Genomic DNA, 54,869 nt, shown 5'->3' on the forward strand with positions numbered 1-54,869 from the left:
TTCGCCGGCCAAAGCGACGCTGAATGGGAGGCGAGCATGCAGCAGCTAGCCGCAGCCGCCCCGGACGACATCGACGGGTCTACTCGCGAGCGAGCCGCGGCCATCATCGCCGACCGGTTCGGCGTCGGCCTCGATACCTTCGAGCGGGAAATCGTCGGGTGGACGCCCGAGCGGACACTCCGCCGGGCCCTCCGCGGGCCGATGGACACGGACATCGAGCGGCTCCGGCGCGCGACGGCGGCACTCGAACAGTCCGACTAACGCCGTCCGCCTCTTTTCGTCTACTTGCCGAGTGCGAGCAACCGCCGGCCGCTTCCGACAAAGACCCTTCCGGCCGCGAGCACCGGCTGGCTCCGGATTCGCTCCCCGGTGTCGACGCGCCAGCGTTCCGTGCCGTCGGCGGCGTCGACCGCTACGACCCCGCCGTCGGTGGTCCCGACAACGACGGTCCCTTCGACGACTGTCGGCGGAACGCCGATCCCCGAAGCAACGGTGACTTGCCAGCCCTCCTCGCCCGTCGCCGCGTCCAGCCGCCGCAGACGACCGTCAGCGTCGCCGACGTAGAGACTCCCGTCAGCGACCGCGGGCGCGGTCGGCGTCGCAGCTGTCTCGACCTGCCAGCGCTCGTCCCCGTCCGCCACGTCAAGTGCGCGGACGACGCCGTCGTTTCCGCCGGCAAAGACACGGCCGTCGGCGACTGCGGGACTGGAGAGCACCGGCCCGTCGGTCGCAGTCCGCCACTGCCGCTCGCCGCTGTCGGCGTCGATTCCGTAGACGGCTCCTTCCCAGCCGCCGACAAAGACGAGTCCGTCTGCGACCGCTGGCGGTGAGTTGACGCGGTAGACGGCCTCGTGTGTCCATTCACGGCCACCAGCCTCGAACGCGTACACCTCGCCGTCGGTCGCCCGGCTCGCGGTGTAGACGCGGCCGTCAACAACCACCGGGGCCGCATCGATGCGTCCGTTTCCCGACGCCGTCCAGTGCTCCGTCCCGTCGCTGTTGATTGCGTGTAGCCGGCCGCGGTGGGTTCCGGCGAAGACCACTCCGTCGGCGACCGCTGGCGGCGTCTCGGACGGCCCGTCGGTGTCGACGCGCCACAACCGTTCGCCGTCGACCGCATCGACCGCAGCGAGGCCGTTCCCGCAGTGGTAGACGACACCGCCTACGACAGCCGGAGCCGCCCGGACGGGCCAGTCGGTATTGAGACGCCACCGCTCGTCCGGGGCTGTCTCGGGAACGGTTGTGTCAGCGACCCCACGGCGTTGCGGCCCGTACCGGTAGGTTGCGACATCTCCGATAGAAACATCAAGTGGCTCCGTCCGGTCCGTTCCGTTGTCATCGAGACATCCACAGAGCGCCGCCGTCGCTCCGGCCGCCGCGCCGAGTAGCTGCCGTCTCGTGGACCTGCGGAGTACCGAATGCCCGGTGCCACTCGCCGGTCGCTTATTCATCGTTCGCTGGGTCTTCGTTTACTGTCCGTGGCTCCCGTCTCATCCATCGACGTTCCTTGGACCCGACTGGCTATAAACCCGGTTTCCCGGTCTCGTGTGTCGGTATTGACCGCTGCCGGCTGGCTGCGGAGTTTCAATACCCTTTTGCCGTCGCATCGAGTTTCGTCCCGTATGGCAGACTTTCAGGTCGTCGTCGGCGACGACGACGGGACCGCCTACTCGTTCGAGGTCGACGGACAGGACGCAAACCGGTTTATCGGACGCGCTATCGGCGAGACGGTCGACGGCGACGCGGTCGGGCTCCCGGGCTACGAACTCGAAATCACCGGCGGCTCCGACCAGTCGGGTCGCCCGATGCACGGCGATATCAACGGCGCAGAGACCGCTGCCATCCTCTCGGAGGGTGGCGTCGGCTTCAACCCGACCGTCGACGGCGAGCGGAAGCGCGTGACCGTCCGCGGTGCCGAGGTCTCCGAAGACACCCGACAGATTAACGCCTCCATCGTCTCCCGCGGCGAGCAGTCCATCGACGACCTGCTCGGCGGCGAGGACGACGAGTAACGCACCGTTTCATGCTTGATTATCGGAGCCCCCAATGAGCGGCGAGTCCACGGTCGAGGAGCGCTACGAAGCGTTCCTCCGCGGCGAGCGCCCCGATGACATCCTCGTCTACCTCCACGAGGAGGGTGTCGGGTCGATGGAGTCGCTGCTCGACATCGGCGTCCGCGTCGACGATGGCGTCGTTCTCGTGTTGCCCGGCGACGAGGGCCGCGCCGCCTTCCAGCAGGCGACCGGCCTCGATGCGATGGATTTTGCCGGAATGGCGATGCAGACCGACGGCGCAATCGACGACGACTGTACCGGCGGCACCTGCCCCGACGCCGATACGGACGATGACCACTACGTGAAGTTCGTCTTCGCGTTTGTCGAGGAACAAAACGAGGGCGTCGGCGGCATCTACGCCGACGGCGATGTCGCCCACGGCTACGCGGCGTGTGCGTGCGGGACGACCTACTCCGAAAAGTGGGTTCTCGACTGATACCGTCTGCTGACAGGTGTCCTTTCAGAGCTTCTCAGCCGCTTCAGCGCTGCTTCCTCCCGGCTCCCGGATTCGCTTGTAGAACGCAGCCGTGTAGGTGATGCGGAGTAGCTGCCCGAGCGCGGCACCGAAAAGCAGTATGCCCAATGCAACCACGATACCGACGGTATCAACGGCCCCGGCCAGTATCGTCGGGTCGACAGCCTCCGGGTCGGTCTCAGCAAGTGTCTCGCCGCCGGACACGTACGCGACCGCTGCCGCGCCGACGACGCCGAGAATCAGAAACCCATACTCGATGACGACCCGCAGCAGGGTGAAGCCGACTACCGAAACCGGTGCCGACCGGACGACGCTGTAGGCAGTTCCAACCGAGTCGACCGCCGAGGTCCGTTCGATAGCGACCGCGGGGAAAACAAACTGTGCTACCAGCGCATACAGGAGGTAGAGCCCGACGTAGAGCACGGCAACGAGTATCAGGAACCCGCCGGCTGCTGTCGGGTCGTCGACAACCTCCATCGTTGCTGCGCCGGCGATTGCCGCTACCAGCAACAGGACGAAAACAAGCGCCAAGACGCCGATAAACAGGAGGATGAGCATCCCGTACGCACCCAAAAGCGACAGCCACCGTTCACGGATGACATCGACGGCGGCGGCTATCGACGCCGTCTCCTCGTCGATGGCGGTCGAAGCGACCGCATACAGTGCCCCGGCACCGAGCGCGAACACGACAATCGAGAGCAGCCAGCCGACGTAGGGAACAAACCACAGCCCGAGATAGAGGCTGTAGACGACGATTGCCAACAGCCCAAGCAGCCCGGCTGCGGCGGGTGTCCGTCGAAGCGTTCCGATACTGTCGCCCAGGGCGGCGAGCGCATGTCCCATATCCGTCTCCTGTCCCCCCGCTACTGAAACCCCTCCGGTGGCTACAACGGGATTTTCAGCCTTCCAGCACCGAGGCGAGTTCGTCGGCGATGTGGCCCCCGATGGCCGCCTTGTCGCCCTCGTGAGCGGTCACGTCGGTCTCGTCGACGAACAGCACTCGGGTCCTCGATTCGCCCATCACGCTTGCATCGTTGGCGACGACGAAATCGAGGTCGGCCCGGTCGAGTGTCTCCCGTGCTTTCCCGACCATCGCGTCGTCATCGCCGCTCGTTTCGGCTTTGAAGCCGACGATAGCCAGCCCCGGGTGGGCCTCCCGCACGCTGTCGATGAGCTTGGGGGTCGGTTCGAGTTCCAGCGTCAGCGTCTGTCCCGACCTGATTTTCTCGTCGGCTGTCTCGACGGTGTAATCGCCGATGGCCGCCGCCGACACCAGCGCGTCGGCGCCGTCGGCGACCGCTTGGACGGCATCGAGCATCTCGGCGGCGCTTTCGACTCGGTGTACGTCGGCGTAGGGAACGGTCTCGCCGTCGTGGACAAGCGTCACATCCGCGCCACGGACATAGCACGCCTTCGCCACCTCTCGGCCCGTCCGTCCCGACGAGCGGTTCGTGAGCACCCGAATCGGGTCGATGGATTCGCTTGTGGCACCGCTTGTGACGACGACGTGGCGGCCCGCAAGCGGCTGGTCGCTGGCCGCCCGTGCCACACCGAGGACGATAGCCTCCTCGCTGGCGATTTTGGCCTTCCCCTCCTCGATTCGCGGGTCGATGAAGTCGACGCCCCACGCCTCGACCGTCTCGATGGCCTCCAGTACGCCGGGGTGGTCGTACATCGGCTCGTGCATCGCGGGCGCAACGACGATGGGGACATCGCTGCCCAGCGCCGTCGTCGCGGTCGTCGTCACCGGCGTGTCGTCGACGGCTGCGGCGACCTTCCCGACCGTATTCGCCGTTGCGGGGGCCAAAAGGAGGACATCGGCCCAGCCGTCGTAGCCGCATAGCTCGACGTGTTCGACGCTGCCAGTAATTTCGGTGACGACCGGGTTGTCGGTCGCAAACTCCACGGCCCACGGATGGACGATTCCCCGTGCGGCGTCGGTCATCACGGCACGGACCGCGGCTCCCTGCCGGCGGAGTTCGTGGGCCAACTCGACCGTCTTGACCGCCGCGATAGAGCCCGACACGCCCAGCGCGACGTTTGTACCCGCAAGCATTGGCCGTCGCTTGTGCGCGCTGCGATAAAAACCACTGTGGTGTGGCGGTCCACGCGCTACGACAGCGGTCGACTCTCGGACTGCCGCTTCGATTGCGGTCGCACGGCAGACTGACTTAAAACTCCGCCGTATAACCGGGACAACTGGCAACCGTCAGACCGTCTTCTCACTTCTGTATGTCGATTGCATTCCCCAGCGAGGGAGACGAGTGGATAGAGATGTACGGCGAGCTTCTCGACGACAACGACGACTACACCGAAGCCGGCTCCGGGTGGGGCGTCGGCTTCAACGGCGACTTCGTTTTCATCATCGAACCCGACGACGCCTACGACGGCGACCCGCTGTATTTCTTCCTCGGGCTGGAGGACGGGTCCTGTACCGACGCCTATCAGGTTGCCGACCCCGACGACGAGGAGTACGGCTTCATTTTCCGTGGCCCCTACAGCAACTGGAAGCGGCTCTTCCAGGGCGAACTCGGGCCGGTTGACGGAATGATGTCCGGCGAGTTCGACATCGAGGGCGACATGCAGAAAATCCTCCAGTACAGTCAGGCGGCCGTCGAGATGACCGAAACCGGCCGTGACATCGACACCGACTTCGAGTACTGAACGCGTTCGCTGACGCCCCGGAGCCGCAGAGACCGCCCGCGTGACCGCAAACGCTTTTGCGGCGGCCGTTCCGGTACTGGGTGTGCCACAGTGTAGCAACTGCGGGGCTGATGTCGCCGCCGACGCGGAGTACTGTCAGGGTTGCGGTGCCGCCTTCGGCGATGCCACCGGGCGGGACTGGAACGTGAAACGCGGGGTCGGAGTCGGCGTCTTGGTTGCGGTGTTTTTTGCGTTTCTCGTTCCGCTGTCCGGGCTTCTCCTCGAAGCCGCCATCCTGCTGGCAATCCCGGCGGGGGTGCTCGCGGGTGTTCTGACCGCTGTCTACTCCTCACCGTAGGCAGCGTCGGTCGGCTACTGCGTTTCGATTTCGAGCGCCACGTCCCGCTTTTGGCCTTCGAGGTCGGCGACGACTCGCTTGACGAGCCGTTCGGCCTCGTTTTCGATGTACGGTTTCGCCCGCTCGACGACCGCGTCGAACGGGACAAACCGCGGCAGTTCGAGCCGTGACGTGTCGGCCGACTGCGGGGCGTACTCGACGGCGAATGTCACGTCCGTTTCCGGTCCGCTGGGGTCGACCGGCTCGACGAGCCAACTACCGGCGGCGGCAATATCCTCGACGGCCCGCCAGTCGATGCGATAGGGCGGGTCGGCATCGCCCGGCGGCTCGACGGCTGTCACCTCCGAGCGCGCCGTGTAGTCGAGCCGCCACCACGAGAAGTCGAGTTCGTACTGCGTGCCAGGCGAGCCGTCACCGTGCTGTCTGACCTCCCGCAGATGCTCCGTGTAGCCCGCGTACTCCCGGAAACAGAGTAAGAACTCATAGACCTCTTGCGGCGGGAGATACACGTTCGTCGAGACTTCGAGACGGTCCACACAGGCTGGTTGTCCCGCGGCGGCCTAAGCGTTCCGGCGCTACGGGGTGAACCCGTCGCCGATGGCGTCGAGCCGGTCGGCAATCGTCTCGACGGCGTCGAGTCCCTGTACCTCGCCATCCAGCTCCGGCAGCACCGCAATCGGCACGTCAAACCGCTCTGCGGCCGTCTTCAGCCGCTCTTGCTGGTCGGCATACTGTGTTTGGCAGCGCTCACAGCCGGGCGTCGGGTCCTCGATGACCTTGTTGACGACTGCCCGTCCCGCCGGAACGCCGTAGGCGTCGAGTTCCGCAAAGAGCCGCTCGCTTTCCCTGATAGCCATCGTCTCCGGCACGAGAACCACCCGGAACGCGGTCCGCTCCGGGTCACGGAGCGCCGCTCCGACCCGTTCGAGCCGCTCGCTCAACGTTTGGAGGTCGACATCGACGCTGTCGCCGTCGTCGTCGTTCTCGTCGGTTCCGAACATCCCGCGAACGGTGTCGGCAAGGCTCGACATCTGTGATTTGACGTTCGCCAGCGTACCTAGTGCCGACTGTAGCACGGCCGGTAGTTCAAGCAGCCGGAGCGTATGCCCCGTCGGAGCCGTATCGAAGACGATGCGGTCGTATCGGGGGTCATCCATGTAATCGACAAACAGGTCGAGGGCGGCCGCCTCGTCGGTTCCGGGAGCGATGCCGGCGTCGGCGATATCGTCGATGGCGTCGTCGCCGAGCGTGATGCCGAGCGATTCCAGTTCGTCGAGGGCGGCGCTGACGTGGCCCCGATACCGTCCCATCCGGGATTCGGGGTCGACCTCGACCGCCCAGCAGTTCTCGGCGACAGCGGTCGGTTCAGGGCCGACATCGACCCCGAAACTGTCGGAAAGCGAGTGGGCTGGGTCCGTCGAGACGACAAGCGTCGCCTCGCCGCGTCGACCGCTTGCGATGCCTGTCGCCGCCGCACAGGTCGTCTTGCCGACGCCACCCTTGCCGCCGTAGAGCACATACCGTGTCACGGTCGAATTGGTACCTTCGTGAACAAAAACACTCCCCGTCGCCACCGCGCCGAACCGGGGCGTTTGTACCCCCCGGCGTCGAACGACGCGGTATGACCGCTGCAGACACCGAGACAGGGACCGACGCTGACCCGCCGCGCGCCGCCGTTATCGGCGGTGGTGTCGCCGGCCTGACCGCTGCGACCTTCCTTGCCCGTGCGGGACTCGATACCGTCGTTATCGACCACGGCGAGTCGATTCTCCGCCGGAACGCCCACCTTGAGAACGTGCCCGGCTTTCCGGCCGGGGTCAACTCCCGGCTCTTTTTGGACCTGCTGGAACGGCAGGCCGAGCGCAACGGCTGTCTCTTCGAACAGGGGTTCGTGACCGCCGTAGAGCCGGGCGACGATGGGTTTCGGCTCCGCATCGAAGCCGACACGGAGTTCGACCTCGCGGCCGACTACGTCATCGCCGCTTCATGGGCCGACACGGCGTATCTGGAACCACTGGAGGCAGTCGGGCTCACCGAGCGCGGCTCGAAGACGTACGTCGATACCGATGACGACGGCCGAACCGACCTAGATGGACTCTACGCCGCTGGCCGAACCGCCGGGGCGGCACACCAGACCGTCGTCTGTGCAGGCGATGGGGCTGATGTCGCGCTGACACTCGTTCACGACTCCGACGTGCCGTTCTATCACGACTGGGTCGCGCCGGACGGATACTTTACCGACCGCGGGCGGGAGGTCCCGCCCGGCTGTGAGGAAATCGACGAGGCCGAACGCCGCCGCCGCGAGCGGGAGTCGATGGAGGTGATGGCCGAGGCGTTCGCCGAAGCCCACCCCGACGAGCCGACGATGCACCCGAGCGCCGCCGACGACGAGTAGGGGCCGCTATTTTATCGTGACGTGGTCGCTTTCCTCGTTGAGCGCGAGGTTCGTCGCGATTTCGGCGTTCCGAACCGCATACTGGGCGGTCTGGCCGAGGCTGACAAGCACCTCACGGACCCGAAGGAGGTCCTCGTTGGGCATCTCGTCGAGGTCGTCGAGGATTTCGACCTCGCGGTTCCGGATGTCGGCGAAGGCATCCCGCGTTTCGATAGCGAGGTCGTAGTCGCGGGTCACCGCGGCCTGGACGCCGAGTTCCGTAATCTCGTTGACGTCGTCGGTGAACTCCCGGATGCGACGCATCGTCTTCTGGTCGACGTTGAGGGTGTGGCCCTCGGTTTCGAGGACGATTTCGGCGATATCCTCGGCGTTGTCGGCCGTCAGTTCGAGATTCTTCGCGATGGAACGGTAGCCGATAAGCGGGAAGCCGGAGCTCAGCCCGACTGCCCGGGCGAGGTTCGGGTTCTGGTAGGCGGTGAAGATGAGCCGCAAGAGGAGAACGAATATCTTGTTGGCCTGTCGCTCCCGGTTGAGCGCCCGCTGTGCGAGGTCGGGGTTCCCGTGGGCGAGGGCTTTGACTCCCTCGTTCCGCATCGTCGAGCCGGTCGATTCCAGCCGTTCGAGGAGGTTATCCAGTGTGAAGTCCTCCGGGTCGACCGAACAGCGGATGGCGATGCGCTCCGGCGTCTCCTCGATGACGCCCAGCCCCATCAGTTGCGTTTCGGCGTTGTAGACGGCGTTAATCTGTGCCGAATCGAGGGTGCCGCCCTCCTCGACTTCGACGTGAATGATGCGGCGGCCGAGCACGTACTGTGCGACGATGGCTCGCTCTACCGCGTCGGCATCGAGGCTCTGGGCGTGAATGACCGCCTCGCTTTCCTCCTGCTGGACCGACTCGGGCATGACCGTCAGCGTTCCCTTGCTGCCCATCCGGAGCGACACCTCGTCGCCTTTCTCGACGTTCTGTTCGCTCGCCCATTCGGCGGGCAGGGTCATCGCCAGCGTCGACGGCCCCAGTCGCTGTACCTTGCGTGTCTCCATACGCATTCTGTCGTTCCCAGCCACCTTAATATTCACTAAATACGAGACAACACTGGACGCAGTAGTAATATTGGTACTCGATAACAAATGTGTTCATAAGCGTGGCCGCTGGAGCACCGCCCGCCGCCGTCAGTCGTCGCCGGCGGCCTCGCCGGCTCCCGGATGCCCTTCGTGAGTAGTCGCCGCTTCCTTGAGCTTCTCGGAGACAGCCGGCACGTCGGCCTCGGTGACCGGCCCCTCGCTTTCGATGTCGTCGAGGCTCCGCGGGAACGCCCGCAGGTCGTAGTGGTTGCCGATGCCACAGCGGGCTCCTTCACCCATTGCGACCGGAATCTGATTGTGCCCCGGCGTTACGTCGCCGACCGCGTAGACGCCGTCGACGTTCGTGCGGCCGTGGTCGTCGACGCCGATAGTACCGTCGTCGTTCAACTCGACGCCGAGAGATTCGGCGAGGTCCGTGTTGTACTCCGAGCCGTACATCGGGAAGCCCCCCCGGTATTCGCGAACGGTTCCGTCTTCAAACTCGAACGCCGAGAGCCAGCCGTCGTCGTCCTTTTCAAGACCGGTGATGTCCTCGTGGACAACTTCGACCGGGTGGTTCCGGAGCTGTGTGTCGGTTTCGTCGGACCACTCCGGGTCCTCGCCGCGAGTGAGCAGGTCGACATCGGGCGTAAAGTTCAGCATAATCATCGCCACGTGGGCGGCTGACTCGCTGGTCCCCATCACGTAGACCGGCTCGTCGACGAACATGTAGGCGTCACAGTGGAGACAGTAGTGGAGGCCCTTGCCCGTCCGCGGCAACGGCGGGTCGGGCCGCTTATCCGAGAAGCCGGTTGCCAACACGACGTGTTCCGTCGTCACTTCGGTGTCGCCGGCGGTTACCGCGAATCCCTCGTCGGTCGACTGGATGTCGGTTACGGTACCGCGGTGATAATCCGCGCCGTACTCCTGTATCTGTTCTGTGGCCCTCGATAGGAGTTCGTTGCCGGAGGTATCCTCAGTGATTCCGATGACGTTGTGTGTATCGAGCATCATCGCCGCGCGGCCGCCGCCGCGGTTGATAACAGCGGTGTCGTGGCCGAGCCGTGTCGTATACAGCGCAGTCGTCAAACCCGCGGGACCGCCGCCAACGACGGTCACCTCGTAGTGGTCTGTCATCTGCCGTATCGTAGGCCCGCCAGCGGCTTAACTCTCCGGCTGCTGTGTATACGACGCACGGACGAGCACAGGCCGCTCGCGTCGTTGTCTGCCTGTGGTATTGCGTCTCATTCTGAAGGACAGGTGATATATGTGGGGAGCACCTATGTCCATCCGGACCACTCGCGTCAGGGGGCTTGCCCCCTGTGGGACAGGGATACCATGACCAGTCGTGTTTACAGACTCCACTCAACGCTGGAACTGCAACTCGAAGACGTTCACGAATTTTTCGACGGGTATGACCTACCCGTCGAAATCGAGGACGTCGATGTAACGAGACGAAACAATACGCTCATTGTCAGCGCAATCGCGGCCGAAGACAATATCTCCAAGTACACACCGACCGCACAGCTGAAAGCGAGCGTCACCGAAAACCGGCTCTACGAGACCGAGGACGGCTGGCAGGAGACGCCGCCGGAGGACCACGAGAGCGGCTCGACCGGTTCCGATGACGGCCCGCAGTGGGGCAACTTCAGCGACGGCGCACAGGTACAGGAAGAGGAAGTCGAGGTCAACTCGAAGCTCGTCGAGTACGCCTGCTTCAAGGGCGACCGCGAAACCGTGCTGCAGAACACCGCGCTGCAGTATCCGATGTTCGAAGTGCTGTGTGACCTCGCGAAATACGCCGACAGTGGGACGCTAACAGCTATCGCGACAGTCGACGGAGAACTCGAAGCCGTCCGCATCGTTGACGGCGAACAGCGAGAAGCAAGCATCGAAGTCGTCGAAGACCCACGGGAACGGGACTCCGAAAACGCCGTCAACTGGCGCGACAACGAGTTTATCTCCGGCTAAAGCGGTACGTCTACTTCCATCCCCTCGATGGCGTCCTCGAGCCCGTCATCGGTCGTCCCCGCTGTGTGTGACGACTCGAGGTCGGCATCGACGAGGATATCTTCGAACCTGTCCCGATAGCGGTCGCTTTCGTTCCGCCGCCTCGCCTGCGCCGCGAGCGCCCGGACACACCGGCGGAGCCGCTCTGTGTCGACTTCAGCCTCGTCGGCGAGGGCTGCAATTGCGGTGTCGTCCTCGACGGCTTCGGCAACGGTGTCGAGCGGTACCGGAATATCGGTGTCCGCATCGCGAACCAACCGAAGGTCGAGTCGGGCATCGACGACCGTCGCTTCCGGAACCGAAAGTTCCGCAGCGAGCTCGCCGTCGTCGGCCCCTTGGTAGAACCCCTCGACAAGCGCCGCAAGTTCCGTATCCGAGAGGCCTGTCGAGAAGGCCGACTCCTCGCGGCAGTCTGCGACAACCGCCGCAAGCCGTTCGGCAACATCGCCGTCCGGTTCGAGCGTTCCGGGCGTCTCGGTCTGCGTTTCGGTCACCGTGTCGGTGCCGGTCGCTTCCACGAAGATGTCCCGGAGTGATTCGGTCTTCTCGTCCATTCGTTCGGACGAAGCGGCCGCACGACGAAAAGCGTTCGCCGGGAGCCGGTAAACCGATACAAACAAGCCGGTTGACAAATATTACCGGCGTATGACAGACACCTCGACTGCCGATGTCGACCTCGTCGGCGAGGAGATGGCGCTGAACGTCGCGCGAACGGCGCTTTTCGCCGCGCTCATGGGTGCGTTCGCGTACGTCTCTTTCCCGTATCCGCTCTCGCCGGCCCCCGTCACGCTGCAGGTGCTCGGTGTTTTCCTAGCTGGGCTCTTGCTCGGCCCGCTGTGGGGTGGCGCTGCGATGGTTGTCTACCTGCTTGCGGGAGTCCTCGGCGCGCCTGTCTTCTCCGCTGGAGAGGCGGGCATCGGCGTTATTCTTGGCCCTCAAGGCGGCTACCTGCTTTCGTACCCGTTCGCCGCCGCTATCGTGGGCGGTATCGTCCACCGCGGAACCGATATCAAGCCGCTGGAGACCGTCTCTGCCGCATTGATGATTGCGGCGATGATACTCTCGACGGTCGTCATTTATGCCTTCGGTATCCCCTTCATGTGGTGGAACCTCGAAATGACGCTTCTGAATGCCGTTATCGCCGGCGGTGTCGTCTTCATTCCTGCTGAGGCCGCGAAGATGGCCGCCGCAATCGGCATCGTCCGTAGCGACGCCATCCGGGCTGAATGATATCCGTCTCCGACCTCGTCTACCGGTACGACGGAACGACGGCGGTCGACGGCGTCTCGTTGCAAATCGAGGACGGTGAGTTCGTCGTCATCGCCGGCGCGAACGGCTCCGGAAAGACGACGCTGGTGCGCCATTTCAACGGGCTCTACGAGCCCGACAGCGGTGAGGTCCGTGTCGACGGCCAGCCGGTCGCGGAGAACCCAGTCGCGGCGCGAACCGCCGTCGGCATGGTTTTTCAGAATCCGCGGGACTGTTTTGTCGCCGCGACAGTCGGTGCCGATGTCGCTTTCGGCCCCGAGAATTTGGGGCTGTCTCACGAGGACATCGACGCCCGCATCGAGCGTGCGCTTGCGGCAGTCGGAATGGCCGACGCCCGTGAGGTCCGTATCGATACGCTCTCGGGGGGCCAACAGGCCCGCGTTGCCATCGCGGGCGCGCTCGCGATGGAGCCATCACATCTCGTGCTTGACGAGCCCTTTGCTGGCCTCGATTGGCCCGCTCGAACCGGTGTTCTCGACCGGCTTGAAGCGCTCTCGGCCGACGGCACGAGCGTCATCGTCGTCACCCACGACCTTCGGGACCTGATGGACCGTACCGACCGAATCGTCGCTCTCGCCGACGGTGAAATCGTCCTCGATGGTCCGCCGTCGGCGGTGGCCGAGGAGCTTCCCAACGTCGACGTTCGACCGTGCTGAGCTACGTTCCGGGTGATTCGCCGGCCCACCGGCTCGACCCGCGCTCGAAGCTTGCGGTCCAACTGTCCTTTGCGGCGCTTGCGTTCGCGTACACGACACCCACGGGGCTTGCTGTGCTCACCGTCTTCGTGGTCGTGCTGCTCAGACTGGCGGCAACCCCCGTTGTCGACGCGCTGCGAGCCTACAGCTTCGTCTTCGTGTTCCTTCTCATCGCCCCGCTGCTGGAGGGGTTGACGTGGGGGTCCCCGTGGTTCGTCGTCGCCGACGCCGTTCCCTCTGCGCTGGCCGGCTACCGGGTGCTGCTGGTGTTGCTCGTCGCTGCCGCGTACGTCCGGACGACGCCGGTGCGCGAATCGCGGGCGGCCGTCCAGTGGGCCATCCCCGGCCGGGTCGGCCAGTTCCTCGGGATGAGCGTCTCGTTCGTCTTTCGCTTCTTACCGGTGTTACGTGCCGACATCGGGCGGATTCGGGATGCCCACCGGGCACGCCTCGGGACCGAACGACCCATCCCTGACCGGATGCGGCTCATCGCCGTCGCGTCGTTCAATCGCGCCTTCGAACGCGCAGACCGGCTCGCCCTCGCGTTGCGTGCCCGTTGCTTCTCGTGGAACCCGACTGTGCCACAACTGCGCTTTGGGACCGGTGACCTATTTGCGGTTATTGTTGCTGTGTCGTTCTCCGCTGCTGCTTTACACTCTATGCTTTAATCTGGGAAGTGCTGACAATTTTTGCTCAACTCCGGGGCTACGTGGCGCCGTGTAACAAAACTTAAGCGGGTCCACGCCTCGGTACACCGTATGCTACCGGCGTTTCCGCTACAGGCAAACGAGGAAGTCACCCGCCAGACCTTCTGGCTGATCTCGAACTACGAGAAGGTCCTGTTTTACTTCCTTGCGACCCTCACCGTTGCGGTGTTCGTCTACGGGACGTACCAGCGGTTCGCCCGCTATGCCGACGGCGAAGACGACTGGTTCGACCGTCTCGACAACCTCTCCGGACGCATCGCTTCGGCGGCGAAGATAGCCGCCTCGAACGAAAAGCAATTCAACCGTGACCTGGTCGGCGGCCTGATGCACGCGTTCATCCTCTGGGGCTTTTTGACGCTGCTTATCGCGACGACCATCCTCTTTATCGATGAGTGGTATCGCGTCTTCACCATCGCCCTCGGCGAGCGGCAGTCCTTCTGGGTCGGTGACTTCTATCTGTCCTACCAGCTCGTGACCGACGCGCTCGGGCTGCTGTTCGTCGTCGGTCTCGGCATCGCTCTGTGGCGACGCTACGTCGTCCGAACCGAGCGCCTGTGGGGCAAGCACACGAACTGGGAGGACGCCTTCCTCGTGTGGTCGCTGTTCCTCATCGGCATCGGCGGCTTCCTGCTCGAAGGGCTCCGCATTGTCGGCGCAAGCGAGCCCATCACGGCCGTTGAGCCGGTGAGCTTCGTCGGCACGGCAACCGCGCTTGGCCTCGCCGGCATCGGCGTCAACGAGTCGATAGCCGCCGCGGTCTACCCCGTCGCGTGGTGGTCTCATGCCCTGCTTTCGTTCCTCTTCATCGCCGCTATCCCGTACGCCAAGCCGTTCCACATGCTCTCGTCGTTCGCGAACGTCGTCACTCGCGACGAGAAGGCCGGCGCACGGCTGCCGGGCGTCCCCTCCGACCTTGACGCCACCAACGCCGAATCCATCGACGACTTCTCCTGGAAGGAGATGCTTGACCAGGACGCCTGTACGAAGTGTGGACGCTGTTCGTCGGTTTGTCCGGCGAAGGCGTCCGGACGGCCGCTCGACCCCCGTGACGTCATCCTCGACCTCAAGGAATACCGTCGCTCGCTTGAGACGGACGACGACGCCGAGACGATGGACATCGTCGCCGACGGCGGCGAATCGGTCATCGACGCCGAGACGATGGAGTCTTGTATGTCCTGTATGGCCTGCATGGACGCCTGTCCGGTCGAAATCGAGCACCTCAAGAGCTTCACGCGGATGAACCGCCAGCTCGCAGACCAAGGTGATATCCAGCCGAGTATGCAGGAAGTCTTCCAGAACGTCATGACGAAGGGCAACACCTTCGGCGACTCGCCGGGTGCCCGCGGCGACTGGACCGAGGAGCTTGACTTCGAGGTAACTGACGCCCGAGATACAGACGTTGAATACCTCTGGTACGTCGGTGACTACCCCTCCTACGACGACCGCAACAAGAAGGTCGCCCGCTCGCTGGCAAAAATCTTCGAACACGCTGACGCCGAGGTCGGCATCCTCTACGACGAGGAGGTCTACGACGGCAACGACATCCGACGCGTCGGCGAGGAGTTCCTCTACGTCGAGCAGGCCGGTACGCTCATCGACTCCTTCGAGGACTGTGCGTTCGAGAAAATCGTCTGTACGGACCCCCACTCCTACAACACGTTCAAAAACGAGTACCCCGAGGTCGACTTCGAGGAGTTCGCCGACGACCCCATGATGGAGTTCGACATCGAGGGCTACTGGAACGAAAGCGGCGATATCGAGGTCCAGCACTGGACGCAGACGGTCGAAGAGCTCGTCGAGACCGGCGCGGTCGCGCTTGATGGCACCGAACTCGACTACACGGTCACCTACCACGACCCGTGTCACCTCGGCCGATACAACGACGAGTACGAGGCGCCGCGTGAACTCGTCCGCGCCACGGGCTGTGACCTCCATGAGATGCCCCGCAACCGTGACAACAGCTTCTGCTGCGGTGGCGGCGGTGGCGGCCTCTGGATGGAACTCGAAGAAGAAGAAAAGCCAAGCGAGGAACGGCTCCGCGAGGCCCTCGAAGACACCGAGGCCGGCAGTGCTGTCGAGAAGTTCGTCGTCGCTTGCCCGATGTGCATGACGATGTACGAAGACGGCCGCAAGACCGGCGGCTTCGAGGACGACATCGAAATCGTCGACATCGCTGAACTCATCGTCGAGGCGCTGGACGCCAAGAACGCGACGATTACGGCTTCGGCTGACGCTGACGCCGGTACCGGCGCCGCACCGGCCGACGACTGACGCCGTCGCTTCCGTCTCTTTCCCCCCGGACGTTTATATACAATACCGGGGCCATCGGCGATATGCGCTGAGAACACGTGGCCGGCGGTCCAGCGGGAGCGCGGCACGCCGCCGGCCAGCAGCCCCCGCCGCCTGCTCGTTACTTACCGTTGGTGTACTCGTCGTCGCCGCTGTGCCACGCAGACCCGCCGTTGCCGCCGCCCGTTTTGTAGGTCCCGCGGGCGGTTGCGACGGTCGTTCCCGACTCGTCTGTCACCTCGATGTCGACGGCGGCGACGCTGTCCCCGTTTCGGACGACCTCGGCCTCGGCGTCGAGACGCCCTCCGGTCGCCGGCGAGAGATAGTCGATACGCATATCGATAGTCGGCGTGACGGTGAAGTTCGCCGAGATGACCGCGGCCCCGCCAACCGTGTCAGCAAGCGCATACGCCACGCCGCCGTGTGCGACCAGCCGGTTCGGGTTCGAGGAGTGTTCAGTGCCGAGTTCGAGATGGCCGACCGCACGGCCGTCGGCCGCCTCGGTGACCTCGATACCGAGATGGTCGTTGAACGGCATCTCCGAGAACATGTCCGTGACGTCCATACGCTCTGTGGCCGCTGCGATTCCAAAACCCGTTCGGTCCCGGACGGTCGTAACTGACAACACTGTCGCCCCCGAGTCGGTTGATATGTTCGACGAGATAATGCGAAAGTTCGAGGACAGCCCGAGCCAGCAGGCTGTCATCCGGCTCCTCCTCGAACGCGGGTTCTCGGTCAACGACGACGGCCGCGTCGTCTCCGGTGGCATCGAGATTCCGAACACCGGTATCGCCCGCGAAATCGATGTCGACCGCCGTGTCGTTGATGCGACGACCGACGCGATTCTCGACGACGACGAGCTCCGCCGTATCTTCCAGAACATCTCCGCTATTCCATCACTGATGGACCTCGCGCCGGTGCTGGACCTGACGGTGTTGACCGTTCGCGTCGGCGACGCCGACCAGCCGGGCATCGTCGCCGCCGTTACGAGCCTGCTGGCCGACAACGGAGTTTCGATTCGCCAGACAATAAGCGAAGACCCGGAGTTTACCGACGAACCCAAACTCTATATCGTCACTGACGAGCAACTCGACGGCGAGCTAATAAACGAGGTTCGCGCGCTTCCGTTCGTCCGGAAAATCGAACTGGAGTAAGCTACGTCCGCTTCGGGTCGGAGCCGCCGTCCGTTGGCTCATCTTGCGGTGGCTCATGTCCCTCGACGGCTTCAGCGATGTCGGTGTCTTTCGGTGTATCGACGTGCCAGCGCTCGACGGACGTCTGGTAGTCGGCGAGTTTGTTCGAGACCCGAATCTTCAGGTCGTCGTCGTTGATGTTGACCTCGAAAATGTAGTCGTCGGCCGCTGAGTCGCCGCGGGTGAGATTCGCGCTGACGAGTTCGTTATCGAAGTAGTACGGCGACATCTGTGTCATCACGTTCCGGTAGACGCTGCCTTCGACCTTCCGTAGCGCCTTTCGGGTCGCCGAGTCGGCCGCCCGGGCGACGTAGTTTATCGATTCACGCCACTCATCTACAGCCTCGCCCGGCTCTTCGAGGCTCTCATAGGAGTCGCTGAGCTTCTCACCGGCGGTTTTGAGGTCCTCGTCGGGGTCTTTTCCGGCCTTCTCGCCTTCCCCCTCGCCGACGCTTGCCTGCTCGGCGGTTTTTCGGCTAACATCTTCGCCGAGGCGCTCGTCGGCCTTCGGCCGCCACTCGTCCCACTCTTCGAGCGCGTCGCCGTCGACATCGTGGTCTTCCTCGGCATCGAGTTCCCGGAGCGCGCGTGTGATTCGCTCGCCGTGTTCGACGATATCCCCCCAGCCGCCGCGGGCCTTGAAGCCGGAGACGCTCTCTTCGATGTCCATCGGTGGTTCGTAGCGCCGCCACTCTCTTATGCTCGTCGTCGCAGCGGCCGCAACGGCTGGCTTTATGCCTGCGGCGTTCGCTGTACCGATATGCCAATCGAGGACCGTGATGACGCCCATGTCATCACCCACGCGCTCGCCAAGCACACCCTCTCGGAGCTTCGCTCGGACGAGACCGACCAGGTTGCGTTCCGAAACGGCCTCGTCGAACTGGGCCGGCTCTGTGGGTACGAAATCATCGACGGGATGATGGACACCGAGTACGTCTCGATTACGACGCCGCTCGCGGAGACGACCGGTGAGGTCGTCAAGGGACTCGACGATGTCGTCATCGTCAACGTCCTGCGCGCCGCGACGCCGTTCGTCGAGGGACTCGTCGAGGCGTTTCCACATGCCCGACAAGGCGTTATCTCTGCCGGTCGCGACGAAGCGGCTGGCATGAACGAAGACGGTGAGTTCCCAATAACCGTCGACTACGTCAAGCTTCCCGACATCGACGCCGACGACACGGTCATCGTCGCCGACCCGATTCTCGCCACCGGTAGCACGATGGTCGCCGTCCTCGAGGAGGTACTCGAGCAGGGCACCCCCGAGCGGCTCGTCGTTCTCTCCGCGGTGAGCGCCCCGCCCGGGCTGGCGCGGGTAAACGACTCCATCCCGAGTGCCGACGTGCTGACTGTCAGTGTGGACGAACGCCTCGACGAGGACGGCTACATCGTCCCGGGTGTCGGTGACGCCGGCGACCGAGCGTTCGGGACCTGACAGTACAGCGGTTCGCTGTCCGCTGTTCCACCCCTCTATTTCCTCTGGACCCGTCTTCCGTCCCCGAATACTTCTCGTGTCGAAACGTCAGACGGATGGCTGACATCGCTACAGGTCCACGCGACCGCTCGTGGCACTTCGGAGCCGGTCCCGTAGGTGCTCGGCCTCGGCGACCGGAGCGCTGATGTCGAACACCACGTCAGCGCCGTACGCAGCGTCGAACTCGACGTCCTCGCTTTCGAGGATGCCTCTGATTGTCCCGGAGTCGTCGTACTCGACCACCGCTTCGAACCGCTCGCGAGGGACTTCCTCGACGACTTCGGCCGCGTCGAGTACGTCCTTGGTGGCTTTCGAATACGCCCGAACGAGCCCGCCGACGCCGAGCTTTGTCCCGCCAAAATACCGGGTGACGACGACACAGACGTTCTCCAGCTCCCGGCCGCCAAGCACCGACAGCATCGGCTTGCCGGCGCTGCCGGATGGCTCGCCGTCGTCGGAGCTGTACTCCCGGAACGGGTCGGCCCGGACGCGATAGGCGGGGACGTTGTGGGTCGCGTCGGCGTGTTCGGCCGCCACGTCGTCGATGAACGCCTCCGCTTTCGCAACCGTCTCGACGGGGGCAGCGTGGCCGATGAACTCCGACCCCTGCACGGTAAAGGCCGACCGCGCTCGCCCGTCGATTGTCCGGTAGGCGTCCGTCGAAGACACAACCGGCGGTAGCGCAGCCAGCGGTTTACCCGTTTCGTCGCCGTCCTCCCGTCGGCGACTGTCGGACTGATGTGTCCGGTATTAAGGGCCGGGCTGGCGTATCCGGTGCCGATGGACCCTCTGACGGTCGTGACGTTCGTGGTCGCCGGCGTAGCGAGCCTCTTTATGGCGTGGGCCATCGGGGCTGGCTCCTCCGGGTCGACTCCTTTTGCACCCGCTGTCGGCGCAAACGCGATTTCGGTGATGCGCGCCGGCTTCTTCGTCGGTATTCTCGGACTGCTCGGGGCAACGCTACAGGGCGCAAACGTCACCGAGGCGGTCGGCCGCGAACTCGTCGTCGGTACGACACTGCCGCCTATCGCGGCCATTCTCGCGCTCTTTATCGCGGCGGCGCTGGTCGCTGTCGGCGTCTTCGCCGGCTACCCGATAGCGACGGCGTTTACCGTCACCGGCGCTGTCGTCGGGGCCGGCCTCGCCGTCGGCGGCGACCCGGCGTGGGCGAAATACTACGAGATTCTCGCCGTCTGGACGCTAACTCCGTTCGTCGGCGGCGGCGTCGCTTACGCGACCGCACGGCTGCTCCGCCAGGAGTGGCTGCCCGATGTGGCGGCTATCGCGGCGCTTGCAGCGCTCGTTGGCGCGATTTTAGCGAACGTCGAATTCGTACTTCTCGGCCCGGCGGACACGGCACAGAGCGTCTCACAAACCATCGCGACGACCGGCCTCGGCGTTGTTGGCGTCACTCTTTTCATCGCCGCTGTCGCCGCCGCACTGATGGGCGCTGATGTCCGCCGGGATGCGGCGGCCGGTCAGCGGCACTTTCTCATCGCGCTCGGTGCGCTGGTCGCGTTCTCGGCCGGTGGCAGCCAGGTCGGTCTCGCGCTGGGACCGCTGTTGCCGCTGTTGGACGCCTCGGAGGTCGCGATTCCGCTCGTCGCGCTGCTTTTCGGCGGCGGTCTCGGCCTCCTTGTTGGGTCGTGGACGGCCGCCCCGAGGATGATAAAGGCCATCTCGCAGGACTACTCCTCGCTCGGCCCGCGCCGCTCGATTGCGGCGCTCATCCCGTCGTTCATCATCGCACAGGTCGCTATCCTGCTCGGCGTGCCGATATCGTTCAACGAAATTATCGTCTCGGCCGTCGTCGGGGCCGGCGCTGCCGCCGAGTCGGGCGGCGTCAGCCGCGGGAAGATGCTGTACACAGTCCTTGCGTGGATTGGGTCGCTCGTGGGTGCCGGCGTGCTCAGTTTCGGACTCACGGCCGTCGCAACGTCGCTATGATGTCATCTGTGGCTCTTTCTGACAGACACAATCCGCTCACCCCGGGCGATAGCAGGCTATAACTGCTATTCGTCGCCTGCCGCCTCGTGCTCGCCGTCGCCCTCTCTGTTGTCGGTCTTGGTGATTCGAGCCTTCATGATGCGGGTGTTTTCGACGCGTTCGACCCGAATCTCGAGGCCCTCATACTCGATGCGCTCGCCCTCCTCGACGAGGCGGCCGGCCCGGTTAAAGATGAACCCGGCTATCGTCTCGAACTCCTCGCCCTCGGGGATGGCGACATCGAGTTTCTCGTTTACTTCGTCGATGTTGACCTCTCCCTTGACGAGAATCTCGTTGTCGGAGACGAACTCGATCGGCTCTTCCTCGTCGGCCTGCAGGATTTCGCCGACGATCTCTTCGGTGATGTCCTCCATCGTCACCAGCCCCTCGGTCGTCCCGAACTCGTCGATGACGATGACCATGTGGAGCCGGTTTTCGCGCATCTCCGCGAGCAACTCGTCGATGTTCTTCGATTCGGGAACGTGCAGCGTCTCCTCGATTACGTCCTCAAGCTCGATGTCGCTTGCTTCCCCGTAGGTGTCATCGCGGACGAGGTCGGAAATGTGGACGACACCCAGCACGTTGTCGAGGCTTCCCTCGTAGACGGGGACCCGTGCATGGCCGGACTGGACGCAGGTCTGAATCGCCTCCTCTATCGTCGCGTCCTTCGGCACGGCCTCCATATCGAGGCGTGGCGTCATCACCTCCTTGGCGATGGTGTTGGTAAAGCGGAAGATGCGCTGGAGCATCTCACGCTCGTCCTCTTCGAGGACGCCCGCCCGCTCGCCGGTTTCGATGATGTCGCGAATCTCCTCGCGGGTAACGTATGTGGACTCGATTTCGGCACGGCCGCCGGTGATGCGGTTTACCTGCCGAGTCAGGTAGTCGAACGTGACGATGAGCGGCAAGAGCAGGTACTCAGAGAGCTTCAGCGGCCGTGAGATGCGGAGCGCCCACGACTCCGTGTTCTCGACGGCGTAGGACTTGGGGGCGCTTTCGCCGAACAGCAAGACGAGCGCCGTGATGCCGAACGTCGCTATCAGCACTGCCATCGACTGCGAAACATAATACGAGAGCAGCCCCGTCGCTATCGATGACATCGCGATGTTGACGATGTTGTTTCCGACGAGAATCGTCACGAGCAGCCGGTGCGGGTCGTCTTTCAGCTCCTTGAGCGTCTCCGCGTGGGGGATGTTGTCCGCGACGAGGGCGTCGACGCGGTGTGCCGGCAGCGAGAACATCGCAATCTCGGACGACGAGAAGAACCCCGAAAGCGCCAACAAAAGCAGGATGACAGCGCTGCCGAGGAGAGCGACGGTCGTGTCGCTGAACGGCAACTCCCCGGCGTCGGGCGCGGCTTGTAGGACGACCAAGGCGGCGTTCGACGCGAGCGTGCCCATCTGGACGTGCTGGTTTCATCGGGCGCGGGATTAAGGTTTGCCATGCGGTCCGTCCGACACGCTTACGCGACGAGCGACGCTACGTTCGGTCATGTCTGAGCCCGATATCACGCTGTACCGGCTGCAGGCGTGCCCGTTCTGCGAGCGCGTCGTCGCTGTCCTCGACGAATTGGGGCTTGCGTACCGCTCGCGATTCGTCGAGGCACGGCACTCACGGCGTGACGTGGTCAAACGGTTGACTGGAGCCCGCACTGTCCCGGCTCTCGTCGACGACCGGACCGGCGTCACGATGAGCGAGAGCGCGAATATCGTCGAGTACCTCCGGGCCACCTACGGCGATGGAGGGGGTGGGGCCGAATGAACCTCGATTTTGACGTCGTCGAGCTTCCGGTGGCCGACCCACCGTCTCCCGGCGAGGACGCCCCGGATTTCACCCGCCCGCTCGTTACCGACGAATACTGGGAGGATACGAGCCTCGCGGAACTGACTGATGACGGCCCGGTTGTGTTGGTGTGCCACACGATGGACGGTGACTTCCCGGCGACGTACATCTGGCAGGAGATTCGCGACCGCAACTGGGACGACTACGACGCTGCCGTCGTCGGGCTCTCCATCTCGTCGCCCTACGAGCACGCCCGGTTTATCGACGAGTGGAACCTCCATGCCTTCCGGTTGTTCTCCGACCCAGCCAACGGTGTCGGCGAGGCCTACGGCATCAGCCACGACCTCGACGGGATGGCGGGCATCGAGGAGCCGAGACCGGCCGTCTTCGTCATCGATTCGGAGGGGACTGTTCAGTACACGTGGGCCGCCGCAGAGTGGCCCGAATTCCCGCCGTACGACGACATCGAGGCGGCAATCGAGTCACTATGACTGCCCCCGACCTCACCGACGCGGTGGCGGCGCTCCGGCGGGGCGACCTCGTCGTCTATCCGACCGAGACCGTCTACGGGTTGGCTGCTGACGCCCTTGACCCGGAGGCGGTCAAGCGGGTCTTCGAGGCCAAAGGTCGTGACCGCGACAAGCCGGTTTCGATGGCGCTGCCGTCGGTCGCGGCAGCCGCCGAATACGTCACCTTCTCCGACCGCGAGCGGGCCTTCTGTGAGGCGTTCCTGCCGGGGCCGGTGACCGTGCTGCTCGAACGCGGCGACCGCGTGCCGGACGTGCTGGTCGCCGGCCGCGACCGGGTCGGTCTCCGGGTGCCGGCACACGACATCGCCCGGGACCTCGCCCGCCGGGTTGGCCCCATCACTGCCACGAGCGCCAACGTCTCCGGCAACCCCAGCGCCCGCCGCCCGGAGGCGGTCGATGCAACCATCCGAGAACGCGCTGTCGTCGTCGACGGCGGGGAAACCCCCGGGACCGAAAGCACCGTCGTCGACATCGCGGCCGATGACATCGTCCGCCGCGGCGCACAGGCCGACGACATCGACGCGTGGCTCACAGAGCACTGACGGCGTTCTCTTGTCGTTGTACTGCGCGGAACGTTTACCCTCATTCCCTACGAGCATTGACCTATGACGGAGACGCTCTACGAACGGCTCGGCGGCAAGGAGTCGATAGCGGCGGTTGTCGACCGGTTCTACGACCGAATGTTGGACGACGAGCGCGTTAGCCACCATTTTGAGGAGGTCGACATGCAGCAGCAGCGGGCCCAACAGACGCTGTTTCTCTGCTCGCTTACCGGTGGCCCGGTCGAATATACTGGTGAAGACATGGAGCCGGCACACGACCACCTCGGCATCACGGAAGCGGAGTTCGACGTGACTGTCGACCACCTCGAAGCCGCACTCGAAGCCTTCGACGTGCCGGAGCGAGAGCGAACCGAGGTTCTCGAAGCCGTCGCCGGGTTCCGGGCGGACATCGTCTCCGCCTGACGCTCTCCTGATGGCCTCCGCAGCGGGCGCCGCCTACCGTGAACGCGACAGCCGAGAGCGGAGCGACCGCGTTCGTGTCCCACACTCGTCGGCGTACTCGCAGGTCTGACACCGATTGTCATTTTTGAGCCGCGGCGGCGGTCCGTCGATGGATTCGGCGGTGTTGAGTGCCTTCCGGTAGGTCGCCTTCCGACGGGTCGTCATCCGGACTTTCCGGATGTCACCGAACGCCGGATACTCGACGTACGCCGTCTCGACCGGCTGTTGTCGCTCCCACGAAAGCGCCTTCGCCGCTGCAGTCGCCCGGACGCTGTGGGGTTTCCAGACGCCGTTCTCCGGCGGCTTGCCGGTAGAGACGATGGCCGGAGCCGGCGGCGATTCGAGCACCTTGTGGGCGATGCCGTGGGCGTCCTTTCCGGACAGGAACACGCGTGTCGACGGCGGGTCCACGAGGTCGGGCCAGCGGTCGAGCCGCTGCCGTTGCCGCCGTAACGCCTCCCGATACGCCGACGGCTCGGGGACCACCGGCTCCGCATCGAGCGACGACTCCGCGTTGAGCAGCGACGAGTACCGGAACGCGAGGTTCCGGGTTGCCGCGACATCGTCCGGAGGTGTCGCGTCGTCGTGCTTTCGCCGGTAGTAGAGCTTTCGGGGACAGAACGCTGCCGTCGCGAGGTCGGTGAAGGCTTCCACGGGGGGTCTGCCCCCGTTACGATATATAAGATGTCGCCTCCCCTGCCGACCGGATTCGACGACGGCCGGGCCGCCGCTGCCGGCCGCTAATTGTCGCCGTTCGAGTCGATGATGACGACCTCGCCGTCCTCGACATCGACGTTGATGAGCGTCTTGGCGCTGTATGGCGAGGACTCGAGTTCGTTTTCGCCGCCGACCTTCTTGATGACGGCAACGACATCAACGATGTCGGCACCGATGTCTTCGAGCGCGCTGCAGATGGCCGACAGCGTCCCGCCCGTCGAGAGTACGTCGTCGAGGACGAGTACGCTGTCGCCCTCATCGACGTCGTTGATGTACATCTGGTTTTCCGAGTAGCCGGTTTGCTGGAACAGCGGCGTCTCGCCGTCGAGTCCGTACTCGCGCTTTCGGATAACGACGAGCGGAATGTCGGTCATCAGCGACACCGCCGTCGAGATGTGAATGCCCATCGCCGCCGGCGTGACAATCTTGTCGACGTTCTCCAGCTGTGCCTTCCGAATGATTTTGATGACGATTTCCCGAAGCAGGTTCGGCTCCAGCATCGGGACACCGTCGCTTATCGGGTGGACGAAGTAGTGATAGCCGTCCTTTTCGATTATCGGGGCTTCGAGAAGCGACTGCTGAAGCTGGTCCATGGAGCCGATACTGGGAGATACGGGTAAAGCTTGACGGTCCTACGCGTCCGCTTCGGCGGGCTCGTCGGCCAGCGACCGGAACGCGTCGAGAATAACCTGCTTTGTGACCGCGCCACGGGTCGTCCAGTGGTGGGCGTAATCGAGCATATCGTCGTAGATGTCGGGTTTGCAGCCGGCGGCCTTCGGATGACCGCCACCGTTTACCTGTTGGGCAACCTCATGGCAGCGTTGGAAGGCCTCGGTGCCCCGAATCGAAGCCGACCCGGCGGGCTTGACGATGACGGAGGCGTCGGCTCCTGCCTCCCGCATCGCCTCTGCGACCTCGTTTTGCGAACAGCGGCCGTAGGTGACACCGACCGTCCACTCGCCGACCGTCTCGAAGGTGGCTCGCTCTACGGCCTTCTCGATGAGCGCCTCCTTTTCGACGCGCCGCTCTTCGAGCAGTTCGACCGCCTCCTCGGGGAGGTCAGGCCCGTGCTCGATGACGGTCTCGACGTACGTCTCGGGCTCTACCCAGTGGGCGTAGTCGGCGAGGTCGTCGCTTCGAGGGTCCTCCTGTAGCCAGAGGTCGTGGTCTCTGGTGACCGCCGCCAGCTCGGCGTACTGCTCCGGGAAGTCGTACGCGACGGCTTCGAGCGTCACGTCGGTCGTACAGACTGTATCGGAGTCGCCGACGACCAGCTCCGCGTGCTCTCTGACACGCTCTGTGAGGTCGTCGTCCCACTGGTGGTGGTCGAACCAGCGGACAGCCGCAGCGTCCTCGGCGACCGACTGCAGTCGCTCGATGTCGCTCGGCGAGTCGGGACAGAGGTCACAGATGAACACGTCGGCCCCCGGCTCGCCGTACTCGTCGATGTACGCCAGTGCGTCGGCAAGCTCGTGGGGTCCGGCCGGGAGCAGTCTGGCGTCGTCGAATGCGACACGGAGCAGCGCGACACAGCCGAGTCCGTCGGCGTCGGGGTCAGCAACGACGACCCGGTCCGCACCAGCCAGCGTCTCGCGTGCCTCCTGTTCGGTCTCCGTCTCGTCGACGGAGTCGGGCACGAAGAAGCCCTCGCCGGGCAGTATCGACCGCCGGTGAAGCGGTATCGTCTCGTCGTCGATGAGCCAATCGTCCATACCGGTATCGCGTGGGCGGCTCCAATAAGTCCCGCGTCTGCGTGGTCCGCTCGGTCCCGATAGCCGGACTCAGCCGCCAGCCGCTTCCGCCGTGTCCGCGGCTCCCTCTAGCTGTCGGACCGTCAGCACGGGGACGGGACAGGTTCTGACAACGCGCTCGGCGACGCTGCCAAGCAAAAAGGAGTGTTCCCCGCTTCGCCCCCGCGTCCCCATCGCGATACCGTCCGCATCGACATCTCTCACGTAGCCGACAATCTGTTTTTCCGGATGGCCGACCCTGACGGCTGTTTCCAGCTCTACCGGGTCCTCGCGGCGTTCGTTGGCGGCCACGATGTCGTTGAGGGCCTGCTGTCCTTGCTCGTCGAGGCCGTCGCGGATGTCGCCTTCGAGGTCGGTCGGCAGTTCCTCGAGATGCCCCTCATCGACGACGTAGAGCGCGTGTACCGTGGCGTCGAACTTCGACGCGAGGTCGAGCGTACAGTCGACAGCTCTGGAGACGCTAGCGGAACCGTCCGTCGCAACCACGACCGTCTCGAACATACGCCCCCTCTGGCCGCTGTGGGTATAAAGCCCTGCGACGACCGCTTCCGCCCACTTGAATCCTCTCCGGGCTAGTGGCAATCCGTTTATTATGCGGGCCGTCGTTGCTGTGGCTGGATAATGATTCACACAGAGGGACCGCTGCTGTCTATCGATGTCAGTGACCGAACGGCCAGCGAAGCGGCCATCGACGACGTTCTCGAATCGTATATCGGCGGCCGTGGCGTCGGCACAAAGCTCGCACACGACCGGATACCGTTCGACGCCGACCCGCTCGGTCCCGAGAACCGCTTGGTGTTTGCGACCGGGCCGCTGCAGACCTCGATTATGAGCTACACCGGGCGGATGTCCTGTACCGGGCTGTCACCGCTTACTGACGGCCTGTTGTCGTCGAACGCCGGCGGCTTCATGTCCCGTCCGTTCGCCGACACCGGCTACGCGGCCGTCGAGATTGCGGGCGCGAGCGACGAACTCGTCGGCATTCACGTCACTGACGAAGGTGTCACCTTCGAGTCCGCTGCCGACCTCGAAGGCGCGACCGTCGAAGAGACTGTCGACCACATCGAGGCGGCTACTGACCTCGATGTCGAACACACCGCAATCGTCGGTCCGGCCGGCGAAAACGAGGTCCGGTTCGCATCGATTATGACCTCCGGCTCGCGGGCGTTCGGCCGCGGTGGTCTCGGTGCTGTCCTCGGCTCGAAGAACGTCAAGTACCTCACCTTCGACGGCGACTCCCGTCGACCGGTCGAGGGGATCGATGAGGAACTCGTCATGGACATCCACAGCGAGGCCTCCGAGTCCGGCAGCCCGATGAAAGACGCCGGCACCACCTCGGTGTCAGACTACGCGAACTCGGTTGGAGCGCTGCCGACCAAATACTTCTCCGAACTCAGCTACGACAAGGTCGACCAAATCGGCTCCAGCGCCGTCATCGAGCACAAATACAAGAAGGGCACCTGTTCGTCGTGTGCCTTCGCCTGTAAGCTCCCGACCCGCGACGAGGAGACGGGCCTAGAAACCGAAGGCCCCGAGTTCGAGACGATGATGGCGTTCGGTTCGAACGCACTGGTTGACGACTTCGTCGCCATCATGAAATCCAACGAGCTGTGCGACCAGCTCGGCCTCGATACGATTTCCTGTGGCGATGTCATCGCGGCCTACCTCGAAAGCGAAGACGAGTTCGGCAACGTCGACCTCATCCACGACCTCATCGAACAGATTGCTCATCGCGATGGCATCGGCGACACGCTTGCTGAGGGTATCGACCGCGTCCACGACGAACTCGGGGTCGAAAACTGGAGCATGAAGGGTATGGAGTTTGCCGCCCACGACGGTCGGACGCTGAACGGGCAGGGGCTGGGCTACGCTACCTCGAATCGCGGCGCGGACCACATGTACGGAGAGTTCTACCACCACGAGTATCCGCTGGTTCCGCCGGCAGAGGCGGTCGACGCCGACGGCGTTGCCGGGAAATCCGAGAAGCTCGTTGAACTGGAGAACAAAAACGCCATCCACGATTCCGGCGTGCTCTGTAAGTTCGCCTCCTCGAACCTCGGCCCCGAACGGTACGCCCGGCTCTTCGATACGGACTGGGAGACGCTACAGTCGGTTGGCGGCCGCATCGTCGACCTCGAACGACATTTCAACAACCAGCGTGGCTTTGACCGTGCCGACGACGACGACCTTCCGTACGAACTCGAAGGGCTCGGCGAAGAGCTGTCGGCGTACTACGACCACCGCGGCTGGAACGACGACGGAACCGTCCCGAACGAACACGTCGAGACGTCGTTCACCCCGGCCGACGACTAACGGCGCTCGTCGTCCTATTGTATTGAAGCTCCGAAAGGAAAGTAGCGGGAGGACGATTTGAACGTCCGGTCTCCGGGTTATGAGCCCGGCGGAATCTCCTGGCTATCCCATCCCGCTACCTCTTCGTAGTCGACTGCGTCAATTAAGGGTTGTGATTGACGTGCCGTCTGTGGAATCCTACCGTGAATTGTGGACTCGCCACGTCAGCAGGCTCTCGGTGACGTAGTTGACGACCATTCCGCAGGCGATGCCGGCACCGCTGGCGACGAGCAGCCACAGGTCGACGCCGAACAGGCCAACCTCGACATGGAGCCACCTGTACACCACTGAAAAAACGACGAGCTGCACGGCGATGCCGCCGACCCGGACGACGTTCGAGGTTCCGAGCCGGCGGAGGAACGCCACCGGGCCGGGAGCGCCGGCCTCGGAGAACGTCCACCGCTCGTTCAGCAGGAACATGACGACGATGGCGACCTCGATGCCAACGAACTTCGCCAGTTCGGGAGTGACGCCGGCCGTCGCCAGCGTCAGCAACACAATGTTGTCACAGACCGCACCGACCGCACCCACGCCCGCGAACTGGCCGAAGCGGACTGGCGAGAGCAGCGTCTCCCGAATCTGCCTTCGGGTCATCGTTCCTCGCGGTCGATGAGTGCCGGCGGGTCCTCGCCCACGCCCAGCAGGCGGTGGACCCCGCTGTTCTGAAGTCGCTTCGCCCGATGGCGGGCGACAAACAGCGCCCGCAGCATCGACAGCGTCGTTCTGACTGGCGCAACCGTCGACCCCGGCTTGTCCTCCCAGCGAATCGGTACCTCCCGAATCCGCAGCTCCATCGCCGCCGCGACCGCGAGCAGCTCGATATCCCACGCAAACCCCGGCTCGTGGATGTGGTCTCGAACCGCGCTCCAGGCCTCCGCGCTGAGCGCCTTTGCCCCACACTGGTAGTCGTAGAGGCCGACAGCAAGCAGTCGTCGGGCGAGCCATGCGAACCCGTCCCCGAGGAGCCGCCGAGCGAGCGTCTGATGGCCCGCGACGGCCGACTCCGGGTGCCGACGGGAGCCGACGGCCACGTCGGCGTCTTCGAGGGCAGCAACCACGGTCGCCAATTCGGCCGCGCCGGTGCTCCCGTCGGCGTCCGCGAAGGCCAGTCGGTCCGTGCCGAGTGCCTCGAACCCGTCCGTGATGGCCGCACCCTTCCCGCGGCGTGTGTCGACGGTGTTGACGACGACCGGTGATACTCCGATGTCGGATACTGCCGCCGTTGTCGCCTCGTCGGGGTCGTCTAGCTCGACTCGGATTACCACGGGGTCGAGCGTATCGGCGATATCCTGCAGATACGTCCCGAGGCGCTCCACGTCCGGGCGGAACGCGGGGACGACGACCCCGAGGCTACTCATATCGCTTCCTCGCGTCCGGGTGAGGAAAAACGGTTCGGCTCCGGTCGGCAGCGGTTTCGGCCACCCGCCGCGGCCGTGGAACTCCACAAACCATATCTTTCCCGCTGCCGGCCCTTCGAACGATGGAGTACGGGCTCGTCGTCGCTTGGCTGGCGGTGTATCTCGCCGTCGGCGTTGCCGCGTTGCCGCTTGCGGCGACGCTGTTTCCCCGCTTTCACGACGCCGGAGCGGCGTTTGCGATTCCGCTCGGGCTTGCGGTGCTTCTGTTTGTCGGGTATTTTGTTGGCCACCTCGCGTTCGGCTGGCCGGCCGTCCTCGTTGCCCTCGCTGTCCTCGTTGCGGCTAGCGTGACGCTCGGTGACACCGAGGCTATCGACGACCGTGGTTTCCTCGAGGCGGCAGCCGTCTTTACTGCTGCATTCTTGTTTCTCGTGGCGGTCCGGTCCGTCTCGCCTGCTATCGCTCCGCTGCCGCTTTCCAGCGGCGAGAAGTTCCTCGATTACGGCCTGCTGCGGACGCTGCTCCGCAGCGGCGCGTTACCGCCCGAGGACATGTGGTTCGCCGGCGAGCCTGTCCAATATTACTTTGGCGGGCAGCTGCTCGCGGCGCTTTTGACGACAATAACTGGCACTGCCCCACGGTTTGCCTACAACCTCGCGCTGGCCGGCGCGTACGCCTCGCTCGTGACGGCCGCCTATGGGCTCGCCGGTGCTGTTGCCGCAGCGAGCGACCTCCCACGGCGGGCAGCAGCGTTGACTGCTGCCTTCTTTGTCGGTTTGGCCGGCAATCTCTATACGGCCGTTCACGCCGCAGCGTGGCTCGTTCCGGAATCGCTTGCCGGCGCACTCCCCGGCGTTGCTGCTGACGCGGAGGCCTTCGGGTGGACGCCGGAGGAGTTTTTCTACTGGGACGGCACCCGCGTCATCGAGGGGACGATAAACGAGTTCCCGCTTTTCGCGTGGCTCAACGGCGACCTCCACGCGCACATGTTGAGCACGCCGTTTACGTTGCTTGCGGCGGCGCTGTGTTACAGCTACTGGCGGACGCCGGAGACGGAACTGCCCCGGCGACGACTGCTGCTGTTGGCTGTCGCGCCGGTCGCCGGACTGTTGGCGATAACGAACACGTGGGATTTCCCGGTCGCTGCAGGGCTGGTGTTTTTGACCGTTGCATTTGCGCCGAGTGACCCAGCAACGCTGCTGCCAACCACCGTTGCCGAACGCATAGCGCCCCGAACCGGAATCGCTGAAGAGCTCCGCCGAGATGGGGTCGGGCTGGGGGTCGCGCTCGCGGTACTGGTCGTCGGGGCGCTCTCGGTGCCCTTTTTCTGGCTCGGCACGGCGAGCACCCGTAGCGTCGGTCTGCTGCCGCCGCAGAGCGACATGTGGCCGCTCCTTGTCGTCCACGGCGGGTTCCTGCTGCTTTTTGTCCCGTTTCTCGTCGGCAGACTCTCGTCGGCGTTCGACCTCCGTCGGCCGCCAGCGGCGGCCATTGCGGCGGGCGCCCTCGCCGCCGGCATCGGGCTGTGGCTCGCGTTCGGCTTCGCCGCCGCGGCGCTTTTCGGCCCCCTTCTCGTGGCCGCGTGGGTGCTGCTTCGGTACCGTGCCGGGGTCGGCTTCGAGACGCTGCTGTTGCTCGGCGGGCTCGGGCTTGTCGCCCTCGTCGAGCTCGCGTACGTCGTCGAACCGCGCTATCAGGGCACCGAATTAGAGCGAATGAACACCGTGTTCAAGGCGTACTTCCAGGCGTGGGTCATCTGGGCACCGGCCGCCGGCGTCGTGGCGGCGAGCCTCCTTGATAACGCGTCGGGGTGGCGACCCGACGCGGCGGCCCAAGCGCGGCTGACACAGTGGGGGCACCGAGCGCGACAGATGCGGCGGGTCGGCGGCCCCGCCATCGTCGTGCTGGCGGTGGTTGCAATGGGTCTGTACCCGGCTTTGGCCGTTCCCGCACACTTCGACTCGGAGCCGACAGGTGCGACGGGGCCGACCCTAGACGGGCAGGCCTACACGCACGAGCTGTACCCCGACGAGGCGGCCGCAATCGAGTGGCTAGACGACCGCGACGGACAGCCGACGCTCGTGACGGCCGCGCCCGGCGGGTACACGTGGGACCCCGAAGCAGGCGAGGGTGCGTCGGCCCCGGCGAGCCTGACAGGCATTCCAACGGTGCTTGGCTGGCACCATCAGGAACAGTACCGCGGCACCGAGCCCTATGAAGCGCGGCTCGATGCCGTGACGGCACTCTACGAGGGCGCTCCCGACGAGCAGACCGTCCTGTTCGAGCGCTATGGCGTCGACTACGTCTACGTGGGGCCGACAGAGCGGACGCGGTATGACCTCACCATCGAGGACCACCCCGACCTCGACGTCGCCTTCGAGCAGGGGTCGGTCGTCGTCTACGCGGTCGACGGCTGAGTTGGGACTGTCGCTGCGGCACGTCTCCGGCACGCTTCCGGCACGCTTCCGGCACGCTTCCGGCACGCTTCCGGCACGCTTCCGGCTTGTTTCCGGCTTGGCTCCGGCTTGGCTCCGGCCAACCGTCGTTTTGACGCTGCACGGCGTTTCGTGGCGAACAGGCGGCGGAAGTATTGGAGTGTCCGCGACGACCGGTCCGGTCGCGGCGCGCGCCGACGGCCGTCCGCCGCACATCCGCGGTAGGCCGTCGGTCATCGGGCGGCGCACACGGCCGCTGGCCGCGTTCGGATATATAAATCCTCGGCGGCAGCGGGGAAGTATAGTGGTCCGCCAGTAGTGTGTGTTCGGTCAACTTTCGGTCAACTGGCTGTTCGCCGTCCGGTGTCTGGTACTATCCGCCACGTTCCTCCCCAGCCGACGGCCTCGCCGCTCCCGGAACGCCTCGCTGTGCTCGCCGTCCGGTCGCCGCTCGGCCGTCCCTCACGCACGTTCCTCGCGCGCGCCGTGGGTGGACACCAAGCGTTACTGCGACTGCACTGGCAGCAAGCATCACTGCGACTGCACTGACATCGAGCATTGCTGCGACTGTGCTGCCCCCGAACGCTGGGCCTGCCACTGGTGGGAATACTCGCGTTTTGTCTCTCGGCCGCGATTTCCCCGCCGCGAACTGACCCTTTTTGCCTCCGGCGGCCCGAACGGGGGGTATGGCTGACGTTCGAGAGTCGGGGTTCAAAGAGCGGACTCGCGTGGCGGCCGCCCGCGAGCAACTGCTCGATATTCCCCCTATCGACAGAACCGAGCGGATTTCGCTTTCGGCCGCCGACGGGCGCGCGCTCGCCGCCCCCGTCGCGGCTCGCCGCAACATCCCACACTACGCCCGCGCGGCGATGGACGGGTGGGCCGTTCGCGCCGAGGACACCTTCGGCGCGTCGGACCGCTCGCCGGCCGTCCTCCGCCCCGGCGACTCGGTCGGGCCGAACACCGCCGTCCGTGTCCATACGGGGAGCGAACTCCCTGAGGGAGCTGACGCGGTCGTGATGGTCGAAGCGACAGAGCAGGTCGGCGACGAACTCGAAGTGTTCGATGCGGTCGGAGCAGGCGAAAACGTCGGCCCAATCGGCGAAGATGTCGAGGACGGCCAGCGCCTCTACGAGCCGGGCCACCAGCTCCGGCCCTCCGATTTGGGGCTGCTGAAGGGTGCCGGCATCGACACTGTCGAGGTTGCCGCCCGCCCCGAAGTCGCCGTCATCCCGACCGGCGAGGAACTCGTCCAATCCGACCCCGACCCGGGCGAAATCGTCGAGACGAACCGGTTTACGGTTTCCCGGCTCGCCGAGCGTTGGGGGGCGGACGTAACGCGGCGCTCCATCGTTACCGATGACCGCGAGGCGTTGCGGGCGGCCGTCGAACGCGACCTCACCCGCGATGTCGTTGTCACCACGGGCGGCTCCTCGGTCGGCGAGCGCGACCTCATCCCCGAGGTCGTCTCGGACCTCGGCGAAGTGTTCGTCCACGGCGTCGCCCTCAAGCCCGGCCATCCGGTCGCCCTGGGGCGTGTCAACGGCGTGACGATTGTCATGCTGCCGGGCTATCCGGTCGCTGCCATCGTAAACGCGGTGCAGTTCCTCCGGCCGCTCATCAAACATCTCGGCCGGTTCCCGAGCGAGCCGCTGCCTTCGCAGGCGGCGACTCTGACCAGAAAGATACGGAGCGAACCGGGGGTCAGAACCTTCGCCCGAGTGACGTTGTCGCCGACCGACGACGGGCTCGAAGCGACGCCCACTCGCGCCAGCGGCTCAGGTGTCCTTTCCAGCGTCGCCCTCGCCGACGGGTGGGTCGTCGTCCCGGAACAGCGTGAGGGGATTCCCGCCGACGAAACAGTCGCGGTACAGGACTGGGAGCACAATGTCTAGAAAACAGTTCCGCGACCTCGCTGACCCGGAGACGGCCCGAGAGACGATAGCGTCTCTCGACCTCGCACCCGAGCCGACCGAGGTCCCGCTTCGGGAGGCCCGCGGCCGAGTGCTCGCCTCGCGGATCGACGCCGAACTCGACGTGCCGGGATTCGACCGCGCCAGCGTCGACGGATATGCCGTCCGCGCGGCCGATACTTTCGGCGCGGACGAGGCCGACCCCGCAGAGCTGGAACTGGCCGGAGCGGTCCACGCCGGCGTCGAGCCGTCAGTCGAGGTTGCCATCGGCGAGTGTGTCGAAGTCTCGACGGGCGCAGTGGTCCCGCCCGGAGCCGACGCGGTCGTGATGGTCGAACGGACCGACGAGGATGCCGGCGTTGTCTCGGTTCGGACGGCCCTCGCGCCCGGTGACGGCGTGATGTTCGCGGGGGCGGACGTTGCGGCCGGCGAGCGGGCACTCGGCCCCGGGACCGTCCTGACGCCCCGCGAAATCGGCCTCCTGTCGGCGCTTGGCGTTGATTCGGTCCCCGTCCGCGGCCAGCCGACCGTCGGCATCATCTCGACCGGCGACGAACTCGTCCGGCCGGGCGGCGACCTCGATTCGTCGGCCGGCGAGATATACGACGTAAACAGCTACACGATAGCGACCGCCGTCGAGGCTGCCGGCGGCGAGGCACGACTCTATCCCCATGCCGGCGACGACTACGAGGCGATGGAGTCGGTGCTACGTGAGGCGGCCGACGACTGCGACCTCGTCCTCTCTTCGGGGTCGACATCCGCGTCGGCGGTCGATGTCATCTACCGGGTTATCGAGGACACCGGCGAACTGCTCCTCCACGGCGTGGCGGTCAAGCCCGGCAAGCCGATGCTCGTCGGCCGAATCGCCGATAGCGCGTACATCGGCCTCCCGGGCTATCCGGTCTCGGCGCTGACGATTTTCCGGACATTCGTCGCTCCCGCTGTCCGCGAGGCGGCTGGGCTTCCTGAACCGGAGACGGCGACTGTCAGCGGCGAGATGGCAGTCCGCGAACGGTACAGCGAGGGCCGACAGCGGTACATGCCGGCCGGCCTCGTTGCGGACGGCGACGGAACCACGCTGGTGTATCCGGTTGATAAGGGCAGCGGCGCGACGACGAGTCTCGTCGAGGCCGACGGTGTCGTCTCGGTGCCGCCCGATGTCGAATATCTCGACGCTGGCGAGCGGGTCACGGTCCATCTGTTCTCGCCGGACGTGCGCCCGCCGGCGCTGTTCGGTGCCGGCGAGGACGACCCGGCGCTCTCGCGGCTGCTCGACCGGGTCGACCGCCCTCGTCACCTCGGCGTCGGAAGCCGACAGGGCCGCCGCCGGCTCCGGGACGGCGTCACAGACATCGCGGTCGTTACCGGCGATGCCGACATCGACGGTGCCGTCACGCTCGGCGGGTGGCGTCGCCAGTGGGGGCTTGTCGTCCCGGCCGGCAATCCCGACGATGTCAGCGACCTCTCCGACCTCGTCGACCGGGAGCTACGCTTTGTCAATCGGACGACCGACTCGGGACTGCGTGGAACGCTCGAGACGGCGCTTGAATCGCTCGCCGCCGACCGCGACCGCGACGTGGCGGGGCTGTTCAGCGATATTGACGGCTTCGGGCTGGCCGTTCGCGCCCACGAATCGCCGGCACGGAAGGTGCGGTCGGGCGATGCCGACGCCGGCCTCGGGCTTCGGGCGACTGCGGAAAAACTCGGACTTGGCTTTGTGCCCTGCGGGACTGAACAGGTTCAGGTTCTTGCTGATGCGTCTCGGACCGGAAAAGACGGCGTCGAGGCGTTCCGGCAGGCACTCGATGACCTCCCAGCGGTCGCTGGGTCGCTTCCGGGCTACGACTCCTGACTGTCGGTGTACTCGACGTCGATAATCGCCATCCCGTGTGAGGCGTAGACGTCGACAACATCGGCGCGGTGCTCCCGGACGTGTTCCTTCCAGGTTTCCAGCGCCTCGTCTATCCACTCGTCGATTGTCGCTTCCTTCGGGTCGGCCGCATCGAGTTCTTCGAGTGCGAGCTCCCGCGTCGGCCGCTGTTCGACGACCTGCCGTCCCTCCTCGACGAACCGGAACGGGCGAATCCGGACGGCCCCTTCGAGGTCGACCTTCGTGGTATCGTCCTCGATGTGAACGAGTTCCGGCTCGGCTTCGGCTTCGAACGGTGGGGTCAGCTCGAAGCTGACCTTCTGGTCGATGCCGACCTCTTCCTGACCGTTGTAGGCGAGTGCCTGTACAACATCGTCGGGGTCGACGACGAGTGTCTCGATGTCGTCTATCGAGGTGTTATCCTCTTTGCCCGGTTCACCGTCGGTCGCGTCTCCCTCATTCGGTGTCATTGGCAGAACGTAGTCACTCTGTCGCATTAAATCGCCGGAACCGGAGCGCCGCGGTTCTAACGTCAATACACTTGGTAAATGACCAATCCGCCGGTACCGATGCGGCAATACGTGCCGTTACATCACGTGAAATATATTGATATAAATAGATGTGAAATAAATAGTCTTAGGGGGTTACGGAACCACTATTCACATAATCAGTCCTCAACATATTGCGTCTTCTTCGTCACTTCGTTCCTCAAAAGAGTGCTCCGTCAGGGATTCGAACCCGATGCCAGACCTCGCTTCACTCGGTCTGCCGTGGTTCGAATCCCTTCTGTGTGCGCTTCTCGCGCTCACGATGTTCGCTTGAGAAGTGCTCCGTCAGGGATTCGAACCCTGGTCCTTGCCGTGAGAGGGCAAGATGATTGGCCGGACTACACCAACGGAGCGTTCGCGTACACTGTGCAGTATCGCAGAAGGACGTATAACGGTTGCGCTTTCACGCCCCTGTGGGCCGGTTTCGCATTCAGGCGTCGCGGTATCTGAAGGTGATAACGGTCCGAACGTCGTCTTCTCCCTCCGGGGCTTCGTTGGCGACCGACAGCCCGACAACGGCGGATTCGCCGACCGCGTCCGTTACCAGTTCCCGGAGCGCCGCGGCGCTCGCGTCGGCTTCCAGCAGCGACACCCGAACCTGCCCACGATTCACCCCGGCGCTGTTGACAGTGTATCCGTCGGCTTCCAGCGTCTCCCGTACCGTGGCGACGATGTCATCCATAGCGTAGCGTTCAGCCCCGACTGGCAAAAAGCTTCAGGGCACCGATAATCGTTTGGGCGCTCGGCTCCCGGCTCCGCTATGGATGCTGCTGTCGTCAGACATCTCGACGACGAGCGCGACTTTGAGGCGTTCGTCACGTCTCACGAGGTCGTGCTCGTCGAGTTCTACACCACGGGCTGCCCGAAATGCGCCGCAATGGAGCCGGTTTTAGGCACCGTCGCGAGGGCAACTGGCGTTCCTGTGGGGCTTTGTGACCTCGGCTCCGTGCCAGTGGTCGAGCGGTTCGATATCGCTTCGACGCCGACGCTCATACTATTCACAAACGGCGACCCCGCAGACCGGCTGGCGGAGGGGTTCGTCGGTGCCGACAGGCTTGTCGAATTCGTCGATGCCGTTCAGGAGTAGCTACACGTCGCGGTTGCGGCGCTTCTTGTGCCACAGGCTACGTCCCGTCACTGTTCCCGTCCCCGTCCGTGTCATCTTCGCCGTCATCGAACGGTGAGCCGGCAGCCTCCGGCTCGTGGCCGGCCAGTGAGACGATGTTTTCACGGCCGACACGGAGCTTCGAAACCGTCCCTTCCTCCTCCATCTCCGAAAGCAGCATCGAGACCTTCGATTTCGACCAGTCCGTCTCGTCGACGATGGCGACCTGTTTCATCCGCCCGCCGTTCCGCTCCAGTAGGTCGACGACGCGCTTTTCGTCCGGCTGGAGCATCTCGTCTGTGACGGCCGGTTCACCGCTGGCCACCGTGTCCGCGCTTCCCCCAGCGTCCCTATCGGGTGCTCCGTCGTCGACTGCGGTTCCGCCCGCAGCCGCCCCATCGTCGACCGTCTCGGTGGTCGAGACACCGCCCGCGTCGCTTTCGGCGGTCCCGTCACCTCCGCTCTCTGTCCGCCGTGGGAACGTTCCGGTCTGGTAGGCGATTGCTGTCCCGCCGGCAAGCACCACGACGAGCAGCGCCGCAAGCGGCACCAGCCAGCTTCCGTTGTTGGCCGGCGCTGGCGTCTCGTCGCCGTTCTGCTCTGCCGGTGGACGGTCGGCCTGTTGTTCGGTGTGAACGAGCCGCGGGCGGCGGTCGGTGAACTCCTGTTCGCCGACCCACGTCACCGTCTCGCTTTCGGCGAGGGTGCCTCCAGCCATGCTGTCCGGTTCGGGGTCGACAGACTCAAATGCCAGTCCCGGTCCGGCCTCGAACTGAAGCTCGTTGTCCGGGTCGACATAGAGCCCCCCGACAAAGACATCGCCGACGGTGACGCTGTCGTCCTCAATGGCCGCGAACCCATTCCAACGGAACGTCATCTCGACGATGCCGAACTCGGTGCCGGCCGGCGGCCGCTCTTCGATGTACGCATCGCGGTCGAACCTGCTCGCCGCCATTCTGCGGTCTGTCGCTTCCTCACCGGAGGCGGCGAGCGAGTCTGCTCGTGCCTGGAACTCGGTGTAGGCGTCGGTCTCGGTTTCGGTAAACCGTGCGGCGAACCCGCCGAAATTCTCGATATCGTCGTCGGTTTCGAGCCGCTGTTCGTATCTGAATGTCCAGTCGGCGCTGCCGTTCCCGTAGGTCGTGATGAGGAATCTGGTCCGGTCTGCCTCGAACCCGTCCTCGTCGATATCGGCGAAGTCGGCGGATTCCGTCTCCGCCGCTGCCGAGCCGGGGCTGTCAGCCGCTGCTGTCGCCGCGCCGGCCGCAACGGCCGCGAAGGCGGCCACCGCAAGGACCAACACGACGTATCGGGAACGGCCCATCGATACCGAATTACATCCCGCCTCGGTATAAACCCCTTCGGCTTACCGATTCGGCTCCGGAATTGCCGCCGCAAGACACTCTATCGGATGCACGGCCGTTCGCCCGTCGCCGCTGAGCTGTGTCCGACACGAGGCTCCGGGGGCGACCGGGCGACCGTCGGCGTCGTCGAGTCGGTCGAAGAGCAGCGACCCGATGGCCTGACTCATCGAGTAGTGTTCGGCCTCGTAGCCGAACGAGCCGGCCATCCCACAGCAGGTCGAATCGAGCGGGGTAACGTCGTAGCCGGCACGGCGGAGCACGCCGACCGCGTGGTGGTCGCGCTTTGTCGCCTTCTGGTGGCAGTGGCCGTGATAGACCAGTTGCTCGCCCCCCGCGTCGGTCGGAACGCCCCCATCGAGCCCGGCTACATCGAGATACTCACAGACGCCGTAGGTGTTTTCCGCGACGTGTTCGACGGTTGCTTCCGGAAGCAGCGACGCGTAGTCCGACTGGACCATCACGGCGTCTGAGGGTTCGCAGACGACCACCGACCACCCGTCCTCGACGTAGGGTTCGACCGCCTCGACGGTATCCTGGGCTCGTTCGGCGGCTGTCTCTACGAACCCCTTCGAGTAGGCTGCCCGGCCAGTCCCCCCGGCTTCGACGATGTCGACGTGGACACCGGCAGCCTCCAGTACGCGCACGGCGGCCTTCGCGACATCGGTGTCGACGTAGTTCGTGAACGTGTCCGGTAGCAGCACGACCCGGTGGTCGGTCTCCGATACCGCGACTGTCGGGTCCCGGCGCTCGAACCAGTCGACGAACGATTCCCGCTCGAACGTCGGCGGCGACCGCTCGCGGGCAATGCCGAGTGCTTTTTCGGCGATACGGCCGCTTCCCGGAAGCGAACTGAGGCGGTTGACGAGCGGCGCGAGACGGCTCCCGAGCGCGGCGACCGTGTCGATGTTCGCAAACAGACGGTCCCGAAGGCTCGCGCCGTGCTCGCGGTGATGCTGATACGTCACCTCGGCTTTCAGCTTCGCGAGGTCAACCTCGCTCGGGCAGTCGTTCGAACAGCCCTTACAGCCGATACAGAGGTCGAGTACCTCACGCATGAACTCGGGGTCGGTCGCCGCGGCGTCAAGCCGGCCGCTGGCGGCCGCCCGCAACGCGTTTGCCCGCCCACGGGTGCTCTGTATCTCCTCGTCTGCGGCCCGATAGGTCGGACACATCACGCCGCCGGTCGTCTCTTGTGGCCCACGGCAGCCGCCGCAGCCGTGACAGAGCTCCGCCATTCCCTGAAAGCCGTTGTCGTTGTCCCACCGCAGCGCCGGCTCGAAGCCGGGGTCGAACTCGTAATCGGGGTCGAACCGGAGCGCCTCGGTCGGGTCGACATCGCCACAGACCTGTTCCGGGTTGAGGATGCCGTCCGGGTCGAAGGCGGCCTTGAGTTCCTCAAAGAGGCCGAACACCTCGTCGCCGTAGAGCTTGCGGTTCCAGCGGGTCCGGGCCCGCCCGTCGCCGTGTTCGCCGGAGACACTGCCGTCGTACTCGGCGACGAGGTCCGTCGCCCCCTCGGCGATGGCGTCCATCTGCTCGATGCCGGCCGTCGTCTTCGTGTCGACGAGCGGCCGGATATGCAGACAGCCCGGGCCGGCGTGAGCATAGAAGCTGGCGAAGGTGTCGTTTGCCTCAAGCAACTCGCGGAACTCGGCGACGTATTCGGGGAGATTTTCGGGTGGAACAGCGGTGTCCTCGATGAAGCTGATGTGTTTTTCGTCGGTCGTCCGGCCGAGCAGAATCGGGAGTCCGGACTTCCGTAGTTTCCAGAACCGCTCTCTGTCGGCCTTCTCGTGGGCTTCGTCGGCGTGGATGGCCCGGACCGGTGCGTCGGTGGTGGGTCCTCCTGTGCTGTCAGCGGTCGTCTCCGCGGACGGTCGTCTGTCGGCGAGCAGCTCGGCGACCCGCCGCTTGCCGTCTGCGTCGCTTTCGGCGTAGAACTCGACAAGCAGGACGCTGCCGGCATCGGACGGCAGCGTCTCCTCGACGAGAGCGCCGAACTCCGAGGTATCGCGTGCGAGGTCCAAGAGTACGTCATCGAGCACCTCGACGGCCGCCGGGCCAAAGGAGAGAATCGGCTCTACGTCCTCCAGTGCGTCTATGAGGCCGGGATACGAGAGCAAGGCGACAGCCTTCGTCTCCGGCGTCGGCTCCAGCCCGACCGTCGCCTCGGTGACGACACCGAGCGTCCCCTCGCTGCCGGCAAGCACGCGGGCGAGATTGACCGTCTCGCGGTCGCCGGCCACGGCCGCCTCGTACTGCTCGATGAGGCAGTCGAGATTGTACCCGGAGACGTTCCGTTTCAGTTCGGGGTAGGCCGTCTCAACCGGCTCGGCTTCCTCGCTGGCGATTCGGTAGAGCGTCCGGTAAATACGGCCGACGAACGACGATTCCTCGGCGCGGCGTTGCCACTCCGCAGGCGTGACCGGACCGAACCGATGGACCGACCCATCGGCGAGAACGACCTCCAGCGATTCGATGTAGGCGTCGGTCTTCCCGTAGACCAGCGAGTGGCTCCCCGTCGAGTTGTTGCCGATAGCGCCGCCCAGAGCGCTTTTGTCGCCCCATGCCGGGTCGGGTGGAAACGTCAGCCCATCGAGCCGTTTATCAAGGTCGCCGAGTCGGACCCCCGGCTGTGCGGTGGCGGTCCGGGCTTCCTCGTCAACGGTCAAAAGCGAATTCATGTGCCGAGTGAAATCCACCACGACCGCTTTGTTCACCGTCTGTCCCGCGAGCGACGTGCCGCCGCCCCGGGGCAATACGGGTATCGACCGCTCGGCACAGTAGGAGACGACGGCGGAGACATCGTCGGTGTCTGTCGGAAAGACGACGCCGATTGGGGTGACCTCGTAGGCGGATGCATCGGTTGCATACAGCGTCCGCGTGTACTCGTCGAAGCGCACCTCGCCGTCGATGAGCCGCTTGAGGTCGGCGACAAGCCCCGGCCGGTCCGTATCGCCGCCGGTGTAGTCGTAACTGGCCCGTTCGTCGACCGCGGGGTCGGTCCCAGTCGTCCGGTCGCCGCCCTCCGTAGCCATACGGCCGTATTGGGCAGCATCGGTTAAAAACCGGCGTGTCTCACAGCGTCGGCGGGCGCCTGCCCCGTCAGCTGGGCCGTCCCATTCGAAACCCTTAGTGACGCCGCCGCCGCAGCAACACCCATGACTGTCGACGACGATGCGGTTCGCCACGTCGCATCGCTGGCCCGCGTTGACCTCGATGAAGACGAAGTCGAGTTGTTCGCCGAGCAGTTCGGCGACATTCTCGAATACTTCGAGGCGCTCGATGACGTTCCCGATGTCGAGCCCGAAACCGAACTGGCGAACGTCATGCGCCCCGACGAGGTACACGAGGGGCTCACACAGGATGAGGCGCTTCAGAACGCCCCGGAAACCGAGGACGGCTACTTCAAGGGTCCGAAGGTCTCATGAGCCACAACGCTTTCATCACCGAGGAGACAATCGAGCCGACCGACGACGGGCCGCTCGACGGCGTGACCGTTGCGGTCAAGGACAACATCTCGACTGATGGCGTCCGGACGACCTGTGGGTCGGAGATGCTCGCCGACTACGTCCCGCCATACGACGCGACGGTCGTCGAGCGACTCAGAGATGCGGGGGCAACCATCGTCGGCAAGACCAACATGGACGAGTTCGGGATGGGGACGACGACGGAGACATCGGCGTTCGGTCCGACCGAGAATCCGGCCGCCGAGGGGCGTGTTCCCGGTGGGTCCTCTGGCGGGTCCGCAGCCGCCGTCGCCGCTGGCGATGCCGACCTCGCGCTGGGCTCCGACACCGGCGGCTCGGTCCGCTGTCCGGCCGCCTTCTGCGGCGTCGTCGGTATCAAGCCGACCTACGGGCTCGTCTCCCGGTACGGGCTCGTCGCCTACGCGAACTCGCTCGAACAGATCGGCCCACTCGCGCCGACCGTTGAGGAGGCTGCCGAACTGCTCGATGTCATCGCCGGCGTCGACGAGCGCGACGGCACCACCCGGGAGCCGCCGGCGGGACAGCCGACCTACGCTGACGCCGCCGACGGCGATGTCGACGGCCTGACGGTCGGGATTCCGACCGAGCTCGTCGACGGTGCTGATGAAGGTGTCCGCGAGACGTTCGACGATGCCGTCGAGACGCTGGAGTCGGCGGGCGCGACGACCCAAGAGGTATCCTTGCCGTCCGTCGAGACCGCCGTACAGGCGTACTACGTCATCGCGATGTCGGAAGCGTCGTCGAACTTGGCGCGCTTCGATGGGGTTCGATACGGGGCCTCCGGCGACGAGGACGGTAACTGGAACGAGTCTTTCGCTGCCGCCCGCGAAGCTGGCTTCGGCGAGGAGGTCAAACGCCGCATCCTGCTCGGCACCTACGCGCTTTCGGCGGGCTACCACGACAAGTACTACAAACAGGCACAGGACGCTCGTGCGTGGGTGAAACAGGACTTCGACGAGGCCTTCGAGTCGGTTGACGTGCTGGCGTCGCCGACGATGCCCGTCCCGCCCTTCGAGCGCGGTGAAAGCCTTGAGGACCCGCTCAAAATGTATCTCGCCGACGCCAACACCGTCCCGGTTAACCTCGCGAATCTGCCGGCGATTTCGGTGCCGGCGGGCGAGACCGCCGACGGTCCCGTCGGTCTCCAGCTCGTTGGACCGGCCTTCGGCGAGGCGACGCTCATCCGTGCCGGCTCGGCACTGAACTGAGCGCTGCTTTTTCAAACAGCTCCGACAACCGCGCCGGCGAGCAACACCATCGCTTCCGGGTCACCGAACCGGACGCCGATGTAGCCGAGCGTCGCTTGGGTCGCGTTGAAGAGGCCGTGCATCACGGCGACGACGACGAGATTGCCAGTGTATTCGTAGGCAACAGCCAGTACCAATCCGACGACAAACAGCACGGACACACCCAGCAGGCCGCTCGCCGAAATCCCGAACCCGCCGATATGAATGAGCGCGAACAGTGCCGTCGCGAGCGTGAGGCCGGAGGCGACGCCGAACGTCTCTCTGAGCCGCGTCTGGATGACACCACGGAACAGCAGCTCTTCGGTCGGGCCGACAATGAGCAGCGACAGCGTTCCCAGCAGGAGGAAGATGAACGGGTCCTGTTGGGCCATCTCGAATATCGCCTGCTGTTCTTGCTCGATGCCGAACCGCGAGGAGATGATGACCGAAGCAACCGAGGCGACAAACCAGAGCAGAATCATCCCGATAAACCCGGCACCGAGTACTATCCAGCCCTCAAGCCCCGGCACTCGGACTCCGATATCCGAAAGCGACAGCGACCGGTAGTTGAGATAGACGAGCGAGATACCGGTAAAGAAGACGAGTTGCAGGACGACGACCGAGAGAATGAAACTCTGTCTGAGCGTCAACTCGATACCGGCGCTGGCGAGTCCGAAGGCGACGCCGGCAGCGACGATGTTCCCGCCGCCGTAGGCCACGGCGGCGAGCCCGATAGCGACGCCGACAGCGACAATCGGTCCGGGAACCCGGGAGTGAAGCGACATACCGTCCGGTACGGGCTGGGTGTAAAATAGCCCTGTGGCTCCGGGGTTACTCGTCGCCCTCGTGGAGGCTCGAAAGTACCTCGGGGTCGGTCCGGAACTTCAGGACGTTCGTCACAACCGAGTTGCGGAGGTTGTGAACGATGTCGCCATGCTCCTTGTAGAACTGGTGTATCCACTGGGACTGTGCCTCACGGTCGGAGAACATCATCACCGACTTCCACTGGTACTCGCCGTCCGAGAGGAAGTAAAACAGCGTGTTCGGCGAGTCACGAATGAACTCCATGGCATCGCGCCAGCCGTCGTCGAAGTTTTCGGGATTGAACTTGAACTCGAAAAGCGCGAAGTGGAAATACTCCTCGTTCGGGATAACGGCCTCGCGGAAGACACCCTCCTCTCGCATCCCGCGAATCGACTCAGAGACGGTGACATGTGAGACGTCGATGTCGTATTTTTCCTCGAGGATGCGCGCGAGGTCACGCGAGGAGAGCTGTGGGTCCCGCGACAGCTCCCGCAGCACCAGCACGTCCCGCTCCTTGAAATCCCAGTCGGGCGCGTCGCTTGATGTCATGGGCGAGTAGTCACCGCCCTCTGTGGTGTTAGTTTCGGTCCCCCCTGCCCTGCTCCGGACGAGCCGCCGAAGGACTGGCCTATCTCGCAGTGCGTGGTCGATTCGAGCGTCATGTCCGCCCAATGAGGTTCCACTGAAAAATAGATTCCCCTGCTTTGCGAACAACGTTAACGGACTCTCGTCGTGCCGCGGAACGGCCGGAACCGAACCCTACTGACCTTCAAACTCCGGTTCCCGGCCTTCCATAAACGCTGTTGCACCTTCCTCGTGGTCGTCAGTCGCGAAGACGGCCGCCTGCGCCGACGCCTCGTTGTCGAGAGCGTCTTTCAGCGAGCTACCGAAGCCCTGCTCGATGAGCTGTTTCGATGTCTGCAGCGCCACGGTCGGGCCACTCGCTATCGGCTCGATGAACGCCTCGACTTCAGCCTCGAAGTCGTCTTCGAAGACATGGTTGAACAGGCCGAGCTCTTCGGCGGCTTCGGCGTCGAGCATCTCGCCGGTGAAGACGAGTTCTTTAGCCTTACTGAGGCCGACCTGCCGCGGCAGGAAGTACGAGGTCCCGGTATCGATGGCGAGGCCGACCTGACGGAACCCGAAGCTAATTTTCGCCCGCTCGGAGGCGAGCGTGATGTCGGCGGCGATAGCGAGGTTTGCCCCGGCCCCATAGGCGACGCCATCGACTTTCGCAATCGTCGGTAGCGGGAACTCCGCAATGCGCTGGATGGCGCGGCTCGTGACCCGCTGAATCTGGTCGACGGCTTCATGAAGCTCTCGCTGGCCACTCATCAGCTCAACCATCGAGTTAACATCGCCGCCGGCACAGAACGTCCCCTCGTCGCCGGTGACGACGAGACACCGGACATCGTCGCTGGCTTCGATATCATCGACAGCGTCAACAATAGCCCGCGACATCCCATCGGAGAGGGCGTTGCGGTTGTCCGGCCGGTTCAGCGTCAGCGTGGCGATGCCATCCTCGATGTCGACCAGTACTGGGTCGCTCATACCCCGATATGCGAAGCGACTGTCTAAAACTTTGCCACGATGGTAAGCAATGTTTGTACCATCTGAATATTCCCTAACAGCTGAAGTACATGTTCGGACCTAATTTTACCGAATAACTGTCGACCAATGTTTCCTCAGTTCGGATTATCTCTAACGCTATTACCGGAATATATTGAACACCGGACGGAATGCTCGAGATGTCATGTTCGGAACTCCCGCCTCAGCCGGGCGCTACAGCACCCGAGCGGGAATCAACCGATTCCGGTCGGTTCATCCCCGGTTATTGCCGAACATTTTAAGTAGTATTGTGCAGATGTACCATACCAGACGATGGTTAACAACTGTAAGGGAGATTCACGCAATGTTCGGAGCGCCGCTGGTCGGTCGGTCGGTCGTCGTCGGTTCCTCAAGGCCACTGGTGCCGGTGCGGTCACCCTCGGTCTCGCCGGCTGTGCGGACAACGGCGGCGAGTTCGACGATTCGACGTTCAAGGTCGGTCACCTCGCGCCGCTTGAACTGGACATGGGTGCCGGTTCCGAGCGGAGTGCTGACATCGCCGTCGATGAACTCAACGCCAACGGTGGCGTCATGGACACCGACGTAGAACTCATCCATGCCGACACCAGCGCGATTCCGTCCGAGGCGACTCGGCAGGCCGAAACGCTGGTGCAAGACGAGAACGTCGACATGCTCATCGGGGCCCACGCCAGCGAGGTCGTTCTCGCTATCCTCGATTTCGTCGCAGAATCCGAAATTCCGTTCCTCGTCACCGGGTCCGCAGCGCCGGAGGTCTCGACGAACTACATGGGCGACGACTACGACCGGTACGAGATGATATTCCGTCCGGGGCCGGCAAACTCTTCCTACCAAGTCGACGAACTCGCTGGCTACGCCGAATACCTCAACGACGAACACGGCTGGACGACGTTCGCACAGTTGGCCGAACAGGCCGCTTGGACGCAGTTCTTCACCGACAACCTGCCACCGGCGCTCGAAGACCGCGGCTTCGATGTGGAGTACAACGAGCGGATTTCCTCGGAGACAGACGACTTCTCGCCGATTCTCGACGCCATTGAAGCCACAGGGGCCGACGCCGTCTTCAAGCAGTTCTCGCTGCTTCCCGGCACGGGGATGCTCTCTGAGTGGCGGAACAGCGAGTACCCGTTCGGCCAAGAGGGCGTCAGCGTCCCGTCGATGTCCCCGGAATACTGGGACGACACCGACGGCGGCTGTCAGTATGAAACGACGGCGGAAAGCGGCGGTGCGGGTGCCTCGCCGATTACCGACCTGACCCAACCGTTCACCGAGGAGTACGAGGCGGTCGCCGACGGCGAACGCCCGACGCTACCGATGTACATGGGCTACTGTACGTACGACGGCCTCATGCTGTACGCCGAGGCCGTAGAGCGGGCCGGCACCTTCGACTACCGGAACAATCTCCAAGACATCCTTGATGAACTCCGTGCGACCGACTTCACCGGCACGACCGGCCAAATCGTCTTCGGCGAGGAAGGCTCGGAGTTCCCCAACGATGTCATCGCCGGTCCCGACGGCGGCGCCGGGTTCCCTGTCACACAGTGGATAGACGGGAGCAAGGAAATCGTCTACCCGCGTGACATCGCCTCAGCGGACCACCAAGCAGCACCCTGGATCTGACGCAGGTTTCGTCTTATCGATATTCCATGCAGCTACACCCAACCCATACTGTCTATGAGAACCGTTCACCGGCTCGGGTCGGCACGGGACTGCCGGCGGCCGGCCGTTCCCGGAGGGAGCACTGATGGCGATAGAGACGTTCGCCGGGCTCTTCGTCACGGCCGCGATGATAAGCGCCGTCTACGCGCTCATTGCCATCGGCTTTACCATGATATTCGGCGTCGGCGGTGTGTTGAATCTCGCCCACGGCGGCCTGATTATGATAGGTGCCTACGCCTATCTGGTCGTCACGTCGACGTCGACGGTCCCGTCAATCGTGATACCGCCAGTTGCCGGCCTCGTTGTCGCTATTGTGGTCGCGGCGCTGGCGTCGTTTGCTCTCTACAAGGGTCTCGTCGAGTTCATCGAAGACGATGTCATCATCACGTTCCTCGCGACCGTTGTTGTCGCTGTCATTCTCGCGGAACTGATGGAGCTCATCTTCAGCGCCAACCCACGGTCGTTGACGCCGTTCGTGCCGGGGTCGACGGCCCTCCCCGCCATCGGCGTCCGCATCCAGCATATCGAAATTGCCGGCTTCGTGCTTTCGTGGGTCGCCATCGGAGCGCTGTGGTACTACGTCACGAAGACCGACGCCGGCCGTTCGATTCTCGCCACGTCGATGACCCAACGCGGCGCAAAGCTCACCGGCGTCGACATCGCCGCGGTGAGCGCCCGCACGTGGCTCATCGCCGGCGGTCTCGCCGGTCTCGCCGGCGTCTTCCTCGGCACGCTCCAGCAGACCTCGCCGCTCATGTGGCTCGACCCGCTTGCCTTGGCGTTCATCATCGTCGTCATCGGCGGCATCGGCAGCATCAAGGGGTCGCTCGTGGCGGCGTACTTCATCGGCTTCCTCGAGACGTACACGGTCGGACTCCTCGGTCCGGAGTTCCGGGGTGTCTTTGCGCTCATCATCGTCGCTGCCGTGATTCTGATTCGTCCCGAGGGGCTCTACGGGAGGGAGTTCGTCGATGAGTAGCATCGTCGACCGCGTCAACGAAACGCTCGGGCCGCGGTATGCGGACCTCTCGGTCCCGCAATTTGCTCTCGTGGTTGTCTCGCTGGCGTTGCTCGTCGTTGTCGCGCCGGCGCTGACAGCGGTCGGGTTGATGAGCGGGACACTCCTGCGTACGCTGGCGCTGGCAAACATCTTCGCCATCTTCGCGATGGCGTGGGACATCCAGAGCGGCTACACCGGGTACATCAGCTTCGGACACGCGGTACTTTCAGGGGCAGCCGCCTACTCGGCGGCGCTGCTGATTACGCACGTTGTCCCCGATATCAACCCGTGGCTGCTGTTCCCGGTCGCGGTGCTGATGGCCCTCGTCGTGGGGCTTATCCTCGCGGCGACGACGATTCGGCTCAGCGGGCCGTACTTCTCGCTGATTACCCTTGTTGCCGGGCTACTGTTCTATCGCAGTACCCGGACGTTCAGCCAGTGGACCCAAGGCGAACAGGGGCTGCTCATCGGCCGGCTTCCCGTTCTCCCGCCGTTTGACGGGATATTCAGCGCCTTCGACGCCGAGTGGCGGTTCATCATCACGGTCGTGCCGATGCTGCTGATTGCGGCGGCGCTGCTCGTGATTAGCCGTTCGAACGTCGGCACGGTACTCGTCGCGATACGGGAAAACGAGGCCGCTGTCGAATCGGCGGGCATCGACACGAACAAGTTCAAAGTCTGGTCGTTCGTGCTCAGCTCGATTCCGATGGGCATCGGCGGCTTCCTGCTTGCCTTCTTCGATGGGTCGGTCAACCCGACCGACATCGTCCTGCTTGACCGCAGCGTCGAGTTCATCGCGATGGCCGTCATCGGCGGCATGGGGTCGATACTCGGCCCGCTCGCCGGGGCGTTCCTGTTTGTCGGCCTCAGAGACGCCATCCTGCCGGCGTTCCTCGGCGGCACCGAGCGGTGGCTCGCACTGTGGGTCATCATCCTAGTAGTTATCGTTCTCGCCCGCGATGGGCTGTTCCGAAAGTTGTGGCACCGTCTCGACGACGAAGGTGATGCCGAATGACACTCCTGAGTATTCAGAACCTGACAAAGCGGTTCGGCGGATTGGTCGCGGTCAACGACGTCTCGTTCGACATTGAGGCCGGCAGTATCGTTGGTCTCATCGGCCCCAACGGCTCCGGGAAGACGACCATCTTCAACTGCATCATGAGCATCTACGACGTGACGGAGGGGTCGATACAGTTCCAGGGGACGGACATCACCGACTACAAGACACACGAGGTGGTCAACTCGGGGCTGGCGCGGGTCTCACAGGAGTCGAACCCGATCGCCCGCATGAGCGTCGCCGCCAACATCAAGCTGTTTACGCTGCCCAACAGCGTGACAGCGCTCAGCGGCGGCGCCGATGACGAGGAAATCTACGAGATTGCCGCCCGCGTCGGCCTCGAAGACGCGCTTGACAAACAGCCCGATTCGCTCCCACATGCCGACGTCCGCCGGCTCGAAATCGCGAAGGCGATAGCGACTGAGCCGGAGCTACTGCTGCTTGATGAGCCCTTCGCCGGACTCAATCAACAGGAGATCCGGGAGATGTCGGACCAGATTCGACAGCTCCGCGACGACGGCGTCACCATCGTCATCATCGACCACAACATGCGCGGGCTGATGCAACTCGTCGAACGCATCATGGTCATCAACAACGGCGACTGGCTCGCCGATGACACACCGGAAGCGATAGCCGAAAACGAAGCGGTCCAGCAGGCGTACCTCGCCGGCACGGAGACTGTATAACCATGCTCGAAGTCGACAACGTTTCGATATCGTACGGGAAGACAAGCGCCGTCTCTGACGTGTCGCTGACTGTCGAGGAAGGCGAAATCGTCGGCATAATCGGCCCGAACGGGGCCGGCAAGACGACCCTGCTCGATGCCATTAGCGGATTCAAGGGCTACGAGGGGTCGATTCGGTTCGGCGGCGAGGAGATACGGGGCCTCACCGAACAGGAAATCGTTCAGCGGGGCCTCGTCTACTGTACCGAAGACCGGGACCTGTTCCCGTTCTTTTCGGTCCACGAGAACCTGCTGATGGGCGCGCAGTTCCGCGAGGACCGCGATGCGGTCCAAGAGGACCTCGAGTTCGTCTACGACCTGTTCCCACGGCTCGACGAGCGCCGCGACCAGCACGCCGAAACGATGAGCGGTGGCGAACAGCAGATGCTCGCCGTCGGCCGGTCGCTGATGAGCGACCCCGACCTCTTGATGCTCGATGAGCCGACGCTCGGTCTCGCCCCGGTCATCATCGAGGACATCAAGGAAGCCATCGAGCGCCTCAGCGACGCCGGGTTGACAATCCTGCTCGCCGAACAGAACTCGACGTTCGCCTTGGACCACGCCGAGCGGCTCTGTCTGCTCGAACGTGGCGAGATTACTCGACAGGGCGATGCCGAGACGCTGAAAAACGACGACTACGTTCGCGACGCGTACATCGGCGTCGTCTAGACGACGGCCCTACTGTTTTGGCCGTCAGCTACCGGTGTCGTACTTGTAGGTCGCCTCGTCGGGGTCGATACCGAAGTCCTCCGCTTCCTCGGGAGGCTCGGCCGGCTCCGCGTCCTCGGCTGCGGTTTTGAATCGTTCTCTGAGCCGCTCCGGCATTCCGAACGCATCGATATCGAGCCGCATCGGCACGGCGTCCGGGTCGAGTGTGTCCTGCTTTGCTTCGAGCCGCTCGGCCAACACGTCAGGAAGCTCCGCTTCGGCGACCGGCTCGAACCCGAACTGCGCGAGATAGTCGTGGGCGCTCGTCAGCGAGTAGACCCGCTCGAACGCCTCAGTTTCGGCGCTGTCGACAAGCCGCTCGATGACGTGTGCGCCGACGCCCTGCCGCCGCCAGCCGTCGAGGACGCCGATACTTGTGAGCTCACACACCTCCGTCCCGTCGTCTGAGTGGACCCGTATCCGGCCGAACCCCGCCCGTGCGTTCGACTCCTCGTCGACCGCGATGACGTAGTCGCGGGACCGGAAGGACGTCTCGTCGAGGCCCATCGCCTCGATGTGGTCCAACAGCCACGCCTCATCTCGGTTTCGCGCGTCCCGGACGTACATACTCCGGCGTAGGGTGCGCCGATGGAAAACGGTTCCCCCTCCGCCGGACCGGTTCCGGGTCCTTTTTGCTGTCCCGTTACGTCAGCCGGCGTATGCAAGTCGCGGTCGTCTTCCGGGACCCGCCGCCGCAATCCGAGCGGACCGGCGCGGTCCGGCTACGGCGCCTTGCGGCCGCCATCCAGTCGGCCGGCCACGAGGTGACCGTCTACTGTCAGCCCTGGTGGGAGACCGACCAGCGACGCATCGAAATTAACGGCCTCGTCCACGAAGGCGTCGCCTTCGAGCATCCGGCACTCTTCTATACGCGGCTGCCCGGGGTGTTAGCCCGCCGTGGCCCGGATGTCGTACTCACCTCGGCGTCGCCCCCCGGCGGCGTCGTCGCCGCGTGGCTCGGCGGGCTCTTCGCACGCGCGCCCGTCGTCTGCGACTGGTACGGCGACGAGCCGAACGCGATGTCCTCTCGGTGGGCTGGCAAGGCGGCGTCGCTGCCGACGCGCGTCGTTGCCCCCTCGGAACTCCAGCGAACGCGCATCCGCGAACTCGGCGGTACCGAAGCGAACACGACGACAATTCCGCTCGGCATTTCGATGTCAAAAATACAGGCCGCCGACCCGGACGAGTTCCGGGACATCGTCTACGCCGGCCACCTCGACGACGACGCGAACCTCGAAAGCCTTCTTTTGGCGCTTGCTGAACTCCGCGATGACGGCGACTGGACCGCGACGGTCATCGGCGATGGCCCCAGACGCGACGACTACGAACGCCAGGCCCGCGACCTTCGCATCCTCGACCGCATTGATTTCCGCGGCAACTGCGACCGTGCGGAACGAATCGCTGTCTACCGCGGCGCACATACCTTCGTCCAGACGGCCCGGAGAGCCAACTTCGCCGAGGAACTGCTGTGGGCGCTTGCCTGTGGCTGTGTCGGTGTCGTCGAGATGCAGTCCGACTCCAGCGCCCACGAACTCGTCGAGCGCCGCGAACGCGGCTTCCGGGTGACCGACATGGAGAACCTCGACGAAGCGATCGAGGCCGCTTGGGACTGTAGCTACCGTGATATCGACAAGGCCTTCCAGCAGTTCGACCACGCCGCCGTTGCCGGCAAGTATCTCGAACTCTTCCGCGATTGTGGCGTCGAGTCGCGCTGAGGCTGTTACTCGGTGAACGCCTCGGGGTCGCTGGCCGCCGCCGCGGTCTTGACTGCGGCGACGTTCTCCGCAACGTCGTGTACGCGAACGATGTCCGCGCCGCGTTCGGCCGCCAGCGCGCTGGCGGCGACAGTCGCCGAGAGTCGCTCGTCGGCACTGTCGCGGTCGACAAGCCCGAACATCGACTTCCGGGAGTGGCCGACAAGCACTGGACAGCCGAGGGCGGTGAACGCTTTGAGCCGTCCGAGCAGCTCGAAGCTCTCCGCCGGCGACTTCCCGAAGCCAAGCCCCGGGTCGATGATAATCTGCTCGCGGTCCAGTCCGGCCTTTTCAGCCAGCAGCACCCGTTCGGACAGCGCCGCGACCGTATCGGCGACGACATCGTCGTACTCGATGTCGGCCGCAGGGTCGACCGGCGTGTGTATCGAATGCATCACGACGACCGGCACATCGTAGTCGGCCGCCACGAGCCGCATGTCCGGGTCCTCTAGCCCGGAAACGTCGTTGAGAATATCCGCACCGGCGTCTAACGCGGCGCGGGCGACCGCCGCCTTCCGCGTGTCGACCGATACCAACGCGTCGCTGTCAGCGATGCTCTCGACGACCGGGATGACCCGTCTCTTTTCGGCGTCAACCGGGACCGGCTCCGCGCCCGGGCGGGTTGATTCGCCGCCGACATCGATGATGTCAGCGCCGGCGTCGACGAGCCGTTCTGCCTGTTCGACGGCGTCGGCGGTGGTGTCGTACCGCCCGCCGTCGTGGAACGAGTCAGGCGTGACGTTGAGAATCCCCATGACAGCGGTGCCGTCATCCCACGGATACCCGCTGTTGCCCTCCGATTCGCCGTCGGCCGTGGAACGGAGCGCCGCGCCGAGACGGGCGATGCCCGCACCGTGGTCCGAGAGCGCCCCCTCAAGCCGTTCGAACTGGTCGAGCGTTCCCGAGAGCACGACTTCGGTGAGGTCGTTGTCGCCGGCGTCGACCCCCGAGACGGCACAGCTACCGCCCAGTCGCCGGAACTCGGATACGACCGTCTCGGCGACGGCCGGCCGCAGCCGAGTGGTGACCGTCTGGGAGACGCTGTTGCCAGCCGTCCGGGCTGCCTCGGCAGCCGGCACGTCCGCTCGCCGGAGTGTCTCGACAGCAGCCCCCCGGTCGACCATCCGTGTCGGGACGTAGTGGCGCGTCCAGCGGCGGCGGGCGGCCGCGACGGCGAACAGTGACCCACAGACGATGACGGCGTCGTCCGAGCCGGCGGCCGCAAGCGCCCGCTCGACGGCGTCTTCGACAGCACCCACAGGTTCGACGGCTGCCGCGCCGCCGACCGCCTCGAAGACCGCTGCCAGCGAATCGGCTGTCTCGGCCCGCTGGATGTCCGGCCGGCAGGTGTATGCAACCGTGGCGTCGGGCAGTGCTTCGACCATTCCGCGGTGGTCCTTGTCGCACATCGCCCCGAAGACGAGATGGAGGTCGTCGTACGCAAACGTCGACAGCGTTGCCGCGACGCCGGCACAGCTCCCCGGATTGTGTGCGCCGTCGAGGACGACGAGCGGCTCGCGGTT

At 64.6% G+C, this 54,869-nt stretch carries 59 protein-coding genes and 2 tRNA genes (2 of these 61 running past the window's edge); 31 read left to right on the forward strand and 30 right to left on the reverse strand.

Features of this window, described 5'->3' with window-relative positions; translation table 11 throughout:
- On the forward strand, nt 1–261 hold the 3' end of the coding sequence (locus NP_RS03405; RefSeq protein WP_011322408.1) for a hypothetical protein. It extends 276 nt beyond the left edge of the window; 261 of the gene's 537 nt are visible here — the last part of the coding sequence; the start codon falls outside the window, past its left edge; its stop codon occupies nt 259–261.
- A gap of 20 nt (nt 262–281) precedes the next feature.
- Here the strand turns inward: NP_RS03405 and NP_RS03410 are convergent, their stop codons facing one another.
- Nucleotides 282–1,451: an outer membrane protein assembly factor BamB family protein gene (locus tag NP_RS03410; RefSeq protein WP_011322409.1), complete on the reverse strand. Its 1,170-nt coding sequence runs from the start codon at nt 1,449–1,451 to the stop codon at nt 282–284.
- Between the two features lie 171 nt (nt 1,452–1,622).
- Here NP_RS03410 and NP_RS03415 point away from each other — a divergent pair, with 171 nt between their 5' ends.
- The gene (locus tag NP_RS03415) at nt 1,623–2,012 is read left to right on the forward strand and encodes a 30S ribosomal protein S6e (protein ID WP_011322410.1); all 390 of its coding nucleotides are present in this window, start codon (nt 1,623–1,625) and stop codon (nt 2,010–2,012) included.
- A 34-nt stretch (nt 2,013–2,046) separates the two neighbouring features.
- A complete protein-coding gene (locus NP_RS03420; RefSeq protein ID WP_011322411.1) occupies nt 2,047–2,490 on the forward strand; it encodes a DUF5807 family protein in 444 nt (147 codons plus the stop codon).
- Between the two features lie 24 nt (nt 2,491–2,514).
- Here NP_RS03420 and NP_RS03425 read toward each other — a convergent pair whose 3' ends face one another.
- On the reverse strand, nt 2,515–3,372 hold the full coding sequence (locus tag NP_RS03425) for a DUF7847 domain-containing protein (protein WP_011322412.1): 858 nt from the start codon (nt 3,370–3,372) through the stop codon (nt 2,515–2,517).
- A 55-nt stretch (nt 3,373–3,427) separates the two neighbouring features.
- On the reverse strand, nt 3,428–4,585 hold the full coding sequence (coaBC, locus tag NP_RS03430; RefSeq protein ID WP_011322413.1) for a bifunctional phosphopantothenoylcysteine decarboxylase/phosphopantothenate--cysteine ligase CoaBC: 1,158 nt from the start codon (nt 4,583–4,585) through the stop codon (nt 3,428–3,430).
- A gap of 176 nt (nt 4,586–4,761) precedes the next feature.
- Between coaBC and NP_RS03435 the strand changes: the two genes are divergently transcribed.
- Nucleotides 4,762–5,193, forward strand: coding sequence for an SCP2 sterol-binding domain-containing protein (locus tag NP_RS03435; RefSeq protein ID WP_011322414.1), 432 nt, complete (start codon nt 4,762–4,764; stop codon nt 5,191–5,193).
- Between the two features lie 82 nt (nt 5,194–5,275).
- Complete coding sequence (locus NP_RS03440) at nt 5,276–5,530, forward strand: zinc-ribbon domain-containing protein (protein ID WP_049939458.1); 255 nt, start codon at nt 5,276–5,278, stop codon at nt 5,528–5,530.
- A gap of 14 nt (nt 5,531–5,544) precedes the next feature.
- Here the strand turns inward: NP_RS03440 and NP_RS03445 are convergent, their stop codons facing one another.
- Nucleotides 5,545–6,066 carry an SRPBCC family protein gene (locus NP_RS03445; RefSeq protein ID WP_011322416.1) on the reverse strand — a complete coding sequence of 174 codons (522 nt, stop codon included), beginning with the start codon at nt 6,064–6,066 and terminating at the stop codon, nt 5,545–5,547.
- 39 nt (nt 6,067–6,105) lie between these two features.
- Nucleotides 6,106–7,059 (reverse strand): ArsA family ATPase, encoded by a 954-nt coding sequence (locus tag NP_RS03450; RefSeq protein ID WP_011322417.1) that lies wholly within the window; start codon nt 7,057–7,059, stop codon nt 6,106–6,108.
- 92 nt (nt 7,060–7,151) lie between these two features.
- Here NP_RS03450 and NP_RS03455 point away from each other — a divergent pair, with 92 nt between their 5' ends.
- On the forward strand, nt 7,152–7,925 hold the full coding sequence (locus NP_RS03455) for an NAD(P)/FAD-dependent oxidoreductase (RefSeq protein ID WP_011322418.1): 774 nt from the start codon (nt 7,152–7,154) through the stop codon (nt 7,923–7,925).
- Nucleotides 7,926–7,931: 6 nt separating this feature from the next.
- On the opposite strand, the gene NP_RS03460 is transcribed toward NP_RS03455, so the two are convergent.
- Both NP_RS03460 and NP_RS03465 read right to left on the reverse strand, forming a co-directional pair.
- Nucleotides 7,932–8,966 carry a phosphate signaling complex PhoU family protein gene (locus NP_RS03460; protein ID WP_049939460.1) on the reverse strand — a complete coding sequence of 345 codons (1,035 nt, stop codon included), beginning with the start codon at nt 8,964–8,966 and terminating at the stop codon, nt 7,932–7,934.
- 129 nt (nt 8,967–9,095) lie between these two features.
- A complete protein-coding gene (locus NP_RS03465) occupies nt 9,096–10,133 on the reverse strand; it encodes an NAD(P)/FAD-dependent oxidoreductase (protein ID WP_394296337.1) in 1,038 nt (345 codons plus the stop codon).
- Between the two features lie 192 nt (nt 10,134–10,325).
- Here NP_RS03465 and NP_RS03470 point away from each other — a divergent pair, with 192 nt between their 5' ends.
- On the forward strand, nt 10,326–10,958 hold the full coding sequence (locus NP_RS03470) for a DUF7110 family protein (protein WP_011322421.1): 633 nt from the start codon (nt 10,326–10,328) through the stop codon (nt 10,956–10,958).
- Here NP_RS03470 and NP_RS03475 read toward each other — a convergent pair.
- Nucleotides 10,955–11,551 carry a hypothetical protein gene (locus NP_RS03475; protein WP_011322422.1) on the reverse strand — a complete coding sequence of 199 codons (597 nt, stop codon included), beginning with the start codon at nt 11,549–11,551 and terminating at the stop codon, nt 10,955–10,957. The genes NP_RS03470 and NP_RS03475 overlap by 4 nt on opposite strands.
- Nucleotides 11,552–11,642: 91 nt before the next feature.
- Here NP_RS03475 and NP_RS03480 point away from each other — a divergent pair, with 91 nt between their 5' ends.
- From NP_RS03480 to NP_RS03495, 4 genes are all read left to right on the forward strand, one after another.
- Nucleotides 11,643–12,227 carry a biotin transporter BioY gene (locus NP_RS03480; protein ID WP_011322423.1) on the forward strand — a complete coding sequence of 195 codons (585 nt, stop codon included), beginning with the start codon at nt 11,643–11,645 and terminating at the stop codon, nt 12,225–12,227.
- Nucleotides 12,224–12,922, forward strand: a complete 699-nt coding sequence (locus NP_RS03485) for an energy-coupling factor ABC transporter ATP-binding protein (RefSeq protein WP_011322424.1) — start codon at nt 12,224–12,226, stop codon at nt 12,920–12,922. The genes NP_RS03480 and NP_RS03485 overlap by 4 nt, the downstream gene beginning before the upstream one ends.
- Nucleotides 12,916–13,629: an energy-coupling factor transporter transmembrane component T family protein gene (locus NP_RS03490; RefSeq protein ID WP_011322425.1), complete on the forward strand. Its 714-nt coding sequence runs from the start codon at nt 12,916–12,918 to the stop codon at nt 13,627–13,629. The genes NP_RS03485 and NP_RS03490 overlap by 7 nt, the downstream gene beginning before the upstream one ends.
- Before the next feature lie 90 nt (nt 13,630–13,719).
- Complete coding sequence (locus NP_RS03495) at nt 13,720–15,939, forward strand: (Fe-S)-binding protein (protein WP_011322426.1); 2,220 nt, start codon at nt 13,720–13,722, stop codon at nt 15,937–15,939.
- A gap of 139 nt (nt 15,940–16,078) precedes the next feature.
- Here the strand turns inward: NP_RS03495 and NP_RS03500 are convergent, their stop codons facing one another.
- A complete protein-coding gene (locus tag NP_RS03500; protein WP_011322427.1) occupies nt 16,079–16,522 on the reverse strand; it encodes a PaaI family thioesterase in 444 nt (147 codons plus the stop codon).
- A gap of 85 nt (nt 16,523–16,607) precedes the next feature.
- Between NP_RS03500 and NP_RS03505 the strand changes: the two genes are divergently transcribed.
- Nucleotides 16,608–17,111 (forward strand): ACT domain-containing protein, encoded by a 504-nt coding sequence (locus NP_RS03505; RefSeq protein WP_011322428.1) that lies wholly within the window; start codon nt 16,608–16,610, stop codon nt 17,109–17,111.
- A 1-nt stretch (nt 17,112) separates the two neighbouring features.
- On the opposite strand, the gene NP_RS03510 is transcribed toward NP_RS03505, so the two are convergent.
- The gene (locus tag NP_RS03510; RefSeq protein WP_011322429.1) at nt 17,113–17,820 is read right to left on the reverse strand and encodes a DUF5828 family protein; all 708 of its coding nucleotides are present in this window, start codon (nt 17,818–17,820) and stop codon (nt 17,113–17,115) included.
- Between the two features lie 90 nt (nt 17,821–17,910).
- Between NP_RS03510 and upp the strand changes: the two genes are divergently transcribed.
- Nucleotides 17,911–18,582, forward strand: a complete 672-nt coding sequence (gene upp / locus NP_RS03515; RefSeq protein WP_011322430.1) for a uracil phosphoribosyltransferase — start codon at nt 17,911–17,913, stop codon at nt 18,580–18,582.
- Nucleotides 18,583–18,690: 108 nt separating this feature from the next.
- On the opposite strand, the gene NP_RS03520 is transcribed toward upp, so the two are convergent.
- Nucleotides 18,691–19,290: an IMPACT family protein gene (locus tag NP_RS03520; protein WP_011322431.1), complete on the reverse strand. Its 600-nt coding sequence runs from the start codon at nt 19,288–19,290 to the stop codon at nt 18,691–18,693.
- 111 nt (nt 19,291–19,401) lie between these two features.
- On the opposite strand from NP_RS03520, the gene NP_RS03525 reads away from it, so the two are divergent.
- Entirely contained in the window at nt 19,402–20,568 is a 1,167-nt protein-coding gene (locus tag NP_RS03525; RefSeq protein ID WP_011322432.1) for an inorganic phosphate transporter, read from the forward strand.
- A gap of 65 nt (nt 20,569–20,633) precedes the next feature.
- Here NP_RS03525 and NP_RS03530 read toward each other — a convergent pair whose 3' ends face one another.
- Nucleotides 20,634–22,007 carry a hemolysin family protein gene (locus NP_RS03530; RefSeq protein ID WP_011322433.1) on the reverse strand — a complete coding sequence of 458 codons (1,374 nt, stop codon included), beginning with the start codon at nt 22,005–22,007 and terminating at the stop codon, nt 20,634–20,636.
- Between the two features lie 91 nt (nt 22,008–22,098).
- Here NP_RS03530 and NP_RS03535 point away from each other — a divergent pair, with 91 nt between their 5' ends.
- The 4 genes from NP_RS03535 to NP_RS03550 all read left to right on the forward strand — a co-directional run bounded on the left by NP_RS03535 (nt 22,099) and on the right by NP_RS03550 (nt 23,884).
- The gene (locus NP_RS03535) at nt 22,099–22,368 is read left to right on the forward strand and encodes a glutaredoxin family protein (RefSeq protein WP_011322434.1); all 270 of its coding nucleotides are present in this window, start codon (nt 22,099–22,101) and stop codon (nt 22,366–22,368) included.
- Nucleotides 22,365–22,880, forward strand: coding sequence for a redoxin domain-containing protein (locus NP_RS03540; RefSeq protein ID WP_011322435.1), 516 nt, complete (start codon nt 22,365–22,367; stop codon nt 22,878–22,880). Before NP_RS03535 ends, NP_RS03540 begins: the two co-directional genes overlap by 4 nt.
- On the forward strand, nt 22,877–23,461 hold the full coding sequence (locus NP_RS03545) for an L-threonylcarbamoyladenylate synthase (RefSeq protein ID WP_011322436.1): 585 nt from the start codon (nt 22,877–22,879) through the stop codon (nt 23,459–23,461). The genes NP_RS03540 and NP_RS03545 overlap by 4 nt, the downstream gene beginning before the upstream one ends.
- Nucleotides 23,462–23,524: 63 nt before the next feature.
- Nucleotides 23,525–23,884: a group I truncated hemoglobin gene (locus NP_RS03550; RefSeq protein WP_011322437.1), complete on the forward strand. Its 360-nt coding sequence runs from the start codon at nt 23,525–23,527 to the stop codon at nt 23,882–23,884.
- 33 nt (nt 23,885–23,917) lie between these two features.
- Here the strand turns inward: NP_RS03550 and NP_RS03555 are convergent, their stop codons facing one another.
- The 4 genes from NP_RS03555 to NP_RS03570 all read right to left on the reverse strand — a co-directional run bounded on the left by NP_RS03555 (nt 23,918) and on the right by NP_RS03570 (nt 26,892).
- A complete protein-coding gene (locus NP_RS03555; RefSeq protein ID WP_011322438.1) occupies nt 23,918–24,577 on the reverse strand; it encodes a CRISPR-associated protein Cas4 in 660 nt (219 codons plus the stop codon).
- A gap of 86 nt (nt 24,578–24,663) precedes the next feature.
- Nucleotides 24,664–25,233, reverse strand: coding sequence for a hypoxanthine/guanine phosphoribosyltransferase (gene hpt, locus NP_RS03560; protein WP_011322439.1), 570 nt, complete (start codon nt 25,231–25,233; stop codon nt 24,664–24,666).
- A gap of 39 nt (nt 25,234–25,272) precedes the next feature.
- Nucleotides 25,273–26,352: a DHH family phosphoesterase gene (locus NP_RS03565; RefSeq protein WP_011322440.1), complete on the reverse strand. Its 1,080-nt coding sequence runs from the start codon at nt 26,350–26,352 to the stop codon at nt 25,273–25,275.
- 69 nt (nt 26,353–26,421) lie between these two features.
- Nucleotides 26,422–26,892: a universal stress protein gene (locus NP_RS03570; protein WP_011322441.1), complete on the reverse strand. Its 471-nt coding sequence runs from the start codon at nt 26,890–26,892 to the stop codon at nt 26,422–26,424.
- 120 nt (nt 26,893–27,012) lie between these two features.
- Between NP_RS03570 and NP_RS03575 the strand changes: the two genes are divergently transcribed.
- On the forward strand, nt 27,013–28,704 hold the full coding sequence (locus NP_RS03575; RefSeq protein ID WP_011322442.1) for an aldehyde ferredoxin oxidoreductase family protein: 1,692 nt from the start codon (nt 27,013–27,015) through the stop codon (nt 28,702–28,704).
- Between the two features lie 42 nt (nt 28,705–28,746).
- Here NP_RS03575 and NP_RS03580 read toward each other — a convergent pair.
- The 3 genes from NP_RS03580 to NP_RS03590 form a co-directional block, all read right to left on the reverse strand.
- Nucleotides 28,747–28,821: transfer RNA gene (locus NP_RS03580), tRNA-Met, on the reverse strand.
- 60 nt (nt 28,822–28,881) lie between these two features.
- On the reverse strand, nt 28,882–29,337 hold the full coding sequence (locus tag NP_RS03585) for a GtrA family protein (RefSeq protein WP_011322443.1): 456 nt from the start codon (nt 29,335–29,337) through the stop codon (nt 28,882–28,884).
- Nucleotides 29,334–30,101 (reverse strand): glycosyltransferase, encoded by a 768-nt coding sequence (locus NP_RS03590; protein ID WP_011322444.1) that lies wholly within the window; start codon nt 30,099–30,101, stop codon nt 29,334–29,336. The genes NP_RS03585 and NP_RS03590 overlap by 4 nt, the downstream gene beginning before the upstream one ends.
- Before the next feature lie 122 nt (nt 30,102–30,223).
- On the opposite strand from NP_RS03590, the gene NP_RS03595 reads away from it, so the two are divergent.
- The 3 genes from NP_RS03595 (at nt 30,224) to NP_RS03605 (ending at nt 36,301) form a co-directional block, all read left to right on the forward strand.
- A complete protein-coding gene (locus NP_RS03595; RefSeq protein ID WP_011322445.1) occupies nt 30,224–32,518 on the forward strand; it encodes a DUF2298 domain-containing protein in 2,295 nt (764 codons plus the stop codon).
- Between the two features lie 704 nt (nt 32,519–33,222).
- Nucleotides 33,223–34,431, forward strand: a complete 1,209-nt coding sequence (locus NP_RS03600; RefSeq protein WP_011322446.1) for a molybdopterin molybdotransferase MoeA — start codon at nt 33,223–33,225, stop codon at nt 34,429–34,431.
- Nucleotides 34,424–36,301 (forward strand): molybdopterin biosynthesis protein, encoded by a 1,878-nt coding sequence (locus NP_RS03605; protein WP_011322447.1) that lies wholly within the window; start codon nt 34,424–34,426, stop codon nt 36,299–36,301. Before NP_RS03600 ends, NP_RS03605 begins: the two co-directional genes overlap by 8 nt.
- On the opposite strand, the gene NP_RS03610 is transcribed toward NP_RS03605, so the two are convergent.
- The 3 genes from NP_RS03610 to NP_RS03620 form a co-directional block, all read right to left on the reverse strand.
- Nucleotides 36,289–36,789: a hypothetical protein gene (locus NP_RS03610; protein ID WP_049939462.1), complete on the reverse strand. Its 501-nt coding sequence runs from the start codon at nt 36,787–36,789 to the stop codon at nt 36,289–36,291. The two genes, NP_RS03605 and NP_RS03610, sit on opposite strands and share 13 nt — an antisense overlap.
- A gap of 356 nt (nt 36,790–37,145) precedes the next feature.
- Nucleotides 37,146–37,220: transfer RNA gene (locus tag NP_RS03615), tRNA-Glu, on the reverse strand.
- Between the two features lie 77 nt (nt 37,221–37,297).
- Entirely contained in the window at nt 37,298–37,549 is a 252-nt protein-coding gene (locus NP_RS03620) for a hypothetical protein (protein WP_011322449.1), read from the reverse strand.
- A gap of 78 nt (nt 37,550–37,627) precedes the next feature.
- On the opposite strand from NP_RS03620, the gene NP_RS03625 reads away from it, so the two are divergent.
- A complete protein-coding gene (locus tag NP_RS03625; protein ID WP_011322450.1) occupies nt 37,628–37,954 on the forward strand; it encodes a thioredoxin family protein in 327 nt (108 codons plus the stop codon).
- Between the two features lie 37 nt (nt 37,955–37,991).
- Here NP_RS03625 and NP_RS03630 read toward each other — a convergent pair whose 3' ends face one another.
- Nucleotides 37,992–39,296, reverse strand: coding sequence for a helix-turn-helix transcriptional regulator (locus NP_RS03630; protein ID WP_011322451.1), 1,305 nt, complete (start codon nt 39,294–39,296; stop codon nt 37,992–37,994).
- Between the two features lie 42 nt (nt 39,297–39,338).
- Nucleotides 39,339–42,374, reverse strand: coding sequence for an FAD-binding and (Fe-S)-binding domain-containing protein (locus tag NP_RS03635; protein ID WP_011322452.1), 3,036 nt, complete (start codon nt 42,372–42,374; stop codon nt 39,339–39,341).
- 123 nt (nt 42,375–42,497) lie between these two features.
- On the opposite strand from NP_RS03635, the gene gatC reads away from it, so the two are divergent.
- The gene (gene gatC, locus NP_RS03640) at nt 42,498–42,767 is read left to right on the forward strand and encodes an Asp-tRNA(Asn)/Glu-tRNA(Gln) amidotransferase subunit GatC (protein ID WP_011322453.1); all 270 of its coding nucleotides are present in this window, start codon (nt 42,498–42,500) and stop codon (nt 42,765–42,767) included.
- Entirely contained in the window at nt 42,764–44,035 is a 1,272-nt protein-coding gene (gene gatA, locus NP_RS03645; RefSeq protein ID WP_011322454.1) for an Asp-tRNA(Asn)/Glu-tRNA(Gln) amidotransferase subunit GatA, read from the forward strand. The genes gatC and gatA overlap by 4 nt, the downstream gene beginning before the upstream one ends.
- Nucleotides 44,036–44,046: 11 nt before the next feature.
- Here gatA and NP_RS03650 read toward each other — a convergent pair whose 3' ends face one another.
- The 4 genes from NP_RS03650 to NP_RS14950 form a co-directional block, all read right to left on the reverse strand.
- Nucleotides 44,047–44,838 (reverse strand): CPBP family intramembrane glutamic endopeptidase, encoded by a 792-nt coding sequence (locus NP_RS03650; protein WP_011322455.1) that lies wholly within the window; start codon nt 44,836–44,838, stop codon nt 44,047–44,049.
- A 46-nt stretch (nt 44,839–44,884) separates the two neighbouring features.
- On the reverse strand, nt 44,885–45,406 hold the full coding sequence (locus NP_RS03655; protein WP_011322456.1) for an Lrp/AsnC family transcriptional regulator: 522 nt from the start codon (nt 45,404–45,406) through the stop codon (nt 44,885–44,887).
- Nucleotides 45,407–45,616: 210 nt separating this feature from the next.
- On the reverse strand, nt 45,617–46,408 hold the full coding sequence (locus NP_RS03660) for an enoyl-CoA hydratase/isomerase family protein (protein ID WP_011322457.1): 792 nt from the start codon (nt 46,406–46,408) through the stop codon (nt 45,617–45,619).
- Nucleotides 46,409–46,762: 354 nt separating this feature from the next.
- Nucleotides 46,763–47,023: a hypothetical protein gene (locus NP_RS14950; protein ID WP_232503991.1), complete on the reverse strand. Its 261-nt coding sequence runs from the start codon at nt 47,021–47,023 to the stop codon at nt 46,763–46,765.
- On the opposite strand from NP_RS14950, the gene NP_RS03665 reads away from it, so the two are divergent.
- The 5 genes from NP_RS03665 to NP_RS03685 all read left to right on the forward strand — a co-directional run bounded on the left by NP_RS03665 (nt 46,931) and on the right by NP_RS03685 (nt 51,553).
- The gene (locus tag NP_RS03665; RefSeq protein ID WP_232503987.1) at nt 46,931–48,064 is read left to right on the forward strand and encodes an ABC transporter substrate-binding protein; all 1,134 of its coding nucleotides are present in this window, start codon (nt 46,931–46,933) and stop codon (nt 48,062–48,064) included. The genes NP_RS14950 and NP_RS03665 overlap by 93 nt on opposite strands.
- 124 nt (nt 48,065–48,188) lie before the next feature.
- Nucleotides 48,189–49,082, forward strand: a complete 894-nt coding sequence (locus NP_RS03670) for a branched-chain amino acid ABC transporter permease (protein ID WP_011322459.1) — start codon at nt 48,189–48,191, stop codon at nt 49,080–49,082.
- Entirely contained in the window at nt 49,075–50,118 is a 1,044-nt protein-coding gene (locus tag NP_RS03675) for a branched-chain amino acid ABC transporter permease (RefSeq protein WP_011322460.1), read from the forward strand. The genes NP_RS03670 and NP_RS03675 overlap by 8 nt, the downstream gene beginning before the upstream one ends.
- Nucleotides 50,115–50,846: an ABC transporter ATP-binding protein gene (locus NP_RS03680; protein ID WP_011322461.1), complete on the forward strand. Its 732-nt coding sequence runs from the start codon at nt 50,115–50,117 to the stop codon at nt 50,844–50,846. The genes NP_RS03675 and NP_RS03680 overlap by 4 nt, the downstream gene beginning before the upstream one ends.
- Nucleotides 50,847–50,848: 2 nt before the next feature.
- Nucleotides 50,849–51,553, forward strand: a complete 705-nt coding sequence (locus tag NP_RS03685) for an ABC transporter ATP-binding protein (RefSeq protein ID WP_011322462.1) — start codon at nt 50,849–50,851, stop codon at nt 51,551–51,553.
- 24 nt (nt 51,554–51,577) lie between these two features.
- Here the strand turns inward: NP_RS03685 and NP_RS03690 are convergent, their stop codons facing one another.
- Nucleotides 51,578–52,159, reverse strand: a complete 582-nt coding sequence (locus tag NP_RS03690; protein ID WP_011322463.1) for a GNAT family N-acetyltransferase — start codon at nt 52,157–52,159, stop codon at nt 51,578–51,580.
- 92 nt (nt 52,160–52,251) lie between these two features.
- Between NP_RS03690 and NP_RS03695 the strand changes: the two genes are divergently transcribed.
- Nucleotides 52,252–53,307 carry a glycosyltransferase family 4 protein gene (locus tag NP_RS03695; protein WP_011322464.1) on the forward strand — a complete coding sequence of 352 codons (1,056 nt, stop codon included), beginning with the start codon at nt 52,252–52,254 and terminating at the stop codon, nt 53,305–53,307.
- A gap of 5 nt (nt 53,308–53,312) precedes the next feature.
- Here NP_RS03695 and folP read toward each other — a convergent pair whose 3' ends face one another.
- On the reverse strand, nt 53,313–54,869 hold the 3' portion of the coding sequence (folP, locus tag NP_RS03700) for a dihydropteroate synthase (RefSeq protein WP_011322465.1). Its footprint extends 882 nt past the window's final position; 1,557 of the gene's 2,439 nt are visible here — the last part of the coding sequence; its start codon lies beyond the right edge, outside the window; it ends in the stop codon at nt 53,313–53,315.

Source organism: Natronomonas pharaonis DSM 2160, assembly GCF_000026045.1.
GTDB classification, from domain to species: domain Archaea; phylum Halobacteriota; class Halobacteria; order Halobacteriales; family Haloarculaceae; genus Natronomonas; species Natronomonas pharaonis.

Coding starts and splice junctions, on each gene's coding strand:
- NP_RS03550 (WP_011322437.1), top strand. CDS start 23,525: ATGACGGAGACGCTCTACGAACGGCTCGGCGGCAAGGAGTCGATAGCG.
- hpt (WP_011322439.1), bottom strand. CDS start 25,233: ATGGACCAGCTTCAGCAGTCGCTTCTCGAAGCCCCGATAATCGAAAAG.
- NP_RS03485 (WP_011322424.1), top strand. CDS start 12,224: ATGATATCCGTCTCCGACCTCGTCTACCGGTACGACGGAACGACGGCG.
- gatA (WP_011322454.1), top strand. CDS start 42,764: ATGAGCCACAACGCTTTCATCACCGAGGAGACAATCGAGCCGACCGAC.
- NP_RS03595 (WP_011322445.1), top strand. CDS start 30,224: ATGGAGTACGGGCTCGTCGTCGCTTGGCTGGCGGTGTATCTCGCCGTC.
- NP_RS03415 (WP_011322410.1), top strand. CDS start 1,623: ATGGCAGACTTTCAGGTCGTCGTCGGCGACGACGACGGGACCGCCTAC.
- NP_RS14950 (WP_232503991.1), bottom strand. CDS start 47,023: ATGGATGAGTTCTACGTCGGTGTCCATGACGCCACCGTTGGCGTTGAG.
- NP_RS03505 (WP_011322428.1), top strand. CDS start 16,608: ATGTTCGACGAGATAATGCGAAAGTTCGAGGACAGCCCGAGCCAGCAG.
- NP_RS03480 (WP_011322423.1), top strand. CDS start 11,643: ATGACAGACACCTCGACTGCCGATGTCGACCTCGTCGGCGAGGAGATG.
- NP_RS03625 (WP_011322450.1), top strand. CDS start 37,628: ATGGATGCTGCTGTCGTCAGACATCTCGACGACGAGCGCGACTTTGAG.
- NP_RS03510 (WP_011322429.1), bottom strand. CDS start 17,820: ATGGACATCGAAGAGAGCGTCTCCGGCTTCAAGGCCCGCGGCGGCTGG.
- NP_RS03575 (WP_011322442.1), top strand. CDS start 27,013: ATGATTCACACAGAGGGACCGCTGCTGTCTATCGATGTCAGTGACCGA.
- NP_RS03630 (WP_011322451.1), bottom strand. CDS start 39,296: ATGGGCCGTTCCCGATACGTCGTGTTGGTCCTTGCGGTGGCCGCCTTC.
- NP_RS03610 (WP_049939462.1), bottom strand. CDS start 36,789: ATGACACCGAATGAGGGAGACGCGACCGACGGTGAACCGGGCAAAGAG.
- NP_RS03650 (WP_011322455.1), bottom strand. CDS start 44,838: ATGTCGCTTCACTCCCGGGTTCCCGGACCGATTGTCGCTGTCGGCGTC.
- NP_RS03660 (WP_011322457.1), bottom strand. CDS start 46,408: ATGAGCGACCCAGTACTGGTCGACATCGAGGATGGCATCGCCACGCTG.
- NP_RS03570 (WP_011322441.1), bottom strand. CDS start 26,892: ATGTTCGAGACGGTCGTGGTTGCGACGGACGGTTCCGCTAGCGTCTCC.
- NP_RS03435 (WP_011322414.1), top strand. CDS start 4,762: ATGTCGATTGCATTCCCCAGCGAGGGAGACGAGTGGATAGAGATGTAC.
- NP_RS03475 (WP_011322422.1), bottom strand. CDS start 11,551: ATGGACGAGAAGACCGAATCACTCCGGGACATCTTCGTGGAAGCGACC.
- NP_RS03605 (WP_011322447.1), top strand. CDS start 34,424: ATGTCTAGAAAACAGTTCCGCGACCTCGCTGACCCGGAGACGGCCCGA.
- NP_RS03460 (WP_049939460.1), bottom strand. CDS start 8,966: ATGGAGACACGCAAGGTACAGCGACTGGGGCCGTCGACGCTGGCGATG.
- NP_RS03600 (WP_011322446.1), top strand. CDS start 33,223: ATGGCTGACGTTCGAGAGTCGGGGTTCAAAGAGCGGACTCGCGTGGCG.
- NP_RS03545 (WP_011322436.1), top strand. CDS start 22,877: ATGACTGCCCCCGACCTCACCGACGCGGTGGCGGCGCTCCGGCGGGGC.
- NP_RS03675 (WP_011322460.1), top strand. CDS start 49,075: ATGAGTAGCATCGTCGACCGCGTCAACGAAACGCTCGGGCCGCGGTAT.
- upp (WP_011322430.1), top strand. CDS start 17,911: ATGCCAATCGAGGACCGTGATGACGCCCATGTCATCACCCACGCGCTC.
- NP_RS03535 (WP_011322434.1), top strand. CDS start 22,099: ATGTCTGAGCCCGATATCACGCTGTACCGGCTGCAGGCGTGCCCGTTC.
- NP_RS03455 (WP_011322418.1), top strand. CDS start 7,152: ATGACCGCTGCAGACACCGAGACAGGGACCGACGCTGACCCGCCGCGC.
- NP_RS03680 (WP_011322461.1), top strand. CDS start 50,115: ATGACACTCCTGAGTATTCAGAACCTGACAAAGCGGTTCGGCGGATTG.
- NP_RS03695 (WP_011322464.1), top strand. CDS start 52,252: ATGCAAGTCGCGGTCGTCTTCCGGGACCCGCCGCCGCAATCCGAGCGG.
- NP_RS03525 (WP_011322432.1), top strand. CDS start 19,402: ATGGACCCTCTGACGGTCGTGACGTTCGTGGTCGCCGGCGTAGCGAGC.
- NP_RS03565 (WP_011322440.1), bottom strand. CDS start 26,352: ATGGACGATTGGCTCATCGACGACGAGACGATACCGCTTCACCGGCGG.
- NP_RS03410 (WP_011322409.1), bottom strand. CDS start 1,451: ATGAATAAGCGACCGGCGAGTGGCACCGGGCATTCGGTACTCCGCAGG.
- NP_RS03500 (WP_011322427.1), bottom strand. CDS start 16,522: ATGGACGTCACGGACATGTTCTCGGAGATGCCGTTCAACGACCATCTC.
- NP_RS03635 (WP_011322452.1), bottom strand. CDS start 42,374: ATGGCTACGGAGGGCGGCGACCGGACGACTGGGACCGACCCCGCGGTC.
- NP_RS03470 (WP_011322421.1), top strand. CDS start 10,326: ATGACCAGTCGTGTTTACAGACTCCACTCAACGCTGGAACTGCAACTC.
- NP_RS03685 (WP_011322462.1), top strand. CDS start 50,849: ATGCTCGAAGTCGACAACGTTTCGATATCGTACGGGAAGACAAGCGCC.
- NP_RS03530 (WP_011322433.1), bottom strand. CDS start 22,007: ATGGGCACGCTCGCGTCGAACGCCGCCTTGGTCGTCCTACAAGCCGCG.
- NP_RS03655 (WP_011322456.1), bottom strand. CDS start 45,406: ATGACATCAAGCGACGCGCCCGACTGGGATTTCAAGGAGCGGGACGTG.
- NP_RS03620 (WP_011322449.1), bottom strand. CDS start 37,549: ATGGATGACATCGTCGCCACGGTACGGGAGACGCTGGAAGCCGACGGA.
- NP_RS03590 (WP_011322444.1), bottom strand. CDS start 30,101: ATGAGTAGCCTCGGGGTCGTCGTCCCCGCGTTCCGCCCGGACGTGGAG.
- coaBC (WP_011322413.1), bottom strand. CDS start 4,585: ATGCTTGCGGGTACAAACGTCGCGCTGGGCGTGTCGGGCTCTATCGCG.
- NP_RS03670 (WP_011322459.1), top strand. CDS start 48,189: ATGGCGATAGAGACGTTCGCCGGGCTCTTCGTCACGGCCGCGATGATA.
- NP_RS03665 (WP_232503987.1), top strand. CDS start 46,931: ATGGGTGCCGGTTCCGAGCGGAGTGCTGACATCGCCGTCGATGAACTC.
- NP_RS03420 (WP_011322411.1), top strand. CDS start 2,047: ATGAGCGGCGAGTCCACGGTCGAGGAGCGCTACGAAGCGTTCCTCCGC.
- NP_RS03540 (WP_011322435.1), top strand. CDS start 22,365: ATGAACCTCGATTTTGACGTCGTCGAGCTTCCGGTGGCCGACCCACCG.
- NP_RS03690 (WP_011322463.1), bottom strand. CDS start 52,159: ATGTACGTCCGGGACGCGCGAAACCGAGATGAGGCGTGGCTGTTGGAC.
- gatC (WP_011322453.1), top strand. CDS start 42,498: ATGACTGTCGACGACGATGCGGTTCGCCACGTCGCATCGCTGGCCCGC.
- NP_RS03495 (WP_011322426.1), top strand. CDS start 13,720: ATGCTACCGGCGTTTCCGCTACAGGCAAACGAGGAAGTCACCCGCCAG.
- NP_RS03585 (WP_011322443.1), bottom strand. CDS start 29,337: ATGACCCGAAGGCAGATTCGGGAGACGCTGCTCTCGCCAGTCCGCTTC.
- NP_RS03425 (WP_011322412.1), bottom strand. CDS start 3,372: ATGGGACATGCGCTCGCCGCCCTGGGCGACAGTATCGGAACGCTTCGA.